The sequence below is a fragment of the Bacillus cereus group sp. BfR-BA-01441 genome (assembly GCF_022663075.1).
GTDB classification, from domain to species: Bacteria; Bacillota; Bacilli; order Bacillales; family Bacillaceae_G; genus Bacillus_A; species Bacillus_A cereus.
This window is the reverse complement of sequence record NZ_JAKUEU010000001.1, coordinates 173,015-226,038: the sequence shown is the minus strand read 5'-3', so window position 1 is coordinate 226,038 and position 53,024 is coordinate 173,015. Positions and strand designations below refer to the sequence as shown.

The window sequence follows — 53,024 nt, the reverse complement described above, 5'->3', positions numbered from 1 at the left end:
ATTGCTCAAGAAAAGAAAGTAACAAAGATAGAAGAGAAGAAAACTGAAGATAAAGAAACAGCAAAGATAGAAGAGAAGAAAACTGAAGATAAAGAAACAGCAAAGATAGAAGAGAAGAAAACTGAAGATAAAGAAGCAACAAAGTTAGAAGAGAAGAAAACTAAAGATAAAGAAATAGCAAAGATAGAAAAAAAGAAAAGCGAAGATAAAGAAGCAGCACAGTTAGAAGGGAAACAAAAAGTAGAAAAATCGGTAAAAACGAACGGAACTGAAAATAAAGAGGAAGAAAAAACGGTATCTCAAGAAAAGGATCCTCAAACTAATCCTTCATGGAAGCCAATTGGTACAGAGCAAGGAGCAAAACCTGATATGAAATTTAAAGAAGGAACAGTAGATTGGAGTGAGATGAAAAAAGCAATCTCTTATGCTGTTGATGTTCCAGAGAGCCAATTGATTTTCGATTTTATTGGAAATAATGGTAATAATAAAGCCTACGGTAATGTACGAGATAAACAAAGTAATAAAAAATATAAGGTTAATATTGATTGGGTAGAGAATCAAGGGTGGAAACCAGCATCTGTACAAGTGGTAAAATAAATAATAGAAATGTAATTATATGTTTAAAAGGAAAGTAGTATTAGGCACTCATGGAGCTGTAATGACTTTGATGTTGTATGAACTTAGCTTGATAGCGATGGGGTACCGCCAACAAGACTCGAATTTTGCACGCTAAGCAAAAAAAACAATAAGCTGTCCACATGGACAGCTTATTTACATAATTCTTGTTATTGGAAGTCGTTTTGAAATTCTATATGTTTACTTTTTTCTTGTTCTTACGAATAAACCACAACACCACAGTTAAAAATAATAAAAAACTCAGTAAAAAGAGCGGTATTTTTTGAATAAAGAAAAATCCTTTCCAAAAATCTAACCTAGTACTATCAGGAGAATCTGTTGCCATCCCACCTATAAAAAAAAGACAACGGAATAGTAAGTATATTTATCCCTAAACCGATCATTACGAATGATAGATTTTTACTCCAGATTTTTGGTAATGCAGCCATAATAAATAAAACTAATGCAGTACCAATTATAAGAAACAGTACTCCAAAATAAAATGCAAAATATAAAATAATTCCCATAATCCCCCTCCAAGACTTTAATTGTACCATCAATAAAGGCAATTTTGGATGAATATGATATTCGTATATAGTTAACATAACGTCCCATTATCGATAGCAAATAATTTCATAGAATCCTTGTATGTACAGGGGGTCTTGTTTTTTGGTCTATGTATCTCTTATATAGGATTTTATACATCATTGATGTAGCGGGGATATGAGGGAGCTTCGCTTTTCTTTTTTTGCATAAAATTTTGTATGAAAACAGTTGAGTTATAATGCTTTATGCTGAAAAATAAAAACTTTTCTTTGAATTTGAAAAGAAGGTGTTACCTTGTCAAGTGTTGAAGAAAATGAGATAGCAACTGTTGCTACAGATAGTGTAACGGATACAGAACACGAACTTCATCACATGAGGGTCATCCGAAATCGGTACTTGAGTTAATCGTCAGCTGAGATCTTTGGAATTGAACCGACGGGTAACTTTAACAAAATAAGGAGTACAATTAAACAGCCTAAAATATGCAAGTTTTTATGCGAAACTGCTTGCGTATTTTGGCTATTTTTGCATTCGTAAAAGTGCTATAAGTAAACAGTATTTTTAAATTGCCAAATATCCCCATGAGATCAATGGGACTTATATTCCACTTCTTTATCAGAATGATATTAAGAAGTGGAAATAGTATAAGTACCCAAAAAACGATAATAAAAACTGTATTCATCAGTTTCTACTCCTTATGTGAATCATAAAGTTATTATCCCGTTTATTGTGGGCTGACTAAAGTTTCACTTTATCTCTCCGTCTCAAAAAACTCAATCCACTCTCCATCAGGGCCAGCGAAGAATATGTAACGTGTTCCATCTGGTAATGTTTCGATTTCTTCTCCTAGTAAAAAGGTTACGCCGTGTTTTTGTATTCTTTCAATTTCATCCTCTAATGAATCTACCTTAAAGCAAATGTGATGTACTTTTCCTTCTGCCGGAAGAGAAGAGTTATAACCTTCAATGAGTTCGAGTATCGTTTCCTTCGATTCTTCCACACCTAAAAAAGCGAGTTTTAAGTCTGGGTTCGGGTGCCCCATACGTTTAAGGAGCTGTAAGCCGACTACTTCTTCATAAAATGAGATAGATGCTTCTAAGTTTGCAACCATAAGTCCAACGTGTTCTATTCTTCTAACTGGCATGTAGATTCCTTCTTTCTGAAAATTATATACAATATATTATTGAAAATTAAGAAAATAAGCAAGATAAAAACCTTACAAATTTTAGCGTGTTATATGGTATAGTGAGAAAGTATGTTTGGGGAGAAGGAAGGAGATTATACGATGAATACAACTACTCAAACTCCTTCATTATCGGAAACGATGAAAGAGTGGCATTATGCATTAGCATATGAAATTAAACATTGGAAAACGATAGGTGGTAGTAAAATTTCTATCATGAATGGTCGTTTTTTATATACAGATTATGAAAGTACAGTATACGTATTTCAGCTTATTTCGGAAGTAAGCTTACCTGAAGGTTCACCGATTCGAATTGAGTTCGATGGTGAGGAAGCGACAGGAGAAGTATTATCTGTACATGGATTAGAAATAGAACTGAAATTAAATGATTATATACAAGGTGAAATAAGAGAAGCGGTTTTATACAGTGAACCGTGGCAACTTTTAGAGCAACTGCAAGAGCGATTGAAAGAAGCACGTAAAGATAAGCTGAAACGTAATCGTATAAAGCGTCTTGTTGATGGGACGAGCAGCCCGAAACATATTGAGAAGATGAAAAATCCAAAAAATGAACTGGCATATCGCGCGTTTTATAATCCGACAACGTACGTATGGGGACCGCCGGGAACAGGGAAGTCTTACAATTTATCACGTATTATTTCGGCTCATTATCAAAAAGGAAAATCGGTACTTGTGTTAGCTCATAGTAATGCGGCAGTAGACGTATTAATGAGTGAAGTAACGAAGCAAATTGAGAAGAAAAAGAAATGGACGCCTGGCGAAATTGTTCGTTACGGTTATAGTCAACATGAACATATACGAAATCATGAAACGTTACTTGCATCTAAGTTAGTTGAAACGACGAACGAATCATGGGGTGAGGAAAGACTCTATTTAGAAGAGACACGCCAAGAGCTTCGTGAAAAAATCTTATCGTATAAGGCAACGTCCTCTGATAAGAAGCGTATGCAGGAGATTGAAAGTGATCTTCGAAAGCAAAAGGCTAAAATTAAAGAAGTAGAAAAAGAATATATTGAAAATGCGAAAGTAATCGGCGCAACTTTATCGAAATGTGCTATTGATGCGCTAATTTATGAGCGTACATTTGATTTAGTTGTCGTAGATGAGGTGAGTATGGCGTTCGTTCCGCAAATTGCATTAGCTGCTTCACTTGGGAAACGTATCGTCGTTTGCGGTGACTTTTTACAGTTACCTCCAATTGCGATGGCAAATCATGAACTTGTTCGCAAATGGCTTGGGGAAGATATGTTTTACCATGCTGGAATTGTTGAGTCTGTTAATAAATCAGAAGCACACCCAAACCTATTTATGTTGCAGGAACAAAGACGTATGCATGCGGATATATCGAAGTTTACGAATTCGTTTATTTATAAAAATAGAGTATACGATCATCCGTCTGTTTCAGAGCGTAAAGAACTTGCGCAATTGCAGCCGTTTGCAAATGAAGCGAGTGTTTTATTTGATACGAGCCAAATGGGAGCTTTTTCGTTAAAAGATGCTGCTTCTGGTTCACGTTTTAACATTATGTCTGGTTTAGTAGCAATGCAAATGATGTTAATCGGATTGTTAGACGGTGTTCAATCAATTGGTATTGTGACACCTTACAGGGCGCAGTCACGCTTTTTATCGACGTGTATTAGAGAAATGTTGCAGAGAACGAAATATCAAAACATACCAGTTTTAGCGGCGACAGTTCATAAGTTTCAAGGTTCTGAAAGAGATATGATGATTTTTGATACAGTGGACAGTTATCCGCAAGAACGACCTGGCGTATTATTCTTTGATTACAAAAACCATCGCCTCGTCAATGTAGCAGTGACAAGGGCGAGAGGGAAGTTCATTCAATTATCAGATTGCCATTATATGCGTAAAAACCTTTCGAGAAAACAAGCGTTATCACAATTAACAGCTCATATAGAACGTCACGGAGATGTGTATGATCGCACGACATCAAGACAATTGTGGGAACGAAAAATATCGAAACGTTTACGCTGGTTTATGGAAATGAATCTTGAGGAAACGAAAGGGCTATTAAAAGATATTTTAGCAGCAAAACGAAAAATTATTATTTCACTTCCAAGTACAAAACAAGTGGATAAGCGAGTATGGCAAGCGTTAATGCGTACAAATGCGCAAATAACAGTGTATAGTGATGGACCAGTTCCACTGAAAAATGTAAAGTTACAAAGACAAAATAAAGCATTCCCGTTCCTAGTAATCGATGATGAAATCTTCTGGGCAGGCGCACCGCTTACATCTCAAATGATGTTTGAAGGTAGTACGGAATTTCCGTACGTATGTGCAAGACTGCAAGCACCTGAGACAATTGGTGTATTAAAAGGATTTTTAGATATTCGGTAAATTCGGATAGGAATTCCTTGACTTTTACTTGGAATGAACTTAGAATAAAAAATAATTTAATATAATTTTATGAAAATTCTTATCACGAGAGGTGGAGGGACTGGCCCTATGATACCTCGGCAGCGGATTCGTTATGAATACTGTGCCAATTCCAGCAAGGTAACTTGAAAGATAAGAAAGAAGCTCATTTTGACTGTATATACAGAAGCCTCTTTCTATCTTTTAGAAAGAGGCTTTTTTACGTGAAAATAAAAGGAGGAAGAAAAATGGGAGCGACAGGAGTAGCGTCACAAAGAAAAACAATTGAAGAGAGTATCGAAAGAAATAAGGAAAAGTACATAGAAACAAGTCATGATATTCATGCGAATCCGGAGATTGGAAACCAAGAGTTTTACGCATCAAGAACGTTAAGTTTATTACTAGGTAGTGCAGGGTTTCAGTTGCAGCACAATATAGCTGGACATGAAACGGGATTTATCGCGCGAAAAAGCTCTGGAAAACAAGGACCAGCAATCGCATTTTTAGCTGAGTATGACGCTTTACCAGGACTTGGCCATGCGTGTGGTCACAATTTAATTGGCACAATTAGCGTTGCAGCAGCAATTGCATTATCAGAAACACTTGAAGAAATTGGCGGAGAAGTTGTCGTGTTTGGTACGCCAGCAGAAGAAGGCGGGCCAAATGGTAGCGCGAAATCAAGTTATGTAAAGGCAGGTTTATTTAAAGACATTGATGCGGCGCTTATGATTCATCCGAGCGGAAAAACAGCGACAACGAGTCCTTCACTAGCAGTCGATCCACTTGATTTTCATTTTTACGGAAAAACAGCTCACGCTGCAGCTTCGCCAGAAGAAGGGATTAACGCATTAGATGCGGTTATTCAGCTCTATAACGGTATTAATGCACTTCGCCAACAACTCCCGTCAGACGTGAGAATTCATGGCGTCATTACAGAAGGAGGAAAAGCACCTAACATTATTCCTGACTACGCTGCAGCAAGGTTCTTCATCCGTGCAGCAACGCGAAAAAGATGTGCAGAAGTAACAGAAAAAGTAAAAAATATTGCGCAGGGAGCAGTGTTAGCAACAGGTGCAAAAGTAAAAATCCATCAATTCCAAAATGAAATCGATGAATTACTCGTAACAAAAACATATAACGATATCGTAGCGGAAGAACTAGAACTATTAGGTGAAGATGTAAATCGTAAAGAAAGAGTAGGGATTGGTTCAACCGACGCAGGAAACGTAAGTCAAGTCGTACCGACAATTCATCCGTACATTAAAATCGGACCAGATGATTTAATTGCACATACGAATGAATTTAGAGAAGCAGCACGTTCAGAACTTGGAGATAAAGCATTAATTACATCGGCAAAAGCATTAGCAAATACAGCGTATCGATTAATTACGGAAGAAGGGTTGTTAGAGAAGGTGAAGGAGGAGTTTAGAGAAGCGCAGAAGAATCAAGGGTAAGGGGATTAAGGTGCTTTTTTCGAATAGAGATCTAATTCATAAGTAGAGATATAAAAAAGAACATTGAAATATCAATGTTCTTTTTTTGTTTACTAATCATTGATTTCATTGGCTTTTCTCATAAAGGAAAAACTTTTACTGTTAGCCAGGGATAATACGTATCCCTTTATTAGAACGACAATTTCTCCTCAAACTCACTCTTTAAAACAATTAAAGGAGACGATAATCCAAATTGCATTAAAGAGTCTAAAAATGTAGCGAGAGAATCCATCGAATCGCTCATGACCTTCATCATATAATTAAATTCCCCGCTAATTCGGTATAAATCTGTTACTTCAGGAGCGGCATTACAAAATTGAATAAAATCAGAGCATTGGCTCGTTTTAAACATGATGAATGCTTGAATGTTTTTATTAATTTTTGCAGGCTCAAATTTCGTTCGATAAGCCGCTATAACTCCTTGATCTTCAAGCTTGTTAATACGTTCTTTTACAGCAGGTTGCGTCATGGATATAATTCGTCCTATTTCTGAAACAGAAATTCTCGCATTTTCATATAACAGGTTCATAATTTTATGATCGATTTCATCCAATTTTACAGCGTTTTGCATTGTGTAGCCTCCTTGTTGTGTTTTCTAAAGTGAATTGCAAATTATAACTATAATATCATAAGTGAATGAACTAAATTACCTATAAATCTATATTTAAAATGATTAGTATTTGCATGAAAATATAAGTATAGGGTTTATCAAAAGGTAATTTAGGAAGGATGGAAAAAATGAAGAATCTTGATGGGAAAGTAGCATTAGTAACAGGGGCAAGTCGCGGCATTGGTCGTGCGATTGCGATGAGATTGGCAAACGACGGTGCATTAGTTGCGATTCACTACGGCCGAAATAAAACAGCTGCAGATGAAACGATTAGTGAGATTGAATCTAATGGAGGAAAAGCGTTCTTAATTGAAGCTGAACTCAATTCAATTGATGGTGTCAAAAAGCTAGTAAAACAGTTAAAGAATGAATTACAAATAAAAGTTGGTACATCAGAGATTGATATTTTAGTAAACAATGCAGGGATAGGTACACAAGGAACGATTGAAAATACGACAGAAGAAGTTTTTGATGAAATCATGTCTGTAAATATGAAAGCACCATTCTTTTTAATCCAGCAAACATTACCATTAATACGAGCAGAGGGTCGCATTATTAACATTTCATCAGCTGAAGTAAGGCTTGGTTTTACAGGTTCAATTGCATACGGCTTAAGTAAAGGTGTGCTTAATACGATGACACTGCCTCTAGCTAAACATCTTGGAGAAAGAGGTATAACAGTGAATACAATTATGCCTGGATATACGAAGACAGATATCAATGCAAAATTGCTAGATGATCCGGAAATACGAAATTTTGCTACCAACTCATCTGTGTTCGGACGAATAGGGCAAGTTGAAGATATTGCAGATGCAGTAGCATTCCTTGCTTCTTCTGATAGCCGCTGGGTAACGGGGCAGATTTTAGATGTTTCTGGTGGGTTTTGTTTATAGGGTCACTACTCCATAGCCATCAAGCTAATCTAGTAATTTATAGAAAGATAGGCATACTAAAGAAGTCTATTAAAACGTGATTTTTTCGCTAGGCAACTTGAATCAGGGGACATTTCTTTTTCTTAAGTTGACGGGTATGTATGGTGCCCCCGATTAGACGATAGTGAATGAACAATTTCGGGGTTCAGTTCAACTTTATTCAAAATAAGATTTTTTTGCAGTAAAATCAATGTTAGTGGAACTTTTTTAATCAAACTTTTTTAAAAATTAACATAAATACTTGCAATATTTAAATTAGTACTATATAGTTCTAGTTATGACAAAGATAAAATTAATGAATCAAAAACGTGTGATTGAAGTAGCTGCAACATTATTTTTAGAAAAAGGGTTTGCTTATACAAGTATGGATGAATTAGTACGTGTAAGCAAAGTTTCAAAGTCTAATGTGTATTATCACTTTTCTAATAAGGAAGTATTATTAGAAGGGGTCGTTGATTATTGGATTGAAATGTATCAATCTGCAATTGATGACATACTTTCTCAGAACCAATTTTTAGTTGAAGATCGTATCCAACTGTTTTTAAAGCAATTATCGCAAGGAGTTCAGTCGAGGGAGTATAAGGGGAGCTGTCCATTTATTACTCTTTATATTCAAAGTCCTAAACAGGCCACGCAAATAAAAGAAAAAATAGGTCTTTTTTTTACAGGATTACAAAAGAAAGTTTCTCTATTACTTAAACAAGGGGTAGAGAATGGAGAATTCAGAAATACGATTAATATTGATGAGGTTGCATCACTTTTTATTACAAATCTTGAAGGAGCGTTATTTATTTCAGAAACATTGAAGGATGCAACTGTAATCACGAAAACAGCAGATCATTTTTTAAAATTGCTTCGATAAAAGAAGCATTTTTTTTACATCAAATTAGTACTAAGTAGTACTAAAAGGGGGATTTTATATGAGAACAGTATTTTTAACTGGTGGAACAGGCTTTATTGGAAAACAATTAGTAAAAGAATTAGCCAAAGAGGATGTTAAAATTCTTCTTTTAGTGAGGTCGAAAAATAAAGCAACACGCCTTTTTCAAGAAAGAGGCATCTTAAAAAAGGAAGTTATGCACTTTATTGAAGGTGATTTGACGAAAATAGATTTAGGTCTAAGTGCTGAAGATAAGGAGAGGGTATTGAAAACGGATGTGATTATTCATGCAGGAGGCCCCATGGATATTCAAGCGACAAGTAAAGAGGCAGCTTCCGTATTTTTAAATGGCGCCAAACATATTAGTGAATTAGCTAAAAGTATTCATCAATTGAAGGGTTTGCAACAATTTATTCATGTTGTAGGTTATATGAGTCCCTTTGATGATAAAAATAGCAAGATTGCAATTGATGTGTTTAAAGAAGGAAACAATTATTTGAAAATAAAAAATCCATATGAGAGAACAAAATTTTTAGCAGATCTTTATATCCGTCAGCAGGCATCAGCAGTAGGTTATCCGCTTTCTGTAATTAATCCGCCAACTGTAGTCGGTAGTAGTAAAACAGGGAGTACAGAGCAGATAGCAGGATTAGGTTTGCTTGTGATGAGTATGCGAAGAGGGCTCATGCCAGTGATTCCTGGAGGTAAGGGATATAGGTTACCACTTATTTCAAACGATGAGCTTGCGAAGTTTATTGTGCAGGTTTTCAGATTGGAGCAACCGACTATTCAAACATATACACTTGTTGAAGACAAACAGCACGATCAAAACATTGCTGAATTATTAAGTATTATGTCGGAAAGTATGAATATGAGGGCACCAAAAATCTCTGTTCCAATGCCATTTATGAAAGCAATTATGAATAGTGGAGGAAGTAAAATAACAAAAATTCCTTCTGATGGACTGAATTTTATTACAAAACAAAAATTTTCAAATGTTTCAGCAAAAAAAATTATGGGAGGAGATTGGTTTAAGAAGACGAGTGTAATGAAATTTTTCCCTGCTGTAGTAGCTGATCTGGATTATCGAATGATGTATCAAAATGGCCGGCATAATCATTTATTTAAACGAACATTATGCGATAACACTACCCTTTACCAATTACAAGGAAAGGGTAAACCGTTTATATTATTACATGGTTTATTGAGTGATGGAGAGGATTTATTTCCTTTAGCACAAGAGCTTCATGAAAAAACTGGTCAACCTGTATGGATTTTGGATCTTCCAGGTTTGGGACGTTCTCCTTTTAAACGAGAGAAAAATCTTCTAGATATCTATTTGAATGTAGTGAAAAAGTTATTGGAGAAAGCTACGAATGGTGCACATCTAATTGGCCATTCATTCGGTGCGTTTATTCTTCTGGAAGCGTTGGTACAAGAGTACATAGATAAGAAGTATTCAATCACTTTACTTCAGCCACCTGTTGCTAAAAAAAATGCTAAATCGCTAAATGTTCCTCAATTTATGAACAAATGGACATTAAAATTGGCAACTACTAATTTGATAGAGCGTTATTTATTAAGTAATGGTTTGTTTGAAAGTATGGAGAGCATTCCTGAACATTATATTGAAAAAATAAGAAACAGTTTTACTTCTCCCAGAATTTTAAATACTACGGTCCAGCTTAACAGTTTACTACTAAAAAATGATCAAGGTGATTTCAATGAAGTAACAAAGTATAACCTTCACATTATTTGGGGGGATTATGACAGAGGCTATTCTGCTCCATCGCATCTTGGTAAGGTTGATTTTGTTCCATATGGCCATCATTTTCCTCTTAGCCATCCGAGTGAAACGGCAACATTAGTAATAAAAAATAGTAATAGTAGCAGATGAGAGTGTGGGATAAATAAAAAGTGTGTAGTAAGATCGTTGTGTCTTTGAAATAAAATCGTACTGTTTGGAGTCCCGCGAACAAGACGCGAATTTTGCACGCTAAGCAAAAAAACAATAAGCTGTCCACATGGACAGCTTATTTACATTATTCTCGTTATTGGAAGTTATTTTTAACTTTTCCTGATCTGAAAGAGTCAATCTTTTTTTATATAATTTATCAATAATTATTCTTTTTTCTCCGGCTGATAGGAAAGAATAACGACACCTGAATTGGTCGTTCTTGTTTCTATAAGTTTTAATGCTTTTGTATTACTCTGGTCTTTAAAGAGACGCTTTCCGCTCCCTACGATAACGGGATTGATTATAAAGTGATATTCATCAATGAGGTCATGTTGCATCAATGTCTGTATAAGCTCACCACTACCATAAATTAAAAGGTTCTGACCGGGCTGTTCCTTCAGTTTCGATATTTCTTCTACAATATTACCCTTGATAAGATTTGCATTCCATTCGGTTTTTTCCAAAGTTGTTGAAGCAACAAATTTAGGTATGCTGTTCATTTTATCAGCAAAACCCTCTTCATCAGTCATAGAAGGCCAGGCAGCTGCAAAACCTTGATAGGTTACTCGCCCTAGTAGAAGCGCTTCACTTTCAAACAGTAAATCGGATTGAAACTTTGCTACTTCTTCATTGAAGTATGGAGCAGTCCAAGCTGGTTCCTCCATGACACCATCTAGTGAGAGGTACATCGATACAATTATTTGTCCCATTTTATTCTCCTTTAATTTTAAATTGAGATTTTTACATATTGGTAACACAATTATTAATTCTCCAGCTAGAGAAATTCTCCCTTTTTAATAGTTTCGACAAAATGTATTAATATATGTTTCGGAATAACTCAATATATATTAATAACTTTGAAATATTGTATAACTTTTAATTTTTATGCATCATTGATTAGCATTGCTTATTGTGCTAATGAATCAGGATAGTGTGGCGACCGACTAAATAGTTGCTTATCCTCATTTATTTAGAAGGGAAGTTCTATCATTTCGCGAATTAATTAGACATAGACGAGTGCTATAATTTTCTATATCTACATAAAGAGGTGACTACGCATGAATCAAAGACCGTCAGAAGTAGAATATGCCGGGAGCTCCGGCGAATATATCCGTTTGGTGCCGGACGGTAACATCATCGACATTTTGCTCGCCCAGGAAAAGCAAATGACCGAGCTCCTGGCATCGTTGACCGAAAGCCAGGCCGCATATCGGTATGCGGAAGGAAAATGGACACTGAAAGAAGTTGTGGGCCACATTACAGACGCGGAACGCGTCATGACCTACCGCCTGCTCCGGTTCGCAAGAGGGGACCAGACGCCTCTGACTGGTTTCGATCAGGAATTATTCATACCTCCTTTCGGAAGCTGGACAACCGCGCAATTGGCCGAAGACTACCGGGCCGTACGGCAATCAACGATTACATTGCTGCGCGGGCTACCGGCTGAGGCGTGGACCCGCAAGGGCACAGCCAACAACCTAAGCATTACGGCGCGCGCCCTCGCGTACGGCGTCGCAGGACACGAACTTCATCACATGGCGGTCATCCGAAATCGGTATTTGAGTTAATCGCCGGCTGAGGCCATTGGAATGGAACTAACACCTATCATACAATCTTTTAGATACCGTTCTTATGGGGGGCCCGCCCCACAACCATCTTAGACAATTTTTGAAATTAAAAGCACGTTACTATTCTCTTATGTTAATGAGAATAGTAACGTGCTTTTTATGAATATGCACCAAAAACAAGAGCATATCGATTTTTCTCATTTTGGGGTATTTGTTTTTCTTAGATTGAGGGTGATGGGGCACTACTCTATAATGATCAAATTAAAATTTAAAATAGTTATAGAGACTCCATTTCTCGGAAATATTGTAACTATTAAGTTGTAAAAAGAACCATAGTTTTTCATTTTTGAAAAGGTTATGGTCTTTTTTAATTGTAATAAAGATATGATGCGAGGAAGTTTTTTAGATAAATCAAAAAAACTTGATTAATAAGTTGCATATAGAACTCATCTACGTATATACTATAAACATCAAAAAAAGTTGATGAAGGGAAGTGAACTACAGTGGCACAAAATTTTCAGCTCTATGAGAAAAAGTTTAAAGCGTTGGCGGATCAGAAACGTTTAGAAATCATGTATGAACTTTGCCAGCGAGGACAGACGTGTGTATGTGATTTAACAGAAGTTTTTGAAATGACGCAATCTAAATTATCATATCATTTAAAAATTTTATTAGATGCAGGTTTGATTGTAAAAGAAACAAAAGGTACGTGGAGTTATTATGATTTAAATGATGCGGAAGTGAATAATTTATTATCAGAAGAATTGTGCTGTATCTTTAGAAAAACAGGGAAAGGTAGTTGCTGTTAAAATTTTGAGTTATTAATCAAAAAAAATTGATTAATGATATATAAAAAGGAGGAATAAGGTATGAGATATGTTCACGTCGGTATAAACGTTACGAATTTAGAGAAGTCTATTGAATTTTATGAAAAGGTATTTGGTGTTTCACCAGTTAAAGTGAAAACAGATTATGCAAAATTTTTATTAGAGACGCCAGGACTTAATTTTACGCTGAACGTGCGAGATGAAGTGAAGGGAAATCAGGTAAATCATTTTGGTTTCCAAGTGGATACAGCTGAAGAAATTACATTGCATAAAGAACGATTAGAAAAAGAAGGTTTCTTCGCGCGTGATGAGATGGATACGACTTGTTGCTATGCAGTGCAAGATAAGTTTTGGGTAACAGATCCAGATGGGAATGAGTGGGAATTCTTTTATACGAAAGCAGATAGTAATGTTCACAAAATTGAAGAGTCATCTTGTTGCGCGACTTCAAATGAGGTAGCTAAAAATTCTTGTTGTTAATAGGAGATGGAAAATAAAATGAAACGTTTATCTTTTCTAGACCGATATTTAACACTATGGATTTTTCTAGCGATGGCTGTTGGGATTGGTCTAGGGTTTGTGTTCCCTAGTGTAGTAGACGGACTGAATACATTACAGGTTGGAACGACGTCTATTCCGCTTGCTGTTGGTTTAATTGTAATGATGTATCCACCGTTAGCGAAAGTTCGCTATGAGGAAATGGGCCGAGTATTTAAAGATGTAAAAGTGTTAGTGCTATCTTTAGTACAAAATTGGATTATTGGTCCGGTACTTATGTTTGTGTTAGCAATTATTTTTCTTCCTGATAAACCAGAATACATGGTTGGTCTCATTATGATTGGGTTAGCACGTTGTATTGCAATGGTAATTGTTTGGAACGATCTTGCTGATGGGGATAAAGAGTATGCGGCAGGTTTAGTTGCTTTTAATTCGGTATTCCAAATGCTCTTTTTCTCAGTTTATGCATACGTATTTGTAACTGTAATTCCAGAATGGTTAGGGATTGAAGGTGCTATTGTCGATATTACAATGATAGAAGTAGCAAAATCAGTATGTATCTATTTAGGAATTCCTTTTATAGCAGGTATGTTGACACGCTTTGTACTAGTTAAGTTAAAAGGAAGACAGTGGTATGAAAAAGTGTTTATACCTAAAATTAGTCCACTTACATTACTTGCATTGCTATTTACAATCATCGTTATGTTCTCTTTAAAAGGAGAGATGATTGTTAGCGTGCCACTAGATGTGGTAAGAATAGCGATTCCGTTATTAATCTATTTTATTGTAATGTTTTTTGTTTCTTTCTTTATGGGAAGAAAAATTGGTGCAAACTATCCGGTGACGACAACGTTAGCATTTACAGCAGGTAGTAATAACTTTGAGTTAGCAATTGCTGTAGCAGTTGGTGTGTTTGGTATTCATTCGGGCGCAGCATTCGCAGCTGTCATTGGACCGTTAGTCGAAGTACCTGTCATGATTGCACTTGTAAATGTCGCTTTTTGGTTTAAACGTAAATATTTTAATGATCAATCAACTTAAAAACAAAGGTGGAAAACAACATGGAAAACAAAAAAACAATCTATTTCTTATGTACAGGAAATTCATGCCGAAGCCAAATGGCAGAAGCGTGGGGTAAACAATATTTAGGAGGTAAGTGGAATGTATATTCTGCAGGAATCGAAGCACATGGAGTGAATCCCAATGCGATTAAAGCAATGAATGAAGTGAATATCGATATAACAAATCAAACATCAGATATGATTGATACAAACATTTTAAATAATGCTGATTTAGTCGTTACACTTTGTAGTCATGCGGATTCTGTTTGTCCTTCGACACCTTCGCACGTAAATCGTGTTCACTGGGGATTTGATGACCCGGCAGGAAAAGAATGGTCTGAATTTCAACGTGTTCGCGATGAAATTGGTGAACGTATAAAGCGATTTTCTGAAATTGGGGAATAAATAAAGGAAAGAGCCAATCTTCTATTGTGTTGGAGATTGGCTCTTTTTTATTATGTATTTCATTTACTTATCGCATCGCTTTAAAACCACTCTTAGGAGTAATACAGAATATTATGTGAAGATGGTAAAGTTTCATTTTATAAATTTTACTTTATTAAAAGTTGATTTGTTAGAAAGGATAATCATTTATTGCTATAATGAATGGATGCGTGGCAGGAAATAGATAGAAAGATACTGCTAGTAATTTATACTTCAAATGTAGGGAGATTGAACAGAGTTATGGGGAATGAAAAGGAAATTAGTTCCGCTAAATTAATATGGAAGATGACGCGCCCGCATACATTAACGGCGACGTTTTCTCCTGTAATTTTAGGGACAGTGGCATCACTTTATGTTGCCAAAATTGATTGGCTTTTATTTATTGCGATGATGCTTGCATGTTTAGCGCTGCAAATAGCAACGAACTTATTTAATGAGTACTATGATTTCAAACGCGGATTAGACACTGCTGAATCTGTTGGCATCGGTGGCGGAATTGTCCGTCATGGATTGAAGCCAAAAAATGTGTTAACAGTTGCGCTTTTATTATATGTCGTAGCAGCTTTTATTGGCATTTATATTTGTATGAATAGTAGTTGGTGGTTAGTGGTTATTGGTTTAATTGGGATGGCAGTTGGCTATTTATATACAGGCGGTCCATTACCAATTGCGTACACCCCGTTTGGAGAATTAGTTTCTGGGTTGTTAATGGGGACATGTTTTGTGCTCATTGCTTTCTTTATTCAAACGAATACTGTAACGATTGAAAGTGTATTGATTTCCATTCCAATTGGAATTTTAGTAGGTGCAATCAATATGTCAAATAACATCCGAGATATCGAAGAAGATATTAAAGGTGGAAGAAAGACATTAGTAATCCTCCTTGGGAGAGAAAAAGCTGTGGTAACACTAGCGGTAGCCTTTTTCATTGCGTATTTATGGATTGCCGTAATTGTATTAATGGGTTATATAAGCCCTTGGGCATTGGTTATGTTCTTAGGTTTGAGAAAGCCAATTTCTGCGATTCAAAGTTTCCAAAAAGGGGCAAAGGATCCTGGATATATGCGCATCGCAATGAAATCAACAGCGATGACAAATACGATTTTCGGCTTCTTGTTGTCAGCAGGATTATTAATTAGTTATTTGTTTTAAATAACTTAACCCCAATTTCTCGATTTTAATATAGAGAAATTGGGGTTTTATTTTGAGTTTTTTACGTTATAAACTATTATCATTTGAAATGTATATACCAATAAATTGCAACTTCATCACTTGTCTTATCCAAACCTTTATAAACAAGAAAATCAAACCCACCAATTACAAATCCACATTTTTCATAAAATTTACATGCTGCGACATTATTATTTTGCGTTTCAAGCATGATACCTGGCATATTTCCTTTTTTTGCCCACTGCTTTGCTTGATCAACTAATTTTTTGCCAACTCCGATTGTACGATATTTTTTATCTACCGTTATATCTTCTATGTAAGCATAGTGGTTCCAATTCTTTTTCAATACCATTAATCCAATGATTTGGTTATGTAACATAGCTATGTAAATGACTTGATTAGGTTTATTTATATATTCATTGTAAGCCAGTTCTTCATTATCATCTTGATTTTGTAAATAACTTTTTTCATAACTCGGAACGTCTTCTACTGTATATTCTATGCGTCTATTTCCTTTGGAAAGAGAAAGAATTAACCGAGCATTCACTATAAAACTGTCATCAATCTCCGGGAGATTATCTAAATCATTTGTTTCTAACTCTCTAATTACAAGGTTCATCGGAGTACCTCCACATAATAATATTTCTTCTAGTTCTTCATTTGGTTCAAATGAATTCCAATTACAAAATTATAATAGAAATTCAATAGTACGGCCATCTCTGTATTTTATCTTTATACCGACATGCTGTTATCTTGATGTGAAAATGTTATTTAGAAAGAGTAGTATTTTTTATTTTGGATGTATATCGAGTTTTCAAATTTAACTGTAGTAGAGAAACAAATATTTTTTTAAAGAGTGGATGTAATAGGCTATTCTTTAACTAATTTCGACATTATCTGCATTTTATCTTCACCTTCCTCTATTAATCTATTTATTGTAAATATCAGCTGAAGTTAATGTTTAGCTGCATAAATAATGAATATGAAAATGAGTAGGGAAAGGATCGAAACATAATGAAAGAATCACAAAATAAGAAAAAAACAAGTGTAGTAACTAAGGCAATACTATCTCTAGGAGTTGTTTTAGCAACGACCTTTTTCACGTTCTTTTTAATAGGGAAATGGAACTCTATCCCAGCGAAAGGGGTAGCTAATGAAAATATTAGGCTAGCTAATACGCAACAACAAGGAAAGAAAGAGGACACATCGCTGGCAAAACAGAAAAGAGCTGATGGAAAACCAGTAGGAAAGGTTGTTTATTTAACATTTGATGACGGTCCTAGCGAATTAACTGGCAAATTTTTAGATGTACTAAAAGAGCAACATGTTGCTTCGACATTTTTTATGCAAGGTAGCAATTTACAGAATACTGGTTTTCAGGAAAATGTAAAACGAGCAGTAAAAGAAGGACATTATATTGGTGCACATAGTATGACACATAATAGTGATAAGCTATACAAAAAAGGACAATTTGTAACGGAGATGAAAGAAACGTTAGCTCTTATTCATAATATTACAGGTACAACTCCTAAACTAGTCCGTCCCCCATACGGATCTGCACCAGGATTAAAGGGGCAGGACATTCGTAACAAAATTGTAGAAGCAGGAATAAAAGTTTGGGATTGGACGATAGATTCAAATGATTGGAAATTAAAAGGTAACCCACAGCAAATTATAGAAAATGTAAAGCGTACAACAACAGAAGATGTGGAAGTAGTTCTAATGCATGAAAAACTACAGACATTACAAGCGCTTCCGGAAATTATTAAATTTTATAAGGAAAAAGGATATGAATTCGGGGTATACAATGAAGCGGATCATTTTCAACTAAACTTCCAGAAAGATCAACGTCTATAGTATCAAATAAATAAATTAAGAGCATGTTCTGATTTATCTTTCTTCAGAACATGCTTTTTTTGCTCGCTTCTATAAGCTTATTACTACCAATTTAACAAAGCAGAATTTACAAGTTACTTTATGGATACCTCATTTTAGAATAACTAACTTATAGAAAAAATTGAATAATTTTCATGTGTAAGGAAATTTTAAGAAGGATATAGAGGGGATATTTTCCTTTTGTTTTCTAGATAAATGATTACTTACAAAAAAACATTTAGTGGAACGGTTTTTTAAAGCTATTCTGTCAAGAAATTACTAACAATTGGGTTCAAAACATAAACCACTCGATAAATGGGGTAGTATGATGAAAAAACTTAGTAGAAAGCGTTTGAGAAAAGATATTCAGGAACTTGAGAGTGCAAGTATGCTGCTCCAAAATGATCAAGAGTGCGAACTCAAGCAGAGTGTATCTGCGAATGAAGAAGTTTTGAGACAAGTTTTTGAAAATTGTTCCGATATTGTTTTTCGTCCAATAATCATAGATAGTCAAAATAAAATTCTTTTTATTTATATAGATGGATTAATTGACACTAAAGTTGTGGAACAAGTTGTTTTGAAACCAATGATGTTCGAAGGTCTGCCTAGTGGAGTAAAGAGTGTGGATTCGGTAGGAGAAATTATACAAAATCAGCTAATTGCGGTTTCTCAAGTAAAGACAATCTCTAAAGTTCGTGAGGTTATAGAAGCAGTATTGAAAGCGAATGTTGTCATTTTAACAGAAGGAGAAAGTCAAGCTCTAGTCGCTGATTTAAAAGGTTTTGAAAAACGAGGTATTGAAGAGCCGGCTGCCGAGATCTCTGTTCGTGGCCCTCGGGACGGGTTTACGGAAACGATAAGGGTCAATACGAGCCTGATTCGCCGAAGAATTCGAAGCCAAAAACTAAAAATGGAACCTTATTCGATTGGGGAATTGTCACAGACAGATGTGGTAATTGCTTATATTGAGGGAATTGCACCTGATTCGGTTTTGGATGAAGTTCGCCAAAGGGTAAAGCGAATTCAAATTGATGGAGTATTGGAGTCAGCTTTCATTGAAGAGTTTATTGAGGACCAACCCTTTTCACCCTTTCCACAAATTCAAAATACTGAGCGGCCAGATGCGGTTTGTGCAAGTTTATTAGAGGGGAAAGTCGCCATTTTAGTAGATAACACACCTTTCGTTTTGATTGTTCCTATGACATTTTGGACTGGTCTACAAGCAGCGGAGGATTATTATGAACGCTCCATCTACACAACTTTTGTTCGATGGATACGTTTAATATTAATTAATATTTCATTATTTCTTCCTTCTCTCTATGTTGCTATTACAACCTTTCATCCTAAATTAATACCGACAAATTTGCTTATTAGTATTGCAGCTGCGCGAGAAGGCATTCCGTTCCCGGCTGTCATAGAAGCGCTAATGATGGAGTTTTTATTTGAAGGCTTGAGGGAAGCGGGGGTTCGGTTACCAAAACCTGTTGGATCAGCAGTTAGTATTGTCGGAGCACTTGTTATCGGGCAAGCTGCTGTGCAAGCAGGTATTATTTCCGCACCTTTGGTCATTGTTGTGGCGACGACCGGTATTGCGTCATTTGCGTTCCCACGCTACAACTTAGGAACAGCTTACCGGATGTTACGCTTTCCGATGCTGTTATTGGCAGGGATGCTCGGGCTATACGGTGTTGCAATAAGTACCCTTGCGATTTTGATTCATTTAACTAACATTCGTTCTTTTGGCATTCCGTATTTAAGTCCAGTTGCACCACAAACTCCTCGTGATTTAAAGGATGTTTTTCTCCGAACACCTCGTTGGAATATGACCCACCGCCCAATAATGGTATCTGGTGAAGAGAAAGTCCGTTTTCCAGGTGGACAAAAGCCAGATGAGAAACGGGGAGGGGAAACAGAATGAGCCTGCACAAGGCACTCTGTATGATACTGGTCATTTCTTTATGCTTCTTGACGGGATGTTGGGATCGGACAGAATTAAATGATTTGGCAATAGAATTAGGATGGGGACTTGATCAAGCGAAGAATAATAAGATTGAAATTAGTGCTCAGTTTATTATTCCATCAAAAATGGGAATGGGACAGAGCGGAAGAAGTAATGCAGGAAAAGCGTTTTTTACAGAATCGGGAACGGGAAGGGATACACATGAAGCTATACAAATGATGCAAACAAAAATGTCGAGAGAAATTTTTCGAGGGCACCAGCGTGTAATATTGATTGGAGAAAAAATGGCTAAAAGTGGTCTTGCTCCAGTTTTAGATGCATATAGCCGCGATCCTGATATTCGATTACGAGCAGGTGTGTTTGTCATAAAAGGGAATACTGCAAAAGATTTTCTGAAAGCATCCATCCCTTTAGAGTCTATCCCGGCACTTGGGGCACTTAAAGAGCATATGCAAATAGAGGCAGCGGGAGATATGTCTTTATTAAATTTTCTTATTGCTGGTACGAGTGATGGAATCACTCCGATTTTGCCCGTTATTAAACTAAATGTGTCTCATAAAAAAGGAAAAACTGAGGTCAAAGGGTTTCAAATTGTAGGCGGTGCTATATTTAACAACGATTTCAAATTGGTAGGATACTTGAACATGCAGGAATGGTTAACTACTCTTTGGATAGTGAATCGTTTAAGTAGACAGACAGTTACAGCAACGGCCTCTAAAGGAAATGGTAGTGCAAGTTTATATATGACAAAGATCAATAGAAAAATCATACCTACTATACAAGGGGACACAATTAAGTGTGACATTGTTTTTTCTGGTGAAGGAACAATTCAGGAGAACAATACGAATTTAGATCTTTCGCAGCCAAAAAATCTTACTCTTTTAGAACATGTATTGGAAAAACAGTCCGAAAAGGAAGCTCTCCAAACTATTAAAAAGGTTCAAAAACAATACGGAACCGATATCTTTGGATTTGGAGAAGCCATTCATCAAAAATATCCATCCGAATGGAAAGAGTTAAAAAAGAATTGGAGTAAACAATTTCGAAAAGTGGAGGTTTCTGTTCATACACAGCTCACTATTCGGCGAGTAGGACTGACTGGACCACCGTTGCAGTTGAAGAAAAATGAAATGAAAAAATAAGGAGGAATATAGAGTGTGAGAAATTCGATGAAAATCTCTGGCAGGCAAATCTTTTGGATGATGTTCACATTTGAAGTGGGACAATCACTCCTTCTAGTTATTCCAGCGACGATTCGTACTGTCAAACAAGATGCGTGGATCTCGATTTTGATTGCAGGAGTGATAGGGGTTGCTCTTACTTTTTTGGCAACTACACTTGGTTCGCTTTATCCGAAACAAACTCTCATTGAATTTAGTCAAACTATTCTTGGTAAATGGCTAGGAAAGCTACTGATGATTCCTTACTTCTTTGGGTGGTACATGATAATTTGGATAACCGTCCGTGAATTTGGTGAATTCATTATTATCGCTTTGTTTCATAATACACCTTTGTGGGTCATTGTCTTTACTGCGATGTTATTGCTCATTTTTATCATTTACCAAGGAGGGGTGGAAGGTATTGGACGTTTAAGTGAAATCATAGGGCCAATTGTACTTTTAATGATAACGTTTGTAATCATTTTGAATGTTGGCAATATGAATTGGGATTACATGCGGCCTATTTATCACGATTCTGGCTGGCTTCCCATCCTTAAAGGTTCCTATACTCCTGTAGCCGCATTTTTTGGAGAGGCTGTTATGATGATGATGTTCGTTTTCTTTATGGATAAACCAGAGCAAGCGTCATCAAGGGCGATGTTGGGGGTAGGATTAGCCGTTTTCATGGTAACGATTGGAACATTAGCGGTCATTTTAACATTCGGTCCGAATTTATCTTCAAGTTTTTTGTATCCGGTTTACGATTTGAGCCGATACATATCTGTCATGGAGTTCATTCAAAATGTGGATATTTTGATAGTTATTATTTGGTTTTTTAGTATTTTTGTGAAATTGGCGTTATACATGTTTATCGCTTGTTATGGAACAGCACAAATATTTCATTTGAAGGATTGGCGAAAAGTAGCGTTAGTTCTTGCTCCTATTTCGTTCATCATAGCTGTGTCAGTTAAAAATATCCAAACATTTACCCATTATTACTACATATTTTTCGTAATTCCAATTGCATTTCCCGTTTATGAGCTAGGGATTCCTTTACTGTTATTGGTGGTTGGCAAAATTCGAAGGAAATATGCATAAACCCAATCGGTAATATGTTTGGAGGGCAGGTATACTTTTAGTTTTTTGACTAATATAAAAAGAGAAAAATCCTACTCATAAGTGTAGGATTTTTTGTTTGTATATTACGTTACAAGAGTTTTCTTATTTTCTCTGGAATGTCCTTTTTTGAAATCTATGCAACAGAGTCTTTATAGTAAGAGTATTTTATCGGGGAATAATCAAAAAATGTATATTACAATATAAAAATTCACCTTAATACTAAAGGATACATGACAACGATTCCTATAAATTCTTCTCAATAATTGAAAATAAAATCAATCCAGATTATTATATTGTTATTGTAATTATAAATGTAATTACATTTTATTGAAGGAGGATACAAAGATGAAAAACTCAAAAGGCTCTATTGAATCAGAGATAAGCAAAGCAATTACTCACTGGGAAAAGGACTACCTAGGACGCGGGTCTATATCCGTTAAGACAGATATATTACGGGATATGATTATCGTAAATTTACAAGGTATTTTAACGCCAGCTGAATATACGGTTTGCGAAACAAAAGACGGTATGCTAACGATAAAGAAAAATCGTTCGGAGCTAGTTGAATCTGGAATTGAAGATTTGAAAGAGATTATACTAGAATTAACTGGAGAAAAAGTGAAAAGTTTTCATACGGATATAAGCTCCCGTACTGGTGAACGAGTAATGATTTTTAAATTGTTTCATAATCTTGAGGAAAAATTTTAAAAATTAAAACCACCGTAGGGTTAGTGGGAGATAATTAAGAAACCTAAAAGTTTTGCGCTTTATTTAAATTTATTAACATGATAATAATTAATAACTTGAAATTATTTACGTATACTGAATTTTAATTGGAATAACGCTCAAAAAAACTGATAAATAAATTGACAAACTGCTTAATATAGTTTATCTTATAATTGTTTTAAAAAATTAATAGATGCTTATTTTAACTGTTTGCTATAATTAAGGCTTTAGCATTTTTTTAATATGTAATATTGACTAAATGAAAAAGTTTCTTAATTGAAAGATAGCGCATAACATAAATTGATATATTGATTGCATAATCTAGGAGATCAGAGATATACTGTTATTTTTAATAGGAGTAATACATACATTACTATCCTCTATAAAATGGGAGCTCTTCAAAAAACTTTATTGAAGTTAGTTGAAGTGAAACCGACAATCTCCATAATTCAATGATGATATAAAATCATTGAATTATGGAAGTTGTCGGTTTTTTTTATGGGAAAAAACGATGTACTAAAAAGAGTGAATGAAAATTGAAATTTAAAAAACTATCGTAATGAAAAGGAATTTTTATAGGCTATTTTCGCTTAGAAGGGAGTATTTAACATGTTAATTTCGCTGAGTTCATCAACACTGTTAACTTTATTTTTTATGGCGCTTAGTGCTTCTTGGCTAAGTGGATTATTATTTTTACATGCAAGGATACCTTTACGTTTTGTTCATATCCATATTGGTATCGCTGCTTTACCTTCATTGGTTTCTTTACTCGCACTTGTTAATAACAATGGAGATAGAGTTGTGGGGCCTTGGCATCTAGATACTTTAGCTTGGTTAATGGCTTTCTTTGTTCTTACAATTGGTTTAATCATTCAGCGTTTCTCTGTACGTTATTTAATGGGAGATCGTTCATATCGAAAATACTTTGCACTTTTTACATTTACTACAGGTGTATCTTCGGTTGCATGGTTAAGTGATGATCTTCGCTTAATGCTCATTTGTTGGGGAGCAACGCTTATAGGATTGGTTCTACTTATAGGGCTAAATAAAGGGTGGAAAGTAGTTAGTGAAGCAACTAAAATCTCTGGCTACCTATTTACAATAAGTTGGATTGCCTTACTATCAGCTATCATTTGGCTTTTTCAAGTAACAGGACAGTGGCAGTTAACATCAGTTTTAACGAATGAAAATGTAGTGCTACATGGAACATTGGAGAGAACAGGAATTAACTTATTAATTATATTAGCGGTGATGATTCCAGCAGCACAATGGCCTTTTCAAAGATGGTTAATTGAGTCTGCTGTTGCTCCAACTCCTGTTTCTGCTATTATGCATGCGGGTTTAGTAAATGCTGGCGGTATCATGTTAACTAGATTTTCACCTCTTTTTCATGATGATATTGCACAAATAATTTTACTAATTTTCTCTAGTATTTCTATCTTAATAGGTACAGGAATTAGTTTAGTCCAAGTTGATTATAAACGTCAGCTAGTAGGTTCAACTATTGCACAAATGGGATTTATGCTTATTCAATGTGCATTAGGCGCCTATTTAGCGGCTATTATTCATTTAATTTTACATGGTTTGTTTAAAGCTACACTATTTTTACAAGCTGGTTCTTCCGTGCAACGTTTTGGGGTAGTGAATCAGTCTAATGAAAAGATGTCCAATTTATGGATTATAGTTGGGCGTGTTTTAGGATTATTTATAGCAATTACTTTCTGGTTTATGACTTCTGGAGAGGGGTATCAACTAGTTAGTGCGTTAATCTTAGGCTGGTCACTATACTTTTCATGGAAACAGCTTGTTGTTTTTGGAGAGGGAAGAATGGGACGAATTGCTGGCGTAATTGTTTTGATTGGATTTTCTCTCATTTACTTTACCGTTCATAATTCTCTTTATAAATGGTTGCATACTGATATTTATCAAAGTGTTCAACCTTCAGCTCCAGCCGTTATCTTTGTTATATGTATTTTACTATTTAGTAGTGTTATTAGTACTTTCGTTACTCGTCATCAATCTTCTACTTTATTCGCTGTACTTTATCTTTGGTTAGTTCGAGTAGGTGAGGCGAGACGAAAGTCAGTAGAAAGTCACCCAAGCTATCTGAAACATTATGTATCAAAGGGAGGTAATTCGTGATGAGCATACCGTCAATATTAAAGAAAGATACAAACATTGATATGCAAGAAAATAATATAAATGATTTAGTTGCATCTGCTAGCCGAGTTATTGCGCCACTTTGGCCTATCTCTACGTTTGCAGCTCACCACCCTTGGATGGGACTTGAAAAGCAATCATTTGAACAAGTCGCAAATTGGTTAAAAGAAGCTCGTAATGTGGATATTTATCCTAGTGCCTCCATGATTCATTCGGCAAAAGCGAAAGGTGAGATTGAGGAATCATTTTTACAAATGAGTTTGTCTCGTTGGCTGGATTCACAATCTTTTCATATTCCGCGAGAGAAAGCAGAGCGATTTTGCCAAGCAGCTTTAAAGTTAGAAAAATTACCTTCTAGTCTATTATCATCGCCAGAAGTAAATAAATTGGCAGAAGAAATGAATTATATAAATACAGCAAGTATGCAAGCCTCTGTTATGCAGCCAATAAGTTCGCTTATAGAGAGTCAAAATAGTGAAAACCTATCTGATGTTCTTAATTATCATATCATTAAATGGTGTAAATTATATCTTGATGAATCCGGATCAAATTGGACGATGCCAAATCGAGAGAAAGGTTTTTATCGCGCATGGCAACACCTTATTAAATTTGATCCAGCGCTCAGTAAAAATGAGCGTAAAGTTTTAAAAAATTGGCCACAAGATGCCGAAGTAGCTTTAGCGAGAGCATTATCTGAACTAGGAATTTCTGAATCTAACATACAATCTTACCTTGAAGGGCACTTACTTTCTTTGCCTGGGTGGGCAGGAATGATACGATGGCGCTCACAACAATCAATTCAGGAACAGGAACTTCTCATAGAATATTTAGCAGTTCGAATTTCTATGGAGCTGGCTATTGTAAAACCTTATTTACCTTTAAAAAATCAAAAGGTTGAGAAAAAAGTTTCGATCGTCCCACTTATAGCTTCTTGGATTTATTGGGGGAATATTTCAACACGGGAATGGTTACAAATGCCTGCTACTGAACAAAGTGAATTATTAGTATTCGCTTATCGTTTTGATGAAAATATTCGCAAGAAACTTTGGCTGGAAGCTTGGGAACAAACGCATGCAGAGCAATTAAGGGAGAAGATTGCTTCTACACAACGTGTAACCAATGATAAAAAGCGTGTATTAGCTCAATTAGCATTCTGTATTGATGTACGTTCAGAACCGTTTCGTCGCCACCTTGAAAAATTAGGTCCGTTTGAAACATTTGGAATAGCTGGTTTCTTTGGGTTACCAATTGCAACTAGTGAACTAGGTAGTAATAACAACCATCCTTCTTTGCCAGTTATACTCAAACCGAAACATCAAATAAAAGAGCTCACAAATGAAAATGAACTTAAATCTTATGAGCAACGTAAGAGGGTAGGCAGTTCGGTACGTTATACTTTTAAAACGATGAAACAGAACGTACTGACAAGTATGGCGCTACCTGAGTTAAGTGGTCCTTTACTTGGTCTACAGATGGTGACAAGAAGCTTTGTCCCAAGAGGAGTTGGTGGTTTCATTCGTAACCTTCGTAAAACTATGTTACAAAAACCTGATACAACATTCTCGCTTAATCATGCTCATGACACAAAGGGTGAGATACCTATCGGTTTTACGAAAGAAGAAAAAGTGAACTATGTGCGTCAAGCTTTAAAAATGGTGGGACTGACAGAAAAATTTGCTCCTTTAGTTGTAATGTGCGGACATAGTAGTCAAAGTACGAACAATCCTTATGCTGCAGCACTTGAGTGTGGTGCTTGTGGCGGAGCAGCAGGAGGATTCAATGCAAGAGTTTTTGCTACTTTATGTAATCTCCCAGAAGTGAGAGAGGCGTTGTTTGTGGAAGGTATTAAAATTCCTGAGGATACCATTTTTGCAGCAGCTGAACATAAAACAACAGTGGACGAATTGGAATGGATTTACGTCCCAGAACTTTCGGAAACTGCGCAAGAAGCATTTGATTGTATCGAATCGATTATGCCAAATGTGAGCCAACATGCAAATAGAGAGCGTTTAACGCAATTACCAAATTTTAAAACGAAAATAAAAAATGCGAGTAAAGAGGCACATCGATTTGCAGAAGATTGGAGTGAAATACGTCCAGAATGGGGATTAGCTCGTAATGCATCTTTTATTATCGGGCAACGAGAATTAACTCAGGATTGTGACTTAGAAGGTAGGGCTTTCCTTCATAATTATGATTGGAAACAGGATGAAAGTGGCGATATATTAGCTAACATTATTGCAGGACCAGGAACAGTAGCTCAGTGGATAAATCTACAATATTACGCTTCAACTGTAGCTCCTCATTATTATGGTAGTGGAAACAAAACAACCCAAACTGTAACCGCGGGTCTAGGTGTTATGCAGGGAAATGCAAGTGATTTGTTGCCAGGCTTACCTTGGCAATCCGTTATGCAGTCAGATAGTGAGACGTATCATTCACCACTTCGTTTACTAATTGTAATTCAAGCGCCTAGTCAATATATAGAACGTTTGCTAAATAATGATTTCACATTTCGAGAAAAAGTTCAAAATCGATGGGTTAGACTTGCAAGTGTTGATCCAGAGGGACACTGGAAAAACTGGTAACAATCATGTAATGAATTATCAACTATTGTTACTAGCTTAAAAGTTTCATAAATAAAATAATGAAGAAGGAGTGCTCCATATGAATTCAAAGAATAAAAAAGTTTTATTGTTAACAGACATTAAACATGAAATAGAGCCTATTATCCAACAAGTAACTAACATTCAACAAGAAAACATGTTGACTATACACAGCTACGATTCTGTAATTGTACATCCTTATGGAGATATAATGAGATCTATTATTATTGCTATTTATCAAGAAAATGTTGAAGAAATTTTTGTTGTAGGAATAGAGGATAAAGAAACTGAGGTAGTTAATCTACAAATTAAACGTGATTCCATAAAAAATAACAGGGAACTAGACTATCTCTTTGAAAATTGCATGCCTGAATTTTCAAGTGGTAGCCTTGATGAATGGCTAAGTAGAAAAGAAAATGTTAGTGAAAATATTGAGAAGAGTATAGATATGATTTGTCATCATCCACTAGTACCGTCTGATGTTAAAGTTCATGGTTTCAAGATTGATAGAACAGGGGAAAAAGAAACGGTTGTTAAAGTTTCTGTTAATAAAGTAGTGAAACAAATGCATTCTTATGTGTAAGTTATCAATAGATAAGCAACTTTTATTTGGTAGATACTATAATATGTTAAATATTTGGAGTTGTTTCCTTTAAAAAGAGTAAAAGAAATCTTCTATAAATGGAGATCTTTTGCTCTTTTTATAATAAAAATAAAAAATTATTTGACGTTTTTTCGAAAAAAATTTTTAAGACAAGGCTTTTAGGTTTATGAAAACCTTTATTCATGATAGCAAGATAATTTTGATAAGAAGTATATAGTAAGAATGATTTGGAGATACCGATGGGGATATAACTATTTTATTTAGGACGGTGCAATTAAAATGGATTTACAGAAAGGGAAATTATATTGGAACACGACTTTTTCTAATACACCTTCTTATCCTCGGTTGGACGAAGATATAAAATGTGACGTACTAATAATAGGAGCAGGAAGTTCGGGTGCTCAATCAGCATACTATTTGAGTGAATCAGATTTAAATATTGTTATCGTTGATAAAAGAAAGGTAGGACATGGAAGTAACCTTACAAATACAGCACTTATTCAATATTTAGGTGATAAGATGTTTTTTGAACTTGTAAATACATTTGGGGAAGAGTATGCAGTTAAGCATATGAAATTATGTGAACAAGCTATTAATGATATTGAATATGCTGATCAAAACTTGCCTTATTGCTCTGACTTTAAACGACGTGACAGCTTATATTATGCAAGTTATGAAGAGGATATAAAGAAATTAGAAAAGGAACTGTATTATTTACATAAGCATGATTTTAAAGCGGCTTGGTTATCAGAAAAACAAATTGGACAGAGATATCCATTTAAAAAACGTGCAGCTATTTATACGTATAATGATGGTGAAATAAATCCTTATAAATTTACACATAGTTTATTAGAACAAGCCTCTAATAAAGGAGTTCACATTTATGAAGATACAGAGATTGTTGGCAAAAAGTTAGAGAAAGAATGTGCTATCTTTTATACAAAGGAGGGCAATTCTATTACTGCCAATAAAGTAATTGTGGCTGCAGGATATGAAGGATTGGAATTTAAAAAGGAAAAGAACGCTACACTGATTAGCTCATATGCAATTGTTACTAATCCTGTGGAAGATTTTATCTTCTTGGTATAAACGCACTCTCATTTGGGAAACTGCGAGACCATATATTTATATGAGAACTACTGTAGATAATAGGATTATTATAGGTGGATTAGATGAAGATACAAACATTGCTCAAGAAAGAGATTCAAAATTAATCCATAAAAAAGAGAAATTAGTGAATGAATTTAATAAGCTCTTTCCCAATATAACAGTTGAACCTGAATTTTATTTAAGTGCTTTTTATGGTGGTACTCATGATGGTTTACCTATAATTGGAATGTATGAAGAGTTTCCAAATTGTCACTTTATCTATGCGTATGGAGATAATGGATTAGTTTATAGTATGGTACTTTCTAAAATTGTTCGAGATATAATTATTAACGGTTCAAGTCCAGATTTGAATTTATATTTACAAACTAGACCAAAACTAAATGAGTAAACTGCATGTATACAAAATCATAGTAGTAAGGAGCATATTTAGGATTCCATTATAAAAAAAGCTATTTTAAATGTATTAGTTTCATGTGACTATTTGTTAAATCCATTCATTTTACTAAGTTCAGTTATTTGTATAATCCATTCTTTTTTTAGGTAGGGTAGAGTTGCTTGGATATGATGATATTCCCATTCTTCCTCAATGGTAGGGTAAAGATTAAATAAGTATTTTTCTTCATCATTTGTTACACTTGCTTTAGGATTGCCAGTAAGTTTAAAATAAATGTCGCACCATCCGCTATAGTTTGTTAACATGAATAAAAAATTAGGACATGTGAATTCGATGAGGTATATTTCTTTCTCTAATTGAATATCTGATAGTAATTCTCTTGCAGTCTCATAAGTAGGCTTCTTTTGGTAACCATTGCATGAATGCCATGCCCAAATGGGTAAATCTATAATAAAGTCAATACCTTTCTGTTTCATGCGTCTTACAATGTATTTATATGCTGTGCAATCTTCTTTACTAACAAAAATAGGATCGGCTATAAGCTTACCTTCATTCAAAAGTGTATTTATGGCATTTTGGTTTTGAAAAGTCCATAGGATTGTTGAATCTATAGATGTATTTAAGTTTGATTGTTTATAAAATTGTTTTTTCATCTTTCTCTCCATTTTCTTTTTTATTTTATAAGAGTTTAAGATAAGTACAAAGTGCATTATATTTTTATCTTTATTAAGAGTTGGAAAAATCCATTAAAGATAGAAGAGTTTGTTTGCAATTACAAAAAATGATTCTTATAATCATTTAAAAATAACAGAAGTATTTGTTCTAATAAAGAATGAATTGTGCTTTAAGAATTAGAAAGGATAGCCATGCAAAATAAAATTATTGTTATGTTTCAAAAAGATTTTCGTTTATATGATAACCCAGCTCTATTTGAGGCTGTTCAGTCTGGTGAGGTTCTTCCTGTATATATACAAGATGAAACTTTTTCAATGGGAAGTGCGTCAAAGTGGTGGTTGCACCATGCTGTAATAGATGTAAAGAAGCAACTTGAGGCATTGGGCTCTACTTTAATAATTCGTAAAGGACGTACGGAGGAAGAAATACTTTCTCTCATAGAGCAATTAGATATAACGGCTGTATATTGGAATATTTGTTATGATCCGGACAGATTACAATCTAATCAAAAAATGAAAATGATGTTAGAGGATAAAGGTATTATCTGTAAAGAATTTAATTCGCATTTATTATTAGAACCGTGGATTATTAAAAAGAAAGATAACACTGAATATAAGGTGTTTACGCCTTTTTACAATGCATTTCAAAAGCAGGTAATACCTAAACCTTTTAGCAGAGTGCAGAGTATAAAGTGGGGGAACTCTTTACCAGCAAGCTTATCTGTTTCAGAATTACAATTGTTGCCGATTATACCGTGGACATCTCATATGGAAGTAATATGGGATCCGACAGAAGAAGGGGCATATAAAACATTCAAGAAATTTTTCTCTAGTAAATTAGTCTCTTATAGTGAAGGAAGAGATTTTCCAGGTCAAAATGTCCATTCGATGTTGGCACCGTATCTTTCATTTGGTCAAATATCAGTAAAGCTAATGTTTCATTACTTAATAAATAAAAGTACCGAAAGACAATGTAGTCTTTTTGAAAAACAAGTTAATAGCTTTATACGTCAATTAATTTGGCGAGAGTTTTCTTATTATTTACTATATCATTATCCATTTACAGTATATAAACCTCTTAATAAGAGCTTTGAAAATTTCCCGTGGGATAAGGAAGAGGAGTTATTAAGAGTATGGCAAAAGGGGAAAACGGGTTATCCGTTTATTGATGCGGGAATGCGAGAACTATGGCAAACAGGTTTTATGCATAACCGGGCAAGAATGGCTGTAGCCTCTTTTCTTGTAAAGCATTTGTTAATTCCGTGGCAAGAAGGAGCAAAATGGTTTATGGATACACTACTAGATGCTGATATTGCAAATAATACAATGGGATGGCAATGGGTTGCTGGAAGTGGAGCAGATGCATCACCGTACTTTCGTATTTTTAACCCAATCACACAAGGAGAAAAGTTTGATAAAAATGGAGAGTATATAAGAAGATGGGTACCAGAATTAAGAGATATCCCAAACAAATATATACATAAGCCTTGGGAAGCACCTGAGCATATTTTACAAAAATCCAATATAAAACTTGGGGATACATATCCTTTTCCGATTGTTGATCATAAGGCAGCACGGGAGAGAGCCCTTTGTGCATATAAAAGTATGAAAGAATTTGTATGAAATAGGTTAAACAATATGTATTTTGAATTTTAATATTAGAATTTTATCCATTACAAGGACATACTAATCATATAAAGTTTCTATAATCTTCTAGTAAAAAGGAGAATGTTTATGAAAAAATCTAGTATTATAGTATTTTTACTAACATATGGTTTGTTTTATGTTTCTAGTGTTTTATTCCCTATTGATCGTACTTGGTATGATGCGTTAGAAAAGCCGTCTTGGACACCATCTGGTATGACAATCGGAATGATATGGGCTGTATTATTTGGACTTATTGCATTATCAGTTGCAATTATTTACAACAACTATGGATTCAAGCCAAAAACATTTTGGTTTATTTTCCTTTTAAATTATATGTTCAATCAAGCGTTCAGCTACTTTCAATTTAGCCAAAAAAATTTATTTTTAGCAACAGTAGATTGTTTACTAGTCGCTATTACTACGTTACTTCTCATTATGTTTTCTTCCAATTTATCTAAAGTATCGGCATGGTTGCTAATCCCATATTTTTTATGGTCTGCATTTGCTACATATTTATCTTGGACAATTTATAGTATAAATTAAAGACGTAAATGAAAACTTGAGCACAAAGAAAATGCTCGAGTTTTTATGTTTATTAATGATAATCTAAAGTATAGAATATACACATCTTAGGGAGGTCATATGTGTGAAGAAATGGATAAAAATTGTTCTGTACTCTGTATTAGGTATTTTAATGATCGGAAGTATTACTTTTTTAACTTGGTCTCAGTTTACTTATAAACCAACGAAAGAGGCTTTGTCTTTAGTAGATGATAAAAAAGATGCAGATTATATAGTTTTTGGAGAGAAAGATGCAAAAATAGGAGTTATTTTTTATCAAGGAGCTAAAGTAGAAGCCGAGGCTTATAGTTACTTAGGAGAAGCTCTTGCAAAAGATGGGCATTTTGTAGTAATGCCTAAGTTACCATTAAATTTAGCGATATTTGGAATAAATGAGGTAGATAGTGTAATTGAACAGTATCCTGAAGTTCAAAAATGGTATGTTGCTGGGCATTCAATGGGTGGAGCTATGATTTCTAGGTATGCCTTTCAACATGAAGAAAAGGTAGACGGGATTATTTTCTTAGGTTCGTATCCTGCAGATGACTTCTCTACTAAGTCGATTCCAATGTTATCAATTTACGGGGAAGTAGATGCTTTAGCAACTGTAGAAAAAATAGAGAACAATAAAAAGTTAATGTCAAAGAATAATACTATGCACATGATAAAAGGGGGGAATCATGCTAATTTTGGCATGTACGGTGAGCAAAAAGGTGATAATGCGAGTTTAATTACGCCAAAAGCACAACGAGATGAAACAGTGAAAGTAATTGAAGAATGGTTATTGAAACAATGATAACGAATTTAATAAATCTACCGAAAGAATTCTCCCAGCGGTAGATGGAAGAGAGAATAAAGAGCCAACTCGTATGAATTGGCTCTTTTATTTATTTGCTATCTCCAATTGTCCCCTTATTTTCTCCGGAATATCCTCTTTAGAAATAATATCGTAAGAATACACATACTTTCCTTTTACATGAATTTTTAAGTAAGTTTTTCTTATAAAATCATTAGGCGTGTTCGTTCCAACATTATATTCTTTTTCATTGCTTAATTCATCAACAGCTTTTAGTGAGTACATAGCTTTTCCTTTTTGATGATAATCCGGAACACCATATCCTTTCGCAACGGCATATACATTTTTTTCTTCAGCAATCGGATTAAATCTGTCTAAATCCCCGCGTAATATGAAAGGTAGTAAGTATATAGGAAGGCCTATTCCTAGTATGCAAATTACAAATTTCTTCATGATCGTTTCTCCTCTTGTTCATTTACATGCTTCAGTATAGAAAAAAATTCTTATAAATATAGAGGGAAATTCCTTAAAGTTTTCTTAATAAAGTTTCACCATGTGAAAAAAACTAACTTGAGCATTAAGCTTGCGGAATGAATAACCAAATAACTTTTTTCTTTATTTTTTGATATTTCTTAAGAACCTATCAAGAAATAAGTGAGTTTTAGGATTTAGAATAAATGTATCTTACAGTAATAAGAGAATTATCTAAATAAATTAGAGTGAGAACAATTAAAGAAAGTATCTTGTGGGGTGCTGCTTTCTTTTAGAATAGGGAATCACATGGGTCAGTTACATGTAATGCAGCGCTGCGCTTCTATGTCACTGAAAAATCCAATGATAAAAAAAGAGGGGGAAGGCATTTTTTATTGAAGTTTGTTAATGATAGATTTTTAACTAGTTAGGGGGGATCGTAAAATAGATTATTAATCTCTTTAATAATTTTTATTTTCCTTATAGTTGGCATGTTCTATTAGAAATTTTAAATTTTGGAAGGAGAATCAATAATTATGGGTAAGAAAAGAAGAATAAGTAATAAGTTATTACTTGTCAGTGCAATTTTTACAATAGCAATTCCTTCAGTCACATATGCGGAGGAAGTAATTTCACCTGAAAATTTTACGAGTTCTTCAAGTTTGTATGAGGGACGGAATACGGAAGTATTGAAAACAAGCTTATATCCTGATACATATAACTATCCGTTTAACTACCAATTTAGTTCGAAATTAAAGGAAGCAAACACAACTATAAAAAAAGTAGACAATAGTGATGATGAAAATCCTGTTATATCTACTACTCTTTCATTTATTCGCCATATGAATAGTGAAGATTATAAATCTGCATTTGATTTAACCTCAAGGTCATTACAGAAAATAATATCCGAAGAATGGTTGAAGAGCTATTGGGAGGGACTGCCAGTTCAATTACAAGCAGGTTCTTTTATAGAAATTGGAGAGGTTACACAAAAAGAGACAAATCCTGTTCATACAAATGTGGAGATTCAATTAGTTTTTGAAAAAATGACTGTACCTTTACTAATTAAACTAGATCCATCCGGAAAAATAGACGATTTTCAACTAAGCATGTCGTTTAGTCCTGTTGCTGAGCGTCCATCATATAGTAAGCCTGAATCATTTGTTGATAAAGAAGTAGTAGTTGGAAGTGGTGCATTTCCATTACCAGGAACATTGTCGGTTCCAAAAGGAAATGGTCCTTTTCCAGCGGTTATTCTTGTTCAAGGATCAGGAGCAACTGATCAGGATGAAACAGCGTTTGCTTTAAAACCATTTCGCGATTTAGCTGAAGGTCTTGCATCGAAGGGAATTGCTGTCCTTCGCTATAATAAACGAACGTATGAACATGGGCTGAAAACACAATTCAGTCCCTTCTATACAGTTGATAAAGAGACAACAGATGATGCTCTTCTTGTAACTCAATTTCTTAAAAATGAGCCTCTAATAAATAAGAATCAAATATATATTCTTGGTCATAGTCAAGGTGGAATGATGCTTCCGAAAATGATTGAAAAAGACCAAAATCAAAATATTGCTGGGGCAATTGTAATGGGTGGGCCAGCTCGTACGATTCAAGACGTTGTTTTAGATCAATTTGAGTATCTTTTTTCTATTGGAGCAATGAACCAGGAGCAATATAAATTCTACAAATCGCAATTTGAATTATTAAATGATCCAAATTTCTCTGGTCAGAATCCTCCAAAAGATTTTTACTTAGGATCAGCAGTATTTTGGGATTCTATTCGGAAAATTAAAGCAGCAGAAATGTCAAAAGAACAAAAGACACCACTTCTTATTATTCAAGGAGAAAGAGACTATCAAGTTCAATCAAAAATCGAAATTCCTCTTTGGAAAGAACAATTAAAAGAACGAAATAACGTTGATTATCGACTATATCCAAAGTTAAATCATTTCTTTACAGAGGGCGATGGGGAAATAAGTAAACCGGATGAATATTATAGTCCTGCTAATATTCCTGAGTATGTTATAAATGATATTGCTGCTTGGGTGCAAGGCAGATCGCAATTAAATTAGCAACCATATGTTTTAATAAAGACTTTCTTTCTGTAATCAAAATAGAAATATTTTTATTAGGTTATATGTTTTTTTTAGCACTCTTTGAAAAGGAGTGCTTTTTTATTTTTCTATGATTTCTATAAAATAATGGACTTGTCTTCCAAATAAAGCGTTATTTGTAACACTGTTATCAAAGCAAAGTGCTCGTGACATTTCCTTGATATTCAAAAACATTAATAACCTATTATGTGAAGTTTTTTGAAAATTTAGGTTTAACATCTTTAAAATAGGTGTATTACATATTACATAACAACTAAATAAGAAAATAAAAAATCTAAGGGAGGAAAAATACGATGCATAAGAATGAAAGAAAACCGGTGGTTTATGAATATCAAAATGAACAGGAAGTAGTTATGAAAGTAAAAGAGCTAGAATTGAAAGGGATTCACCAAGATGACATTTACGTCTTAACACATGAAAAACATATAACAAAAAAGATTGCGGATGATACAAACACAAATACGATTGGAGTAAAAGAACAAGGGTTGGGCACAAGTATTATCAACTTTTTCTCCAAAAAAGGGGACGAGCTCCGAAATCAAATGGAGGAAATGGGGTTGTCGAAGGAGGAAGCTAACTTATATGAAGAAAAACTAGATCAAGGGAGAATTTTACTTCTAGTAACAGATGAAACACTAACGGAGAGTGATAGGCAGCCGCAAAACTATCATTCTCTCTAATAGATTGCAATATCTGATAAATAGATAAGTTAATTATTTTAGGTTGTAGCATGGAAGAAAATAAAAGTAGAGAAGGGTGAGAAAAATGAAACATACAATATTTAAATATGCTGTGATTGGGATTACGACCGGAGTCATGGTATCTCTGTTAAAAAAAGAAAATCGGAAAGCTATACAAACAAAAGGAAAAAGCGTAAAAGACAAACTACAAGAAGGAAACATAAAGGAAACATTAGAGAAGGTAACCGAGACAAGTAAACAATTCTCTGTAACTGCAGCTAATGTTGCAAAACAAACATTACCACAACTGCTTACAGCCACACCAGTTGTGATTTCTACCATTAAAGACTTAACAGAAAACGAAAATAACAAAAAGAAAACAGATGAAAAGGATTACGAAATAAATGAAAATAGTAAGAACTTAGACGGGGAAAAAACGAAAAATGAAAAGAAATATGTGAAAGAAGGGAAAGAAGAGAGTGCCTAGATGTAACTCTAAAAATAGAAAGTGAGGAAAAAAGTATGAAATCTCTGTATGCAATTGATGTAGGAATTGGCTTTACCAAAAGGGCATATCGCCAGGATGTAGATTCTGAGATGACGGTTAAGAGTGAAGCTTCCACACTAGCCCCTGTACCTAATCATGCTGAAAGTGAAGATTTAACAAAGGTAAGTTTTATAGACTTAGACTTTGCATACTACATGGGAAATGAAGCACATCAATCTGACGCTTCATTTCTTCCTCCATTTGACGAAGAAATAGAAAATTATTATGAAAGCGAACGATTTAAACAACAAATATTTGGTTGCATTGCAAAGGATTATAAAGAAAATGTCGTGTTACCTTTAGTTGTTACCGGGCTTCCCATCAGTTGTTTTGGTAGTCAGCATGAGCAATTACAACGTGCACTAAAAAAAGAAACTTCCGTGCAAATTGATGGGAAATTTATTCATATTACGGTGGAAAATGCTTTGATTCTTCAGCAACCGATCGCTTTACATGCCTATTTCTTAAAAGAGGGAATCATTCAGGAACGAGATCGCATCTTAATTATTGATGGCGGATTTCGTACAGTAGAAATGACAGATATGAAACAGAATGTCATTTTAAATCATTATGAGGCGGAACTAGGGTGTAGCAAGCCTTTGAGAAATATTAAGAATATCGTGCAGAATCATGAGGGTGAAAGTAATCAATTGCATATTAACGACATGCCAAACATATTAGAAAAAGGATATGAATGTCGAGAAGAAAATCATGAGGCAAGTCAGGTTCATACTTTGATTCAAAAAGAGTTGGATGCACACTTCCAAGACGTCATGCGTGTATTACAAGAACAATTTAAGTTAGAACAGTATAACACTATTATTTGGACAGGAGGAATAGTAGATCTCCACAAAAAACGAATTGAAAAAATGCAAAGTGAAATTTCTTCTTTCCGTATGGTAGACGCTTCGAAAGAGGCTGCACTCCATGGATACTACATTATTGGGAGTCAAGTATTTGAGGACATCACCAATCAATCTGCATATGAATCTAAATTATAATAACGAATGAAATGGAGTTCGTTGAATAGACGTGCCAAATTATGTAGCTTCTTTTCCACATATAATAAATTCTTTATAAGAAAAGATAAAAAGTGCTTGTATAGAGGAAATGTTTAAAATTGAAAATAAAAATAACTAATATATAGGGGGGGCTTCCTTTTAAAAGAATAAGACCTCCTATGTTATTTATTTTGTAATTTAGATGATCTAAAAATTCTTCCTCCAAGACATGAATACCTACATACAAATTTCGTATTACGGATATGATTCGATCAAACATAAAACTATTTAGAAAGGAAGAATAATATGGAATGCATAAAAATGACGAAATGGAGTTGGTATCATGTGAAAACTAGTGAGCTTGAAAAACTTTCTTCTATAATCCCTCGTGATGTAACATCTTATTTCGCTCAATTTGTAAAGAAAATAAGTTCTCCTTGTGAAAATGGATTATATGTTTATACGTTATCACCAAGTCAAACTTGTGTATATGGTTCGTTTTTATATGATCAAGATAAAAAGGACGCCAAAATTCAAAAATTTCTTCATTATTTTGTAGCTCATGGAATACTGATAACAGTTCAGGAAAAAGAGGAAGAGGATTTCCAAAAATTAATACATAATTTCCCTATGGGTACAAAAAATTGTAATAGTTCCGCTGAAGGATTATGTGCTATCTTATCAATGTTTATATCTCATTATTTGCGAAAGGTTGACTACTTTGAAAACAATTTCAGAAATGTATTATGGGATTTTTATCATCATAATAACATAGCAGTTTTAGAAAGGATTTATCATATTCGTCATGAATTATTTATGAACACACATGTGTTTCGCTTAATACAAGAAGTGTTACAAGGCCTAAAAGAAGCTTGGTTAGAAAAACTAACAAACACCCTTTGTTATAAACAAACACACGTAAAATTAGAGCGTGGATTACAACTTGTTAAAGAGTACCAAGAAGAATTAGACACGATGATTCATTTACAAGAAGTTGTTTCTTCTCATCGTGGGAATGAAATTATGAAAGCTCTTACTGTATTAACTGCTGTGAGTACGCCTTTGACAGCCTTAGGAGCATTATGGGGTATGAATTTTAAATACATGCCTGAACTAGAATGGAAATATAGCTATTTAATCGCTCTCTTATTTATTATTTTCACAACAGCGGGTATGTATATGTATATGCGATTCAAAGGATGGACAGGTGACTTATTACGAGTAAAGAAAAAGAAATCTTTTTTTAAATCTAATTAATCCTGTTTATAAAAAATATGATAGATATATGGTTTTTAATATTTATTAATTGAGATAGCACCATATCCCCATCAAGTTAAAGTTTTGATGTCCTCACAATGATAAAAATGGTGAATATTTATATGAAAGATTAGAGCTCTCCTTCCTGTAGGAGAGCTCTAATCTTTATTTAAAAACTATATCATATACTCTGAAATTTGTCCGGATTCAATTTAGAATATGGCAAAAGAGAACTTGCGATTAAAAACAAGCTCTCTTTAAAAGAAATAACGTAATTGAGATACTTATATAGTAACAATTGTTTTCTTCTAATTCCATATGTCATATGTTGAGAAATAAATTATAAATGGATTGATAAAGCTAAAATGAATGATTGACATAATATTTTGACGATAATATAATGAATCTCGAATTCAAGATAACTTGTAAAGGATTGGAAATTATGAGCGTGATTAACGATGAGAGCTTATCTTTAAAGTTATTTGTTATATTATCAAGGGCAGTACAGTCAATTACTAAGCGTATTGAAGAGGATATAAAAAGTTATGGACTTAATCCAACTGAATTTGCAGTGCTTGAGCTACTGTATAGTAAAGGCGATCAGCCTATACAAAAAATTGGAGACAAAATATTACTTGCAAGTAGTAGTATCACGTATGTAGTGGATAAGTTGGAAAAGAAGAGGTTCTTAATACGAAAACCATGTCCTAAAGACCGCCGTGTCACGTATGCGTCAATTACTTCAGAAGGTATTGAACTAATGGATATTATTTTTCCTCAGCATAAAGAGGCGATTCAGCAAATATTTGGTGGTTTGGACTATACTGAGAAAAAAATGATAATCGAAAAGTTGAAAAAATTAGGGTATTATGCACTAGAACTATAAATCTTTAGAAATATATCTCGAATTAGTAATGTCCTAATTAAATATAATTTAAATAAATAGGAGGAAAAATTAATAAATGGTAGTAAATTTATTATAATACAAAATGAATAAAGCATGTAATTTCAATCGGTATAATATGAAATAAAGTTGTTATGTTAATGTATACATATCGTCCTTTAAATTATAAATCTTTCATAAAGCGGAGAGTGGGTATCAAGAATGGAATTACGTCATTTAGAGTATTTTATTCAAGTTTGTAATAATAATAGTTTCACTAAAGCTGCGGAAGTTCTAGGTATTTCACAGCCGACTTTAAGTCAACAAATACGAGTTTTAGAAGGTGAACTTGATACACCCTTGTTTCATCGAGTTGGAAGAGGTATCAAAATGACAGAAGCGGGTAAGCTGCTATTTGATAAAGGAAAATTTATCATGCAACAATTTGATGACGTTTATAATGAAATTTTTGAATTAAAGGGTGTAAAAAGAGGTGTGATTACTATAGGAGGTTTATTAGAGGATCTTACTTATTTAACACCTTATATTATGAAGTTTCAACAACATTATCCCAACATTGTAGTAAAGATTATAGAATCCGAAGTTGCTGTAAATCAAATTGTTGACAAAAATATTGATTTCGGGATTACACGTAGTGCTCAAATTCCAGACACATTAACAAACACCCTTTTGTATAGTGAAGAGCTCGTCCTTGTAATTCCAAAAAATCATCCTTTGAATGAAAAATCATTTGTTTCTTTTCGAGAATTAGTAGGGCTCAGTAGAGTAATGGTTTCATGTAGTTGTCGTGAATCTATTAAGATATATTGTGAGAGTTTAGGGTTATCTTTATCTGAAGCAAATATAGAAACAAAATCTTCTATTTCTCTATTGAGCCTTGTATACAATGGACATGGTGTTGCCATAATACCTCTTTCACTGGTTAACTTTGTTAATAATGATACTTTGAGCATAGTTCGTATTACTGATCCAACACCAAGTCAAGATATTAATCTTATACACTTTGATGATAAATTTTTAAGTTTTGCAGCACGCATCTTTATGCAGAAGTTAAATGATTCTCAAAAAGTATCAGTGTAATAGAAATAATAATGATCCTAGTGTAACAATTGAAAAAATTAAAATCTATATTAAAGTCGAAGGACAGTGGATTTATATGTGTGGTGTAGTCGATCAAAAAGGGGGATAGGAAAAAAGGACAGACTTTGCAAGGAGAGAAGGCTATCAAAAACAAGTTAAGTTAATCAATCAATTCTTCGGTCTTATCGCATAGTAACAGATTCCATGTAGGGATATACACTGCTATTTTGAATTTATATATCCTTATTGTAGAAAGAAAACCACCGGCATTATACCGGTGGTTTTGATTTAGAAAGCAAAGCAAGTACAACCAATACCCCATTTAGTTCCATCTTTTCCTATTACGGTATGAGTGTGTTGATGGAGAGGGTTACTACAACTATGTAACTTGTTATCATGGGAATCGTGAGAAAGTATAGTGTTGGCTAGGTTAGCACCACCATAACCATAAACGCCCGTCGGTGACCAATCAGGTGATGCTGGCGGCAATTCAGGTGATAAGTTTTTAAATTCATTATTTCCATAAACAACCTGCCCACCCATAATGGTGAGCAATGATTCAAGGTCTTTGATTTCTTCTTCCGGCACAGTAAAGTAGTCAGCAGACAATACAGCAATATCAGCAAACTGACCTACTGCCAGGGTTCCTTTTTTACCTTCATCGCCAGAGAACCACGCACTTCCTTTTGAATATAATTCCAGGGCTACTTTTCTATCAAGTTTATTTTTTTCATCGTATATGGAAAGCCCACCAATGGTTTTTCCAGCAACCATCCAGTAAAGAGCAACCCAAGGGTTATAGCTGGAAACCCTGGTTGCATCACTACCGGCGCCAACAGGTATACCAAGGTCTAACATACGATAAATCGGAGGAGTATGCTTTGCAGCTTCCTTTCCGTATAAGTCAACAAAGTATTCACCTTGAAAAGCCATGCGGTCTTGGATGGCAATACCGCCATTTAAAGCCTTAACACGTTCCATACTACGATCTGAGATTGTTTCTGCATGATCAAACCACCAGCGTAGCCCATTAAAAGGAATTTCTCTGTTAACTTCCTCAAATACATTTAAGAAACGTGTGATTGACTCGTCATAAGTTGCATGTAAACGGAATGGCCAACGGTTTTCCACCAATAGAGAAATTACTTTCTTTAAGTCGGCTTCCATTACTGTAGCTAGTTCGGGCCGTGGCATTTGAAATTTTTCAAAATCGGCTGCCGAGAATACTAACATTTCTCCGGCACCATTCATTTTATACTTATCATTTCCTTGACCGGGAGAAACAATTTTTGCCCATGAAGCAAAGTCTTCATATTCATGATTAGGATTTTGCGTAAATAGATTATAAGCAATACGCAAAGTTAATTGTTCCTTCTCGGCTAAATGTTCAACAACTTTGTAGTCATCAGGGTAATTTTGGAAACCACCACCTGCGTCGATGGCACTTGTAATACCTAATCTATTTAATTCACGCATAAAATGGCGAGTTGAGTTAATCTGGTCGTCAAGATTAAGTACTGGAGCTTTACCCAAACTTGAATAAAGAATAGAAGCGTTAGGGTTAGCAATTAAAAGGCCCGTTGGATTACCTCTTTTATCCCGCTGAATTAAACAGCCTGGAGGGTCTGGGGTATCTTTCGTGTATCCCAGTGCACGTAGCCCTGCACGATTTACAAGTGCTCTATCGTAAAGATGTAGCACAAAGACAGGCGTGTCTTCAGAAACAGCATTAATCTCTTCTAATGTTGGCATCCGTCTCTCTTTAAATTGAAATTCAGACCAACCTCCAACTACTCTTACCCACTGAGGAGCAGGTGTACGCCTTGCCTGTTCTTTGAGCATTTCTAGAGCAATAAAAAGTGATGGCACGCCTTCCCAACGTAATTCCATATTATAATGCAGACCACCACGAATCACGTGTATATGGGAGTCATTCAGGCCTGGAATAGCTCTCTTTCTTTTAAGGTCTATTTTTTTTGTTTTTTCCGTGGCACTATTAAGAAGCTCATCTCCACCTACTGCAGTGACTAAACCATCAGTTATGGCGATAGCAGATACCTCAGGCTGAGAAGGGTCAAGGGTAGTAATTTTTCCGTTATATAAGATCATATCCGGTAAATTCATGTTCACACCTCGTCTACTTTCTATTATTTTGTAACCATGGATGAAATAATTTACCGAAAATCGGCATGACTACCCATGATAGCAAGGACACTATACATACAGAAACAAAAAAAGCTGACATAATAGGATTCATATGTTTTATAATAGGTCCTATCACTTTAGGAACTAACATGCTAAGAGGCCATACACCCAGAAGGGTAACGATAGACATTTTCCATTTTGGCGGTGGAACTGGCGTTTTCGGAGTAACAAACCAATAAGCCAAACTGCTTTCAGTTTTGTAAGTTGGATTAGTGGCTTGAAATTGCTCCGCCGTTTTTAACAAATCCCGGCGAACATCTGATTCTTGCCAAGTACGTAGATGCTCATACGTATCAAAGCGAAAAATAACAGTATACTCTCTGGATTCGTTACTTGGGACTATTAGATTTACACCTAAATGTCCTGGGAATTTAGTAGCCGCAGCCTCAATTTCATGTCTCCATGTTTCAAACTGTTTTTCTCTACCTTCTTGAATTTCCCATGTAACAATGGTTGTTACTGGATTGCCAGCATCCATCGTGTTCCCTGTATAAGTCTCTTCGACAGCTACTCCTTCTTGTTTCATATTTTCCTGCTTGGAAGCGCGCCATGCACCATAGTATATGCGTATTCTACACCTTGACCATAAGCACCAGTGTGTTCCTTTACAATCTCCATTACAGCATCATAAGTGTCTTTGTGTGCCCAGTCACGTTGGTATTCAAGTAAAACTTGAATTGCTGTCACTGGAATTGCACCAGCTTGTTCTACACGACGCATAGCAGCGTTATGTGCTGTCAAACTAGTACCACCTGAAGCATCATCAACTGCATATACCTCATAGCCAGCTTTAATTGCTTCAAGCACAGGGAATGCAAGGCAAACTTCAGTCCAAAGTGCTGCAAATATTAATTTCTTTCTACCGGTTGCTTTAACTGCCTCAACAAATTTCGGATCTTCCCAAGAGTTCATTGAACTACGTTCTATAATTTCATGGTTTGGGAATATATCAAGAATTTGTGGCCAAAAATAACCAGAAAAGCTGCGTGTTTCAACTGTAGTAAGAATAGTAGGTACGTTAAAAGTTTTTGCTGATTTAGCAAGTAGCATAACGTTATTAATCAATGTTTGTCTATCAATACTTGCAACTCCAAAAGTCATTTGAGGTTGAAAATCAATTAAAATTAAGGCACTGTTCTCCGGATTTAACAATTCTAAATTACTCATAATAAAACGCTCCTTTTTCAATTGTTTATTGAAAGTAATGTATCTTCTGTCAATTGAAGCTCTACTATACTTTTTAATTTAAATTTAGTGCTGATTTAATCAGCACTAAATTTATACTATCTACTTTAAAAAAGGTGATTTAAAGCTATTTCCTTGAGATACATTTATGCATTTTGTTTACTAAGATCTCGCTGAGCTCCTCTATAGCTTCCAATTATATTTTGATAGCCTGGAAGATTGCTAGCAAGCAAATTGCCAAAACCTTCGACATCGTTGCGCCAATCGCGTTGTAATTCGCAAGCTACGCTAAACCAGTTCATAAGTTGCACGCCACTATGTGCCATACGTGTATTGGCAGCATCTGCAACTTGTTTACTGAAAGTTCCTGAAGCATCAGTAACAGCAAATACTTCATATCCAGCTTTTATAGCGGAAAGTGCCGGGAAAGCAACACAAACGTCCGTAACTACGCCTGCGATGATAAGTTGTTTTTTTCCAGTTTCTTCGATTGCTTTTACAAAATCATCATTATCCCATGCGTTGATTTGTCCAGGTCGAGCTATTTTTGGTGCATGAGGAAAGAGATCAACCAATTCTTGCATTAAAGGTCCATTAGGCCCGTTTTCAAAACTTGTTGTTAAAATAACTGGTAAATTAAAAAACTTAGCAGTATGAGCAAGAGCTAAAACATTGTTCTTGAATTCATCAACACCATAGTCACGTACTAGTCCGGACATAAGACCAGTTTGATGATCTACTAAAAGCACAACAGCATCATCTTTGTTAATACGAGAATAGAGATCAGTCATTATGTATTCCTCCTAAAAATTAAGTAATCGAAGAAAGTTTAAATAGTCGGATACTATCATAAGTTTCTTCGTTTATAACTAAGCTGACCAATAATATTGGTTATAGCAGCATTCACAGAACATGAAGTGCTATACAAATTTATAGTATTTGAAAACTGATTCGTTAATCAATTCTAAATTATCTATAATTCGTATAGGTCGTAACTATAGTTGTTTTCACTATAAAATAGATTGGTTTTACCTATACATCCTATAGATAGAACGATATTGATAGTCACCTATTTTTGTTATTACAATTGAATAGGAGTAATGTTCAGTAATTATTTTATGATGCAAAAGGTATTAGAGGGGGGATTGTTCCAAAAGGAGAAAATGAATGCATTGGAACAATAGAGTTTCATACTTAGAATTCACAACATAAACGTGCATGAATAGGTTATGACGTTCATCCAGATTATTGAAGAAAAGGATACATATTGGAATATTTTTGGGAGGTAGAAGCATGGCTAAAATTACTGTAGGAACCGAAAAGCAAGAACCAATTGAGATATATTATGAGGATCATGGCACAGGAAAACCAGTTGTACTCATTCATGGTTGGCCGTTAAGTGGTCGATCTTGGGAATACCAAGTTCCCGCTCTTGTTGAGGCTGGATACAGAGTTATAACATATGATCGTCGAGGATTTGGACAATCATCTCAGCCGTGGGAAGGGTATGAATATGATACCTTTACTTCTGATTTACATCAACTATTAGAACATTTAGAGCTTCAAAATGTCACACTTGTTGGTTTTTCTATGGGTGGAGGCGAAGTAGCCCGGTATATTAGTACGTATGGAACAGATCGTATTGAAAAGGCTGTTTTTGCTGGGGCAGTTCCTCCGTATTTATACAAATCAGAGGATCATCCTGAAGGGGCCTTAGATGATGCAACAATTGAAGCATTCAAAAGTGGTGTGATAAATGACCGCCTTGCATTTCTTGATGAATTTACTAAGGGATTTTTCGCGGCTGGTAATCGAACAGATTTAGTTAGTGAGCCATTCCGTTTATATAATTGGGATATTGCAGCCAGTGCATCACCTAAAGGAACACTTGATTGTATTACCGCCTTTAGTAAGACAGATTTTAGAAAAGACTTGGAGAAGTTTAATATACCTACTCTTATTATTCACGGTGATTCTGATGCAACTGTACCATATGAATATAGTGGGAAATTAACACATGAAGCAATTCCTAATTCTAAAGTAGCCTTAATAAAGGGTGGTCCACATGGGCTAAATGCAACGCATGCTAAAGAATTTAATGAAGCACTCCTATTATTTTTAAAGGACTGATTACAACTATATAATTGTTAATTGATAAATTATAAACAAGTAAAAATAAATCTAAAAAAAGATGCTCTTGGATAAATCCAGGAGCATCTTTTTAAATGGTGGTATTGATATGTTAGGTTGATAAATCTTCATTAGTTTCGAATTGAATATTCTTCTTAACAGCAAAAATTTATTGATTAGAGTTTTTTAGGTCTTTTAGATGTATTGCTATATTACTATCAAGATAATATTTTGAATAATCCTCAAAACAAAGAAATATACATTTTTTTGAGGAAGAAATATCTTGTCAGAAAACAATAAAATCTTATTAATTTTTATAATTGGTAGAATTTTTATGGAAATAATTCTCTTAATATATTAAAATAACATCGTATTATGTCAGATTTTAATTAGGGGAGAGAAATTTTATGTTGAAAAAAATTATTCCAGTTGCTTTAGCATTAAGTACAGTTACTTTTACTAGTGTATTTGCTGCGCCTTCAATCCAAGCAAGTACAGAACAAAATCGCTACATAGATGTACAAATGCTCGGTATTAACGATTTTCATGGGCAACTAGACACTGTAAAAAAAATTAACAATAAAGATGCAGGGGGAATTGAGTACTTAGGGGCTTATTTACGTGATCGTGAAAAACAAAATCCAAATACATTAAAGGTACATGCTGGAGATGTTGTTGGAGCAAGTACTCCTGTTTCAGCATTATTACAAGACGAACCTACAATTGAATTTCTAAATGATTTGAAATTCGATGTTGGAACGATAGGAAATCATGAATTTGATGAAGGTGTTGAAGAAATGAACCGCCTTATTTATGGTGGATACCATGAGAAAACAGGGAATTTTAAAGGAGCAAAATTCCCATATGTTGCTGCAAATTTCTATAATAAATCCACCGGTCGTTTATTTTTACCACCATTCACTATAAAAAAGGTACAAGGAGTTCCTGTTGGCTTTATCGGAGTCGTAACAACGGATGTTCCTAACCTTGTTATGCCTACTATGCTAAAGAATGTAGAAATTACAGATGAAGTTGAAGCTATTAACAAATCCGTAAAGCAATTAAAAAAACTAGGCGTTAAATCTATCGTTGTTCTTGCACATAACGGAGGTATAACAGATGGGAACGGCGTAACAAATGGTGATATCGTCCGATTAGCAAATGAGACTGATCCAGAAGTCGATGTTATTTTTGGTGGCCATAGCCACACCTATGTAAATGGAACTGTTAATAATAAACTTGTCGTACAAGCAAATTCTTATGGTATGGCTTTTGCTGATGTTGATGTAAAGATTGATCGTAAGACACAAGATATTGTTGAGAAAAAAGCAGAAATTGTTACAACTTATCATGAAGGCATAGAGCCTGATAAAAAAATAAAGAAGAAGATGGAGAAATATCAAGCAAAAATCGCACCTCTTGTTAATGAAGTTGTAGGTAAGTCTATCGCTCCACTAGATCGCAAACAAAATATGGCTGGTGAATCTACTCTTGGAAATTTAGTTGCTGATGCTCAGCGTACAACAATGCAATCCCAAATTGCACTTATGAATCCTGGTGGTATTCGTAATGACTTAGATGCTGGTGATATTACATGGGGAGAGATATATGGTATTCAACCATTCGGAAATCAATTAATAAAAGTAAATTTAACAGGTCAAGACATTCGTGATATTTTAAATCAACAATGGCAAAAAGACATAACAAGAATGCTTCAAATTTCAGGTATCCAATACACTTGGGATGCGAACAAGCCTAATGGAGAAAAAGTAACAAGTATTCGCTTAACAAATGGAGAAGAAATTATTCCTTCTAAAACTTACAGCGTCGTTGCGAACGCATTTCTAGCTTCAGGTGGAGATGGATTTGTATCCTTTAAAAACGGTAAAGATGCTGAAACAGGACCAACTGATTTTGAAGCATTAGTAGATTATATAAAAAAATCAAAAGAACCAATTCAGTCTATTATTGATGGAAGAATTCAAAAGATAAATTAGTTTTTTATTAATCTCAAAAACAACTAGATTACCTGTGCGCTATACTCTTTAGTGTGCAGGTAATCTATTTTTTTGATTTGAAATAGTCTAACTGTGGCCAATGGGTATACCGTCTAGATGCAGAGTGCCGAAAAAAATGAAGTGAACAAAAAATAACCCCTAAATTAACTCTATGATAAAGAGACTACAAACAATCAAAATTTGGAACTTCATATTAACCATATATTAACTACGTTAATAATACATACTGAAATTGAATACTTTAGATAACATCATTTATAACGAATATCTGTACATTATAATGTTATGCAATGAGGAATTTACAATACAATGAATTGAAGCTTATTTAGTTTTATATTCGTATAAGTGAATTAAGAATTTCTTAAGAACCTATTAAGAAATAAGTGAGTTTTAGGAACTAGAATAAATGTATCTTAACAGTAATAAGAAAATGAATGTTTTAAATGGAAGTTGGCAGAGTATGTCAAAAAGCTATAAGTAAATATTTCAGGAGGTTTTTTATGAAAAAGAAAATAATTATTGCAATTGTTGTTTCTGCTATAACAATGACTCATTTTGTAGGAAATACTTATGCAGATTCGAAAACAGAGGTTTCTGTTACAGCTCCCTATAATACAAATCAAATAGCGAAATGGTTAGAAGCACATGCAAAGCCTTTAAAAACAACTAATCCAACTGCATCTCTTAATGATTTGAAACCACTTAAGGATATGGTAGGTTCAGCTTCAATTGTAGGTTTAGGTGAAGCTACGCATGGGGCTCATGAAGTTTTTACGATGAAACACCGCATTGTTAAGTATTTAGTATCTGAAAAGGGCTTTACCAATCTAGTTTTAGAAGAGGGATGGGACAGGGCCTTGGAACTTGATCGATATGTTCTTACTGGTAAGGGAAACCCAAGCCAACATCTAACACCTGTATTTAAGACGAAAGAAATGCTAGATTTACTTGATTGGATTCGGCAATATAATGCTAATCCAAAACATAAACCGAAAGTACGTGTCATCGGGATGGACATTCAATCAGTAAACGAAAATGTTTATAATAATATAATAGAATATATTAAAGCGAACAATTCAAAACTGTTGCCTAGAGTAGAAGAGAAGATAAAAGGGCTTATTCCTGTAACAAAGGATATGAATACTTTTGAAAGCCTTACGAAAGAAGAAAAAGAAAAGTATGTTTTAGATGCTAAACAAATTAGTGCTTTATTAGAGGAAAATAAAAGTCATTTAAATGGGAAATCTAAAGAGTTCGTATGGATAAAGCAAAATGCTCGTATTATTGAACAGTTTACTACAATGTTAGCGACACCTCCTGATAAACCAGCGGATTTTTATTTGAAACATGATATTGCAATGTATGAAAATGCGAAGTGGACTGAAGAACATTTAGGAAAAACCATTGTATGGGGACATAATGGACACGTTTCGAAAACAAATATGCTTTCTTTTATATACCCTAAAGTAGCAGGGCAGCATTTAGCAGAATATTACGGAAAACGGTACGTATCTATTGGAACGTCAGTTTATGAAGGACAATACAATGTGAAGAATAGCAATGGTGAATTTGGCCCCTATGGAACATTAAAATCGGATGATCCAAACAGTTATAACTACATCTTTGGACAAGTTAAAAAAGATCAATTTTTTATTGATTTACGTAAGGCGAACGGCGTGACAAAAACTTGGTTAAACGAACAACATCCAATTTTCGCTGGAATAACTACCGAAGGGCCTGATATACCAAAAACTGTTGATATATCATTAGGTAAAGCGTTTGATATACTTGTTCAAATTCAAAAAGTGAGTCCATCTCAAGTACATCAATAAATTTAGAATCATGTGCCTTAATGACAAATTTCATAGTGTTTCATATAACACAATGAAATTTGTTTTATATAGCAAGAAGAATAATCGCATTAGAAAAAATCAGCAGTTTAACCTGTTAAGAGTAAAACGAATCTTACAATATGTAAAGCGCAAAAACACTGAAGCGAAAAGTATCGGTGTTTTTTGCGCTTTCGGGCACAGATGCTACTTCAACCCTAGTGTACAAGTAATTTTGAATGTAAGGAATTTGTAAGGAATAGGTAAGAAAAAAGAGATTTTCATTGTGTAGGATAAAAATATAAGGAGGCGTGAAGGGGGGAACAATTACGGCCTACATATAAAACAAACAATCAGTAACAAGAGTGTTTTGTGAAAATAATGAGTACAATGATTGCAAATGCATTGTTGCCTTTTCATCATTTGGAGAATGGATAGCTGTGTGGTTCGTATATGACACTTCTATCAACTATCTATACAATTTTAATAGAAGAGAGGAATTCTTTATGAAAACACGCAGTAAAATTACATGTGCAAGTCTAGCACTTTTAATAGGTGGAAGTTCCCTGTTATACATAACACCAACATCAGTTGTAAAAGCAGAACCTACGCAAAATGTATCTAGTTCGTTACAAACAAGTACGCAAAGCGATCGTACTTCCGTTAAGAAAGCAATGCGAGATGAACTGCAACTTGGATACCCGGGAATACTCGCTAAAATTTCTAAGGGGGGTAAAACTTGGAGTTATACAGCTGGGGTAGCGGATCTGAAAACTAAGAAACCAATGAAAGCAGATTTTCGCTTTCGCATTGGCAGTGTGACGAAAACATTCATTGCAACAGTTCTACTTCAATTATCTGGAGAGAACCGTTTGAATCTAGACGACTCCATTGAAAAATGGTTACCTGGTGTTATTCAAGGAAACGGATATGATGGTAACCAGATTACGATCCGGCAAATATTGAATCATACAAGTGGTATTGCTGACTATATAAATTCAAAAGACTTTGATATTACGGATATAAAAAAATCGTATACGGCTGAAGAATTTGTAAAGATGGGGATTTCACTTCCCCCAGACTTTGCCCCAGGAAAGGGTTGGTCTTATTCAAATACAGGATATGTAATACTAGGAATCCTTATTGAAAAAGTAACAGGAAACAGCTATGCGGAAGAGGTTGAAAATCGGATTATTGAACCGCTTGATTTGTCAAATACATTTCTACCTGGTAATTCAAGCGTGATTCCAGGCACCAAGCATGCCCGTGGCTATTTGCAACTAGACGGAGCGAGTGAGCTAAAAGACGTTACTTATATTAACCCAGGTAGCTCGGATGGAGATATGATTTCCACTGCTGACGACTTAAACAAATTCTTCTCTTACTTACTAGGTGGCAAATTACTGAAGGAACAGCAGTTAAAACAAATGCTTACTACAGTTCCTACAAATAGAGAGGGAACCGGATATGGTCTTGGAATACTTGAAATTAAGCTTCCGAACGGTGTCTCGGTATGGGGACACAGGGGGGGCGTTCCAGGGTTTTCCACTTTTGCTGGTGGAACACTTGGAGGTAAACATACACTCGCTATCAATTCGAACAGTTTAAACATTAATAACCCGGAAGTTTTTAAAAACATTTTACTTGCTGAATTTAGCAAGTAGGAAAAACGGATAAATTTTGTCATTTGTAATTTCCATCGGAATGGATTACCGCTTGAAATGAGTATAGAGGGATTAAGTATCTAGAAACAATCAAGCCAATCATGAAGGATGGCTAAGTAAAAGAATTTGTTTATACATTGGCCAATTAAAAGAGCAACAGATATAATGAGTGATTAGTATGTATCTAGTATTGCATTTGTATTGGTATCGTCACGGATTGTAAATTTGTATAAGGTGCGAAGTTTAATTTAAGACTTCGCACTTTTGCTGTTTAACAGCTTTTATTACGAAGCTATTAACAATAGAAAAAAGGAGAATGTAACTAGTTATGTGGATACTACTGTATGATTGGTGCAACAA

General features: G+C 34.6%; 45 protein-coding genes, 2 pseudogenes and 1 riboswitch (1 of these 48 cut by a window edge). Of the genes and pseudogenes, 36 read left to right on the top strand and 11 right to left on the bottom strand.

The window, feature by feature from the left end:
- Nucleotides 1–597: YrrS family protein (locus MR107_RS01050; RefSeq protein WP_242291999.1), on the top strand; the 597-nt coding region annotated here is incomplete at its 5' end.
- Nucleotides 598–808: 211 nt separating this feature from the next.
- Here the strand turns inward: MR107_RS01050 and MR107_RS01045 are convergent.
- Both MR107_RS01045 and MR107_RS01040 read right to left on the bottom strand, forming a co-directional pair.
- Nucleotides 809–1,142 (bottom strand): annotated as a pseudogene (locus tag MR107_RS01045) (hypothetical protein).
- Nucleotides 1,143–1,912: 770 nt separating this feature from the next.
- Nucleotides 1,913–2,305 (bottom strand): VOC family protein, encoded by a 393-nt coding sequence (locus MR107_RS01040; protein ID WP_001145268.1) that lies wholly within the window; start codon nt 2,303–2,305, stop codon nt 1,913–1,915.
- A 111-nt stretch (nt 2,306–2,416) separates the two neighbouring features.
- Between MR107_RS01040 and MR107_RS01035 the strand changes: the two genes are divergently transcribed.
- Together MR107_RS01035 and MR107_RS01030 are read left to right on the top strand one after the other, a co-directional pair.
- Nucleotides 2,417–4,726 (top strand): AAA domain-containing protein, encoded by a 2,310-nt coding sequence (locus MR107_RS01035; RefSeq protein WP_242291998.1) that lies wholly within the window; start codon nt 2,417–2,419, stop codon nt 4,724–4,726.
- Between the two features lie 76 nt (nt 4,727–4,802).
- Nucleotides 4,803–4,904: riboswitch (SAM riboswitch) on the top strand.
- Between the two features lie 88 nt (nt 4,905–4,992).
- Nucleotides 4,993–6,198: a M20 family metallopeptidase gene (locus tag MR107_RS01030; RefSeq protein ID WP_242291997.1), complete on the top strand. Its 1,206-nt coding sequence runs from the start codon at nt 4,993–4,995 to the stop codon at nt 6,196–6,198.
- A gap of 169 nt (nt 6,199–6,367) precedes the next feature.
- Here MR107_RS01030 and MR107_RS01025 read toward each other — a convergent pair whose 3' ends face one another.
- Entirely contained in the window at nt 6,368–6,808 is a 441-nt protein-coding gene (locus MR107_RS01025; protein WP_001178562.1) for an Lrp/AsnC family transcriptional regulator, read from the bottom strand.
- 167 nt (nt 6,809–6,975) lie between these two features.
- Here MR107_RS01025 and MR107_RS01020 point away from each other — a divergent pair, with 167 nt between their 5' ends.
- The 3 genes from MR107_RS01020 (at nt 6,976) to MR107_RS01010 (ending at nt 10,556) form a co-directional block, all read left to right on the top strand.
- Nucleotides 6,976–7,740 (top strand): SDR family oxidoreductase, encoded by a 765-nt coding sequence (locus MR107_RS01020; RefSeq protein ID WP_242291996.1) that lies wholly within the window; start codon nt 6,976–6,978, stop codon nt 7,738–7,740.
- Nucleotides 7,741–8,074: 334 nt separating this feature from the next.
- Nucleotides 8,075–8,641: a TetR/AcrR family transcriptional regulator gene (locus tag MR107_RS01015; protein WP_001072312.1), complete on the top strand. Its 567-nt coding sequence runs from the start codon at nt 8,075–8,077 to the stop codon at nt 8,639–8,641.
- A gap of 58 nt (nt 8,642–8,699) precedes the next feature.
- Nucleotides 8,700–10,556, top strand: a complete 1,857-nt coding sequence (locus MR107_RS01010) for an alpha/beta fold hydrolase (RefSeq protein ID WP_086395837.1) — start codon at nt 8,700–8,702, stop codon at nt 10,554–10,556.
- 224 nt (nt 10,557–10,780) lie between these two features.
- Here the strand turns inward: MR107_RS01010 and MR107_RS01005 are convergent, their stop codons facing one another.
- Entirely contained in the window at nt 10,781–11,326 is a 546-nt protein-coding gene (locus MR107_RS01005) for a dihydrofolate reductase family protein (protein WP_000529752.1), read from the bottom strand.
- A 348-nt stretch (nt 11,327–11,674) separates the two neighbouring features.
- Here MR107_RS01005 and MR107_RS01000 point away from each other — a divergent pair, with 348 nt between their 5' ends.
- The 6 genes from MR107_RS01000 to menA all read left to right on the top strand — a co-directional run bounded on the left by MR107_RS01000 (nt 11,675) and on the right by menA (nt 16,166).
- Nucleotides 11,675–12,184 carry a DinB family protein gene (locus MR107_RS01000; protein ID WP_001076324.1) on the top strand — a complete coding sequence of 170 codons (510 nt, stop codon included), beginning with the start codon at nt 11,675–11,677 and terminating at the stop codon, nt 12,182–12,184.
- A gap of 503 nt (nt 12,185–12,687) precedes the next feature.
- A complete protein-coding gene (arsR, locus tag MR107_RS00995; RefSeq protein ID WP_002026021.1) occupies nt 12,688–12,993 on the top strand; it encodes an arsenical resistance operon transcriptional regulator ArsR in 306 nt (101 codons plus the stop codon).
- Nucleotides 12,994–13,053: 60 nt separating this feature from the next.
- The gene (locus MR107_RS00990; protein ID WP_001271013.1) at nt 13,054–13,491 is read left to right on the top strand and encodes an ArsI/CadI family heavy metal resistance metalloenzyme; all 438 of its coding nucleotides are present in this window, start codon (nt 13,054–13,056) and stop codon (nt 13,489–13,491) included.
- An 18-nt stretch (nt 13,492–13,509) separates the two neighbouring features.
- A complete protein-coding gene (arsB, locus tag MR107_RS00985; protein WP_061457430.1) occupies nt 13,510–14,550 on the top strand; it encodes an ACR3 family arsenite efflux transporter in 1,041 nt (346 codons plus the stop codon).
- A gap of 20 nt (nt 14,551–14,570) precedes the next feature.
- Nucleotides 14,571–14,975 (top strand): arsenate reductase (thioredoxin), encoded by a 405-nt coding sequence (gene arsC / locus MR107_RS00980; protein WP_242291995.1) that lies wholly within the window; start codon nt 14,571–14,573, stop codon nt 14,973–14,975.
- A 279-nt stretch (nt 14,976–15,254) separates the two neighbouring features.
- The gene (gene menA / locus MR107_RS00975) at nt 15,255–16,166 is read left to right on the top strand and encodes a 1,4-dihydroxy-2-naphthoate polyprenyltransferase (protein WP_000526090.1); all 912 of its coding nucleotides are present in this window, start codon (nt 15,255–15,257) and stop codon (nt 16,164–16,166) included.
- Between the two features lie 79 nt (nt 16,167–16,245).
- Here the strand turns inward: menA and satA are convergent, their stop codons facing one another.
- On the bottom strand, nt 16,246–16,803 hold the full coding sequence (satA, locus tag MR107_RS00970; protein WP_001054998.1) for a streptothricin N-acetyltransferase SatA: 558 nt from the start codon (nt 16,801–16,803) through the stop codon (nt 16,246–16,248).
- 395 nt (nt 16,804–17,198) lie between these two features.
- On the opposite strand from satA, the gene MR107_RS00965 reads away from it, so the two are divergent.
- The 9 genes and pseudogenes from MR107_RS00965 (at nt 17,199) to MR107_RS00925 (ending at nt 29,892) form a co-directional block, all read left to right on the top strand.
- Complete coding sequence (locus MR107_RS00965) at nt 17,199–18,041, top strand: polysaccharide deacetylase family protein (RefSeq protein ID WP_000665165.1); 843 nt, start codon at nt 17,199–17,201, stop codon at nt 18,039–18,041.
- A 343-nt stretch (nt 18,042–18,384) separates the two neighbouring features.
- The gene (locus tag MR107_RS00960; protein ID WP_025688055.1) at nt 18,385–19,977 is read left to right on the top strand and encodes a spore germination protein; all 1,593 of its coding nucleotides are present in this window, start codon (nt 18,385–18,387) and stop codon (nt 19,975–19,977) included.
- Nucleotides 19,974–21,161 (top strand): Ger(x)C family spore germination protein, encoded by a 1,188-nt coding sequence (locus MR107_RS00955; RefSeq protein WP_242291994.1) that lies wholly within the window; start codon nt 19,974–19,976, stop codon nt 21,159–21,161. The genes MR107_RS00960 and MR107_RS00955 overlap by 4 nt, the downstream gene beginning before the upstream one ends.
- A gap of 27 nt (nt 21,162–21,188) precedes the next feature.
- Nucleotides 21,189–22,277, top strand: coding sequence for a GerAB/ArcD/ProY family transporter (locus tag MR107_RS00950; protein ID WP_000703146.1), 1,089 nt, complete (start codon nt 21,189–21,191; stop codon nt 22,275–22,277).
- A 366-nt stretch (nt 22,278–22,643) separates the two neighbouring features.
- Nucleotides 22,644–23,006, top strand: coding sequence for a Na-translocating system protein MpsC family protein (locus MR107_RS00945; protein WP_000798162.1), 363 nt, complete (start codon nt 22,644–22,646; stop codon nt 23,004–23,006).
- A gap of 627 nt (nt 23,007–23,633) precedes the next feature.
- Complete coding sequence (locus MR107_RS00940) at nt 23,634–25,166, top strand: NADH dehydrogenase subunit 5 (RefSeq protein ID WP_025688059.1); 1,533 nt, start codon at nt 23,634–23,636, stop codon at nt 25,164–25,166.
- The gene (locus tag MR107_RS00935) at nt 25,166–27,772 is read left to right on the top strand and encodes a DUF2309 domain-containing protein (protein ID WP_242291993.1); all 2,607 of its coding nucleotides are present in this window, start codon (nt 25,166–25,168) and stop codon (nt 27,770–27,772) included. The genes MR107_RS00940 and MR107_RS00935 overlap by 1 nt, the downstream gene beginning before the upstream one ends.
- A 79-nt stretch (nt 27,773–27,851) precedes the next feature.
- A complete protein-coding gene (locus MR107_RS00930) occupies nt 27,852–28,373 on the top strand; it encodes a carbonic anhydrase (RefSeq protein ID WP_001086257.1) in 522 nt (173 codons plus the stop codon).
- A 300-nt stretch (nt 28,374–28,673) separates the two neighbouring features.
- A pseudogene (locus MR107_RS00925) lies at nt 28,674–29,892 on the top strand (NAD(P)/FAD-dependent oxidoreductase).
- Between the two features lie 89 nt (nt 29,893–29,981).
- On the opposite strand, the gene MR107_RS00920 reads toward MR107_RS00925, so the two are convergent.
- A complete protein-coding gene (locus tag MR107_RS00920) occupies nt 29,982–30,551 on the bottom strand; it encodes a DUF3841 domain-containing protein (RefSeq protein WP_000743891.1) in 570 nt (189 codons plus the stop codon).
- A gap of 213 nt (nt 30,552–30,764) precedes the next feature.
- Here MR107_RS00920 and MR107_RS00915 point away from each other — a divergent pair, with 213 nt between their 5' ends.
- The 3 genes from MR107_RS00915 to MR107_RS00905 all read left to right on the top strand — a co-directional run bounded on the left by MR107_RS00915 (nt 30,765) and on the right by MR107_RS00905 (nt 33,576).
- Nucleotides 30,765–32,195, top strand: a complete 1,431-nt coding sequence (locus MR107_RS00915) for a cryptochrome/photolyase family protein (protein ID WP_242291992.1) — start codon at nt 30,765–30,767, stop codon at nt 32,193–32,195.
- Nucleotides 32,196–32,306: 111 nt separating this feature from the next.
- Nucleotides 32,307–32,762, top strand: coding sequence for a TspO/MBR family protein (locus MR107_RS00910; protein WP_025688067.1), 456 nt, complete (start codon nt 32,307–32,309; stop codon nt 32,760–32,762).
- Between the two features lie 103 nt (nt 32,763–32,865).
- Nucleotides 32,866–33,576, top strand: a complete 711-nt coding sequence (locus MR107_RS00905; RefSeq protein ID WP_025688069.1) for an alpha/beta hydrolase — start codon at nt 32,866–32,868, stop codon at nt 33,574–33,576.
- A gap of 87 nt (nt 33,577–33,663) precedes the next feature.
- Here the strand turns inward: MR107_RS00905 and MR107_RS00900 are convergent, their stop codons facing one another.
- Nucleotides 33,664–34,029, bottom strand: a complete 366-nt coding sequence (locus tag MR107_RS00900; RefSeq protein WP_065382364.1) for a YxeA family protein — start codon at nt 34,027–34,029, stop codon at nt 33,664–33,666.
- Nucleotides 34,030–34,583: 554 nt separating this feature from the next.
- On the opposite strand from MR107_RS00900, the gene MR107_RS00895 reads away from it, so the two are divergent.
- The 7 genes from MR107_RS00895 to MR107_RS00865 all read left to right on the top strand — a co-directional run bounded on the left by MR107_RS00895 (nt 34,584) and on the right by MR107_RS00865 (nt 41,633).
- Complete coding sequence (locus MR107_RS00895; protein WP_242291991.1) at nt 34,584–36,122, top strand: alpha/beta hydrolase; 1,539 nt, start codon at nt 34,584–34,586, stop codon at nt 36,120–36,122.
- Between the two features lie 335 nt (nt 36,123–36,457).
- On the top strand, nt 36,458–36,844 hold the full coding sequence (locus MR107_RS00890; RefSeq protein WP_048657111.1) for a YflT domain-containing protein: 387 nt from the start codon (nt 36,458–36,460) through the stop codon (nt 36,842–36,844).
- A gap of 85 nt (nt 36,845–36,929) precedes the next feature.
- Entirely contained in the window at nt 36,930–37,331 is a 402-nt protein-coding gene (locus tag MR107_RS00885; protein WP_063245393.1) for a hypothetical protein, read from the top strand.
- Between the two features lie 35 nt (nt 37,332–37,366).
- Nucleotides 37,367–38,392, top strand: a complete 1,026-nt coding sequence (locus tag MR107_RS00880) for a ParM/StbA family protein (protein WP_048657110.1) — start codon at nt 37,367–37,369, stop codon at nt 38,390–38,392.
- Between the two features lie 306 nt (nt 38,393–38,698).
- On the top strand, nt 38,699–39,649 hold the full coding sequence (locus MR107_RS00875) for a magnesium transporter CorA family protein (RefSeq protein ID WP_000388925.1): 951 nt from the start codon (nt 38,699–38,701) through the stop codon (nt 39,647–39,649).
- Between the two features lie 442 nt (nt 39,650–40,091).
- Entirely contained in the window at nt 40,092–40,535 is a 444-nt protein-coding gene (locus tag MR107_RS00870; protein ID WP_000111425.1) for a MarR family winged helix-turn-helix transcriptional regulator, read from the top strand.
- A 219-nt stretch (nt 40,536–40,754) separates the two neighbouring features.
- Entirely contained in the window at nt 40,755–41,633 is an 879-nt protein-coding gene (locus MR107_RS00865) for a LysR family transcriptional regulator (RefSeq protein WP_000423188.1), read from the top strand.
- Nucleotides 41,634–41,921: 288 nt separating this feature from the next.
- On the opposite strand, the gene MR107_RS00860 is transcribed toward MR107_RS00865, so the two are convergent.
- The 4 genes from MR107_RS00860 to ycaC all read right to left on the bottom strand — a co-directional run bounded on the left by MR107_RS00860 (nt 41,922) and on the right by ycaC (nt 45,814).
- The gene (locus MR107_RS00860; RefSeq protein ID WP_001052854.1) at nt 41,922–43,757 is read right to left on the bottom strand and encodes an amidohydrolase; all 1,836 of its coding nucleotides are present in this window, start codon (nt 43,755–43,757) and stop codon (nt 41,922–41,924) included.
- 13 nt (nt 43,758–43,770) lie between these two features.
- Nucleotides 43,771–44,364, bottom strand: coding sequence for an antibiotic biosynthesis monooxygenase (locus tag MR107_RS00855; RefSeq protein WP_000806860.1), 594 nt, complete (start codon nt 44,362–44,364; stop codon nt 43,771–43,773).
- A complete protein-coding gene (locus MR107_RS00850; RefSeq protein WP_000067162.1) occupies nt 44,361–45,005 on the bottom strand; it encodes a hydrolase in 645 nt (214 codons plus the stop codon). Before MR107_RS00850 ends, MR107_RS00855 begins: the two co-directional genes overlap by 4 nt.
- Before the next feature lie 164 nt (nt 45,006–45,169).
- Entirely contained in the window at nt 45,170–45,814 is a 645-nt protein-coding gene (ycaC, locus tag MR107_RS00845) for an isochorismate family cysteine hydrolase YcaC (RefSeq protein WP_000131227.1), read from the bottom strand.
- A gap of 502 nt (nt 45,815–46,316) precedes the next feature.
- Here ycaC and MR107_RS00840 point away from each other — a divergent pair.
- The 5 genes from MR107_RS00840 to MR107_RS00820 form a co-directional block, all read left to right on the top strand.
- Nucleotides 46,317–47,153, top strand: coding sequence for a bromoperoxidase (locus tag MR107_RS00840; protein ID WP_001074300.1), 837 nt, complete (start codon nt 46,317–46,319; stop codon nt 47,151–47,153).
- Between the two features lie 407 nt (nt 47,154–47,560).
- Nucleotides 47,561–49,150 carry a bifunctional metallophosphatase/5'-nucleotidase gene (locus MR107_RS00835; RefSeq protein WP_000913780.1) on the top strand — a complete coding sequence of 530 codons (1,590 nt, stop codon included), beginning with the start codon at nt 47,561–47,563 and terminating at the stop codon, nt 49,148–49,150.
- 521 nt (nt 49,151–49,671) lie between these two features.
- Nucleotides 49,672–51,003, top strand: coding sequence for an erythromycin esterase family protein (locus tag MR107_RS00830; RefSeq protein WP_017657506.1), 1,332 nt, complete (start codon nt 49,672–49,674; stop codon nt 51,001–51,003).
- A gap of 503 nt (nt 51,004–51,506) precedes the next feature.
- Nucleotides 51,507–52,664: a serine hydrolase domain-containing protein gene (locus MR107_RS00825; RefSeq protein WP_000857805.1), complete on the top strand. Its 1,158-nt coding sequence runs from the start codon at nt 51,507–51,509 to the stop codon at nt 52,662–52,664.
- Nucleotides 52,665–53,008: 344 nt separating this feature from the next.
- A protein-coding gene (locus MR107_RS00820) for a cytochrome P450 (protein WP_002164511.1) crosses the window boundary here: on the top strand, nt 53,009–53,024 show its beginning. Its footprint extends 245 nt past the window's final position; 16 of the gene's 261 nt are visible here — the first part of the coding sequence; it begins with the start codon at nt 53,009–53,011; the stop codon falls past the right edge of the window.

Excerpts from the sequence above, each read along its gene's own strand:
- menA (WP_000526090.1), top strand. The coding sequence starts at position 15,255 with ATGGGGAATGAAAAGGAAATTAGTTCCGCTAAATTAATATGGAAGATG.
- MR107_RS00840 (WP_001074300.1), top strand. The coding sequence starts at position 46,317 with ATGGCTAAAATTACTGTAGGAACCGAAAAGCAAGAACCAATTGAGATA.
- MR107_RS01000 (WP_001076324.1), top strand. The coding sequence starts at position 11,675 with ATGAATCAAAGACCGTCAGAAGTAGAATATGCCGGGAGCTCCGGCGAA.
- MR107_RS00935 (WP_242291993.1), top strand. The coding sequence starts at position 25,166 with ATGAGCATACCGTCAATATTAAAGAAAGATACAAACATTGATATGCAA.
- MR107_RS01005 (WP_000529752.1), bottom strand. The coding sequence starts at position 11,326 with ATGGGACAAATAATTGTATCGATGTACCTCTCACTAGATGGTGTCATG.
- MR107_RS01015 (WP_001072312.1), top strand. The coding sequence starts at position 8,075 with ATGAATCAAAAACGTGTGATTGAAGTAGCTGCAACATTATTTTTAGAA.
- MR107_RS01020 (WP_242291996.1), top strand. The coding sequence starts at position 6,976 with ATGAAGAATCTTGATGGGAAAGTAGCATTAGTAACAGGGGCAAGTCGC.
- MR107_RS00945 (WP_000798162.1), top strand. The coding sequence starts at position 22,644 with ATGAAAAACTCAAAAGGCTCTATTGAATCAGAGATAAGCAAAGCAATT.
- MR107_RS01010 (WP_086395837.1), top strand. The coding sequence starts at position 8,700 with ATGAGAACAGTATTTTTAACTGGTGGAACAGGCTTTATTGGAAAACAA.
- MR107_RS00830 (WP_017657506.1), top strand. The coding sequence starts at position 49,672 with ATGAAAAAGAAAATAATTATTGCAATTGTTGTTTCTGCTATAACAATG.
- MR107_RS00910 (WP_025688067.1), top strand. The coding sequence starts at position 32,307 with ATGAAAAAATCTAGTATTATAGTATTTTTACTAACATATGGTTTGTTT.
- MR107_RS00950 (WP_000703146.1), top strand. The coding sequence starts at position 21,189 with ATGAAAATCTCTGGCAGGCAAATCTTTTGGATGATGTTCACATTTGAA.
- MR107_RS01030 (WP_242291997.1), top strand. The coding sequence starts at position 4,993 with ATGGGAGCGACAGGAGTAGCGTCACAAAGAAAAACAATTGAAGAGAGT.
- MR107_RS00855 (WP_000806860.1), bottom strand. The coding sequence starts at position 44,364 with ATGAAACAAGAAGGAGTAGCTGTCGAAGAGACTTATACAGGGAACACG.
- MR107_RS00955 (WP_242291994.1), top strand. The coding sequence starts at position 19,974 with ATGAGCCTGCACAAGGCACTCTGTATGATACTGGTCATTTCTTTATGC.
- satA (WP_001054998.1), bottom strand. The coding sequence starts at position 16,803 with ATGAACCTTGTAATTAGAGAGTTAGAAACAAATGATTTAGATAATCTC.
- MR107_RS00965 (WP_000665165.1), top strand. The coding sequence starts at position 17,199 with ATGAAAGAATCACAAAATAAGAAAAAAACAAGTGTAGTAACTAAGGCA.
- MR107_RS01040 (WP_001145268.1), bottom strand. The coding sequence starts at position 2,305 with ATGCCAGTTAGAAGAATAGAACACGTTGGACTTATGGTTGCAAACTTA.
- MR107_RS00885 (WP_063245393.1), top strand. The coding sequence starts at position 36,930 with ATGAAACATACAATATTTAAATATGCTGTGATTGGGATTACGACCGGA.
- MR107_RS00850 (WP_000067162.1), bottom strand. The coding sequence starts at position 45,005 with ATGAGTAATTTAGAATTGTTAAATCCGGAGAACAGTGCCTTAATTTTA.
- MR107_RS00915 (WP_242291992.1), top strand. The coding sequence starts at position 30,765 with ATGCAAAATAAAATTATTGTTATGTTTCAAAAAGATTTTCGTTTATAT.
- MR107_RS00880 (WP_048657110.1), top strand. The coding sequence starts at position 37,367 with ATGAAATCTCTGTATGCAATTGATGTAGGAATTGGCTTTACCAAAAGG.
- MR107_RS00870 (WP_000111425.1), top strand. The coding sequence starts at position 40,092 with ATGAGCGTGATTAACGATGAGAGCTTATCTTTAAAGTTATTTGTTATA.
- MR107_RS00990 (WP_001271013.1), top strand. The coding sequence starts at position 13,054 with ATGAGATATGTTCACGTCGGTATAAACGTTACGAATTTAGAGAAGTCT.
- MR107_RS00900 (WP_065382364.1), bottom strand. The coding sequence starts at position 34,029 with ATGAAGAAATTTGTAATTTGCATACTAGGAATAGGCCTTCCTATATAC.
- arsC (WP_242291995.1), top strand. The coding sequence starts at position 14,571 with ATGGAAAACAAAAAAACAATCTATTTCTTATGTACAGGAAATTCATGC.
- MR107_RS01025 (WP_001178562.1), bottom strand. The coding sequence starts at position 6,808 with ATGCAAAACGCTGTAAAATTGGATGAAATCGATCATAAAATTATGAAC.
- MR107_RS00860 (WP_001052854.1), bottom strand. The coding sequence starts at position 43,757 with ATGAATTTACCGGATATGATCTTATATAACGGAAAAATTACTACCCTT.
- ycaC (WP_000131227.1), bottom strand. The coding sequence starts at position 45,814 with ATGACTGATCTCTATTCTCGTATTAACAAAGATGATGCTGTTGTGCTT.
- MR107_RS00835 (WP_000913780.1), top strand. The coding sequence starts at position 47,561 with ATGTTGAAAAAAATTATTCCAGTTGCTTTAGCATTAAGTACAGTTACT.
- MR107_RS00865 (WP_000423188.1), top strand. The coding sequence starts at position 40,755 with ATGGAATTACGTCATTTAGAGTATTTTATTCAAGTTTGTAATAATAAT.
- MR107_RS00920 (WP_000743891.1), bottom strand. The coding sequence starts at position 30,551 with ATGAAAAAACAATTTTATAAACAATCAAACTTAAATACATCTATAGAT.
- MR107_RS00960 (WP_025688055.1), top strand. The coding sequence starts at position 18,385 with ATGATGAAAAAACTTAGTAGAAAGCGTTTGAGAAAAGATATTCAGGAA.
- MR107_RS00890 (WP_048657111.1), top strand. The coding sequence starts at position 36,458 with ATGCATAAGAATGAAAGAAAACCGGTGGTTTATGAATATCAAAATGAA.
- MR107_RS00940 (WP_025688059.1), top strand. The coding sequence starts at position 23,634 with ATGTTAATTTCGCTGAGTTCATCAACACTGTTAACTTTATTTTTTATG.
- MR107_RS00895 (WP_242291991.1), top strand. The coding sequence starts at position 34,584 with ATGGGTAAGAAAAGAAGAATAAGTAATAAGTTATTACTTGTCAGTGCA.
- MR107_RS00930 (WP_001086257.1), top strand. The coding sequence starts at position 27,852 with ATGAATTCAAAGAATAAAAAAGTTTTATTGTTAACAGACATTAAACAT.
- MR107_RS00875 (WP_000388925.1), top strand. The coding sequence starts at position 38,699 with ATGGAATGCATAAAAATGACGAAATGGAGTTGGTATCATGTGAAAACT.
- arsB (WP_061457430.1), top strand. The coding sequence starts at position 13,510 with ATGAAACGTTTATCTTTTCTAGACCGATATTTAACACTATGGATTTTT.
- MR107_RS01035 (WP_242291998.1), top strand. The coding sequence starts at position 2,417 with ATGTTTGGGGAGAAGGAAGGAGATTATACGATGAATACAACTACTCAA.
- MR107_RS00825 (WP_000857805.1), top strand. The coding sequence starts at position 51,507 with ATGAAAACACGCAGTAAAATTACATGTGCAAGTCTAGCACTTTTAATA.